General features: G+C 44.0%; 51 protein-coding genes (1 of these 51 running past the window's edge). 34 read left to right on the forward strand and 17 right to left on the reverse strand.

Annotated features, from left to right (window positions below; genetic code table 11):
• Positions 1–169: 169 nt before the first annotated feature.
• Entirely contained in the window at positions 170–1339 is a 1170-nt protein-coding gene (locus tag EGI32_RS20115) for a DUF1624 domain-containing protein (RefSeq protein WP_255157461.1), read from the reverse strand.
• A gap of 176 nt (positions 1340–1515) precedes the next feature.
• On the opposite strand from EGI32_RS20115, the gene EGI32_RS20120 reads away from it, so the two are divergent.
• The gene (locus EGI32_RS20120; protein ID WP_255157462.1) at positions 1516–2361 is read left to right on the forward strand and encodes a cyanophycinase; all 846 of its coding nucleotides are present in this window, start codon (positions 1516–1518) and stop codon (positions 2359–2361) included.
• 83 nt (positions 2362–2444) lie between these two features.
• Here EGI32_RS20120 and EGI32_RS20125 read toward each other — a convergent pair whose 3' ends face one another.
• From EGI32_RS20125 to lpdA, 5 genes are all read right to left on the reverse strand, one after another.
• Positions 2445–2681, reverse strand: coding sequence for a hypothetical protein (locus tag EGI32_RS20125; protein WP_255157463.1), 237 nt, complete (start codon positions 2679–2681; stop codon positions 2445–2447).
• A gap of 27 nt (positions 2682–2708) precedes the next feature.
• Positions 2709–3176: a VOC family protein gene (locus EGI32_RS20130; protein WP_255157464.1), complete on the reverse strand. Its 468-nt coding sequence runs from the start codon at positions 3174–3176 to the stop codon at positions 2709–2711.
• A gap of 130 nt (positions 3177–3306) precedes the next feature.
• Positions 3307–3879, reverse strand: a complete 573-nt coding sequence (locus tag EGI32_RS20135; protein ID WP_255157465.1) for a pentapeptide repeat-containing protein — start codon at positions 3877–3879, stop codon at positions 3307–3309.
• Between the two features lie 6 nt (positions 3880–3885).
• On the reverse strand, positions 3886–4278 hold the full coding sequence (locus EGI32_RS20140; protein ID WP_255157466.1) for an iron chaperone: 393 nt from the start codon (positions 4276–4278) through the stop codon (positions 3886–3888).
• 177 nt (positions 4279–4455) lie between these two features.
• A complete protein-coding gene (lpdA, locus tag EGI32_RS20145; protein ID WP_255157467.1) occupies positions 4456–5844 on the reverse strand; it encodes a dihydrolipoyl dehydrogenase in 1389 nt (462 codons plus the stop codon).
• 253 nt (positions 5845–6097) lie between these two features.
• Here lpdA and EGI32_RS20150 point away from each other — a divergent pair, with 253 nt between their 5' ends.
• Positions 6098–6583 carry a TlpA disulfide reductase family protein gene (locus EGI32_RS20150; RefSeq protein ID WP_255157468.1) on the forward strand — a complete coding sequence of 162 codons (486 nt, stop codon included), beginning with the start codon at positions 6098–6100 and terminating at the stop codon, positions 6581–6583.
• A 185-nt stretch (positions 6584–6768) separates the two neighbouring features.
• Here the strand turns inward: EGI32_RS20150 and purE are convergent, their stop codons facing one another.
• Positions 6769–7245 carry a 5-(carboxyamino)imidazole ribonucleotide mutase gene (gene purE / locus EGI32_RS20155; protein WP_255157469.1) on the reverse strand — a complete coding sequence of 159 codons (477 nt, stop codon included), beginning with the start codon at positions 7243–7245 and terminating at the stop codon, positions 6769–6771.
• Positions 7246–7470: 225 nt separating this feature from the next.
• Between purE and EGI32_RS20160 the strand changes: the two genes are divergently transcribed.
• From EGI32_RS20160 to EGI32_RS20170, 3 genes are all read left to right on the forward strand, one after another.
• Complete coding sequence (locus EGI32_RS20160) at positions 7471–8556, forward strand: efflux RND transporter periplasmic adaptor subunit (RefSeq protein ID WP_255157470.1); 1086 nt, start codon at positions 7471–7473, stop codon at positions 8554–8556.
• Between the two features lie 136 nt (positions 8557–8692).
• Positions 8693–11902 (forward strand): efflux RND transporter permease subunit, encoded by a 3210-nt coding sequence (locus EGI32_RS20165; RefSeq protein WP_255157471.1) that lies wholly within the window; start codon positions 8693–8695, stop codon positions 11900–11902.
• A 9-nt stretch (positions 11903–11911) separates the two neighbouring features.
• Positions 11912–13210 carry a TolC family protein gene (locus EGI32_RS20170; protein ID WP_255157472.1) on the forward strand — a complete coding sequence of 433 codons (1299 nt, stop codon included), beginning with the start codon at positions 11912–11914 and terminating at the stop codon, positions 13208–13210.
• A gap of 222 nt (positions 13211–13432) precedes the next feature.
• Here the strand turns inward: EGI32_RS20170 and EGI32_RS20175 are convergent, their stop codons facing one another.
• Both EGI32_RS20175 and EGI32_RS20180 read right to left on the reverse strand, forming a co-directional pair.
• Entirely contained in the window at positions 13433–14557 is a 1125-nt protein-coding gene (locus EGI32_RS20175) for a 5-(carboxyamino)imidazole ribonucleotide synthase (protein WP_255157473.1), read from the reverse strand.
• A gap of 103 nt (positions 14558–14660) precedes the next feature.
• Positions 14661–16232 carry a T9SS type A sorting domain-containing protein gene (locus EGI32_RS20180; protein WP_255157474.1) on the reverse strand — a complete coding sequence of 524 codons (1572 nt, stop codon included), beginning with the start codon at positions 16230–16232 and terminating at the stop codon, positions 14661–14663.
• A 283-nt stretch (positions 16233–16515) separates the two neighbouring features.
• On the opposite strand from EGI32_RS20180, the gene EGI32_RS20185 reads away from it, so the two are divergent.
• Complete coding sequence (locus EGI32_RS20185) at positions 16516–18876, forward strand: outer membrane beta-barrel family protein (RefSeq protein ID WP_255157475.1); 2361 nt, start codon at positions 16516–16518, stop codon at positions 18874–18876.
• A gap of 22 nt (positions 18877–18898) precedes the next feature.
• Here the strand turns inward: EGI32_RS20185 and EGI32_RS20190 are convergent, their stop codons facing one another.
• The 3 genes from EGI32_RS20190 to EGI32_RS20200 are packed head-to-tail and all read right to left on the reverse strand — an operon-like array spanning position 18899 to position 20612.
• Positions 18899–19750, reverse strand: coding sequence for a hypothetical protein (locus tag EGI32_RS20190; RefSeq protein ID WP_255157476.1), 852 nt, complete (start codon positions 19748–19750; stop codon positions 18899–18901).
• A 5-nt stretch (positions 19751–19755) separates the two neighbouring features.
• Positions 19756–20220, reverse strand: coding sequence for a hypothetical protein (locus EGI32_RS20195; RefSeq protein WP_255157477.1), 465 nt, complete (start codon positions 20218–20220; stop codon positions 19756–19758).
• Between the two features lie 5 nt (positions 20221–20225).
• Entirely contained in the window at positions 20226–20612 is a 387-nt protein-coding gene (locus EGI32_RS20200; RefSeq protein WP_255157478.1) for a VOC family protein, read from the reverse strand.
• 357 nt (positions 20613–20969) lie between these two features.
• Between EGI32_RS20200 and hppD the strand changes: the two genes are divergently transcribed.
• From hppD to EGI32_RS20225, 5 genes are all read left to right on the forward strand, one after another.
• On the forward strand, positions 20970–22097 hold the full coding sequence (gene hppD / locus EGI32_RS20205; protein WP_255157479.1) for a 4-hydroxyphenylpyruvate dioxygenase: 1128 nt from the start codon (positions 20970–20972) through the stop codon (positions 22095–22097).
• A 191-nt stretch (positions 22098–22288) separates the two neighbouring features.
• Positions 22289–25483: a SusC/RagA family TonB-linked outer membrane protein gene (locus EGI32_RS20210; protein WP_255157480.1), complete on the forward strand. Its 3195-nt coding sequence runs from the start codon at positions 22289–22291 to the stop codon at positions 25481–25483.
• A gap of 19 nt (positions 25484–25502) precedes the next feature.
• The gene (locus tag EGI32_RS20215) at positions 25503–26942 is read left to right on the forward strand and encodes a SusD/RagB family nutrient-binding outer membrane lipoprotein (RefSeq protein ID WP_255157481.1); all 1440 of its coding nucleotides are present in this window, start codon (positions 25503–25505) and stop codon (positions 26940–26942) included.
• 163 nt (positions 26943–27105) lie between these two features.
• Positions 27106–28572, forward strand: coding sequence for a calcineurin-like phosphoesterase family protein (locus tag EGI32_RS20220; protein WP_255157482.1), 1467 nt, complete (start codon positions 27106–27108; stop codon positions 28570–28572).
• A 465-nt stretch (positions 28573–29037) separates the two neighbouring features.
• Positions 29038–29808, forward strand: coding sequence for a murein L,D-transpeptidase family protein (locus tag EGI32_RS20225; RefSeq protein ID WP_255157483.1), 771 nt, complete (start codon positions 29038–29040; stop codon positions 29806–29808).
• 114 nt (positions 29809–29922) lie between these two features.
• Here the strand turns inward: EGI32_RS20225 and EGI32_RS20230 are convergent, their stop codons facing one another.
• Positions 29923–31188, reverse strand: a complete 1266-nt coding sequence (locus EGI32_RS20230; protein ID WP_255157484.1) for an aspartate kinase — start codon at positions 31186–31188, stop codon at positions 29923–29925.
• Positions 31189–31368: 180 nt separating this feature from the next.
• Here EGI32_RS20230 and fbp point away from each other — a divergent pair, with 180 nt between their 5' ends.
• From fbp to EGI32_RS20255, 5 genes are all read left to right on the forward strand, one after another.
• The gene (gene fbp, locus EGI32_RS20235) at positions 31369–32433 is read left to right on the forward strand and encodes a class 1 fructose-bisphosphatase (RefSeq protein WP_255157485.1); all 1065 of its coding nucleotides are present in this window, start codon (positions 31369–31371) and stop codon (positions 32431–32433) included.
• Between the two features lie 176 nt (positions 32434–32609).
• On the forward strand, positions 32610–33371 hold the full coding sequence (locus EGI32_RS20240; protein ID WP_255157486.1) for an ABC transporter ATP-binding protein: 762 nt from the start codon (positions 32610–32612) through the stop codon (positions 33369–33371).
• Positions 33372–33418: 47 nt separating this feature from the next.
• The gene (locus EGI32_RS20245) at positions 33419–34162 is read left to right on the forward strand and encodes an FKBP-type peptidyl-prolyl cis-trans isomerase (protein ID WP_255157487.1); all 744 of its coding nucleotides are present in this window, start codon (positions 33419–33421) and stop codon (positions 34160–34162) included.
• Positions 34162–34689, forward strand: coding sequence for a YfiT family bacillithiol transferase (locus EGI32_RS20250; RefSeq protein ID WP_255157488.1), 528 nt, complete (start codon positions 34162–34164; stop codon positions 34687–34689). The genes EGI32_RS20245 and EGI32_RS20250 overlap by 1 nt, the downstream gene beginning before the upstream one ends.
• Positions 34690–34842: 153 nt before the next feature.
• Positions 34843–35388, forward strand: coding sequence for an NUDIX hydrolase (locus EGI32_RS20255; protein WP_255157489.1), 546 nt, complete (start codon positions 34843–34845; stop codon positions 35386–35388).
• 50 nt (positions 35389–35438) lie between these two features.
• Here EGI32_RS20255 and EGI32_RS20260 read toward each other — a convergent pair whose 3' ends face one another.
• Both EGI32_RS20260 and EGI32_RS20265 read right to left on the reverse strand, forming a co-directional pair.
• Complete coding sequence (locus EGI32_RS20260) at positions 35439–36725, reverse strand: folylpolyglutamate synthase/dihydrofolate synthase family protein (protein ID WP_255157490.1); 1287 nt, start codon at positions 36723–36725, stop codon at positions 35439–35441.
• Between the two features lie 15 nt (positions 36726–36740).
• Positions 36741–37517, reverse strand: coding sequence for an META domain-containing protein (locus EGI32_RS20265; protein ID WP_255157491.1), 777 nt, complete (start codon positions 37515–37517; stop codon positions 36741–36743).
• A 101-nt stretch (positions 37518–37618) separates the two neighbouring features.
• Between EGI32_RS20265 and EGI32_RS20270 the strand changes: the two genes are divergently transcribed.
• The 15 genes from EGI32_RS20270 to EGI32_RS20340 all read left to right on the forward strand — a co-directional run bounded on the left by EGI32_RS20270 (position 37619) and on the right by EGI32_RS20340 (position 53459).
• Positions 37619–38419 carry a 5'-nucleotidase, lipoprotein e(P4) family gene (locus EGI32_RS20270; RefSeq protein ID WP_255157492.1) on the forward strand — a complete coding sequence of 267 codons (801 nt, stop codon included), beginning with the start codon at positions 37619–37621 and terminating at the stop codon, positions 38417–38419.
• 153 nt (positions 38420–38572) lie between these two features.
• Complete coding sequence (locus tag EGI32_RS20275; RefSeq protein ID WP_255157493.1) at positions 38573–39004, forward strand: DUF4258 domain-containing protein; 432 nt, start codon at positions 38573–38575, stop codon at positions 39002–39004.
• A gap of 39 nt (positions 39005–39043) precedes the next feature.
• The gene (locus tag EGI32_RS20280) at positions 39044–40540 is read left to right on the forward strand and encodes a GH3 auxin-responsive promoter family protein (protein WP_255157494.1); all 1497 of its coding nucleotides are present in this window, start codon (positions 39044–39046) and stop codon (positions 40538–40540) included.
• A gap of 385 nt (positions 40541–40925) precedes the next feature.
• Entirely contained in the window at positions 40926–41624 is a 699-nt protein-coding gene (locus tag EGI32_RS20285) for a GNAT family N-acetyltransferase (RefSeq protein WP_255157495.1), read from the forward strand.
• A gap of 16 nt (positions 41625–41640) precedes the next feature.
• Complete coding sequence (locus tag EGI32_RS20290; RefSeq protein WP_255157496.1) at positions 41641–42876, forward strand: argininosuccinate synthase; 1236 nt, start codon at positions 41641–41643, stop codon at positions 42874–42876.
• Positions 42863–43849, forward strand: coding sequence for an N-acetyl-gamma-glutamyl-phosphate reductase (gene argC, locus EGI32_RS20295; protein WP_255157497.1), 987 nt, complete (start codon positions 42863–42865; stop codon positions 43847–43849). The genes EGI32_RS20290 and argC overlap by 14 nt, the downstream gene beginning before the upstream one ends.
• A gap of 126 nt (positions 43850–43975) precedes the next feature.
• Complete coding sequence (locus EGI32_RS20300) at positions 43976–45103, forward strand: aspartate aminotransferase family protein (protein ID WP_255157498.1); 1128 nt, start codon at positions 43976–43978, stop codon at positions 45101–45103.
• Positions 45100–46068, forward strand: coding sequence for an N-acetylornithine carbamoyltransferase (locus EGI32_RS20305; protein WP_255157499.1), 969 nt, complete (start codon positions 45100–45102; stop codon positions 46066–46068). The genes EGI32_RS20300 and EGI32_RS20305 overlap by 4 nt, the downstream gene beginning before the upstream one ends.
• A gap of 70 nt (positions 46069–46138) precedes the next feature.
• Positions 46139–46948 carry an acetylglutamate kinase gene (argB, locus tag EGI32_RS20310; RefSeq protein WP_255157500.1) on the forward strand — a complete coding sequence of 270 codons (810 nt, stop codon included), beginning with the start codon at positions 46139–46141 and terminating at the stop codon, positions 46946–46948.
• A complete protein-coding gene (locus tag EGI32_RS20315; RefSeq protein WP_255157501.1) occupies positions 46887–48044 on the forward strand; it encodes a M20/M25/M40 family metallo-hydrolase in 1158 nt (385 codons plus the stop codon). The genes argB and EGI32_RS20315 overlap by 62 nt, the downstream gene beginning before the upstream one ends.
• A gap of 127 nt (positions 48045–48171) precedes the next feature.
• Complete coding sequence (argH, locus tag EGI32_RS20320; protein ID WP_255157502.1) at positions 48172–49503, forward strand: argininosuccinate lyase; 1332 nt, start codon at positions 48172–48174, stop codon at positions 49501–49503.
• Positions 49504–49547: 44 nt separating this feature from the next.
• Entirely contained in the window at positions 49548–50717 is a 1170-nt protein-coding gene (locus EGI32_RS20325) for a 1-deoxy-D-xylulose-5-phosphate reductoisomerase (RefSeq protein WP_255157503.1), read from the forward strand.
• A gap of 91 nt (positions 50718–50808) precedes the next feature.
• Complete coding sequence (gene rseP, locus EGI32_RS20330; RefSeq protein WP_255157504.1) at positions 50809–52203, forward strand: RIP metalloprotease RseP; 1395 nt, start codon at positions 50809–50811, stop codon at positions 52201–52203.
• A 157-nt stretch (positions 52204–52360) separates the two neighbouring features.
• A complete protein-coding gene (locus tag EGI32_RS20335) occupies positions 52361–52663 on the forward strand; it encodes a hypothetical protein (RefSeq protein ID WP_255157505.1) in 303 nt (100 codons plus the stop codon).
• Between the two features lie 7 nt (positions 52664–52670).
• Positions 52671–53459, forward strand: a complete 789-nt coding sequence (locus tag EGI32_RS20340; protein WP_255157506.1) for a queuosine precursor transporter — start codon at positions 52671–52673, stop codon at positions 53457–53459.
• A 271-nt stretch (positions 53460–53730) separates the two neighbouring features.
• On the opposite strand, the gene EGI32_RS20345 is transcribed toward EGI32_RS20340, so the two are convergent.
• Positions 53731–53922 (reverse strand): hypothetical protein, encoded by a 192-nt coding sequence (locus tag EGI32_RS20345; RefSeq protein ID WP_255157507.1) that lies wholly within the window; start codon positions 53920–53922, stop codon positions 53731–53733.
• Positions 53923–54200: 278 nt separating this feature from the next.
• On the opposite strand from EGI32_RS20345, the gene EGI32_RS20350 reads away from it, so the two are divergent.
• The 3 genes from EGI32_RS20350 to EGI32_RS20360 are packed head-to-tail and all read left to right on the forward strand — an operon-like array spanning position 54201 to position 57367.
• Positions 54201–56039, forward strand: coding sequence for a hypothetical protein (locus tag EGI32_RS20350; protein WP_255157508.1), 1839 nt, complete (start codon positions 54201–54203; stop codon positions 56037–56039).
• Positions 56040–56042: 3 nt separating this feature from the next.
• Positions 56043–56489 carry a DUF4268 domain-containing protein gene (locus tag EGI32_RS20355; protein WP_255157509.1) on the forward strand — a complete coding sequence of 149 codons (447 nt, stop codon included), beginning with the start codon at positions 56043–56045 and terminating at the stop codon, positions 56487–56489.
• A 26-nt stretch (positions 56490–56515) separates the two neighbouring features.
• The gene (locus EGI32_RS20360; RefSeq protein WP_255157510.1) at positions 56516–57367 is read left to right on the forward strand and encodes a dienelactone hydrolase family protein; all 852 of its coding nucleotides are present in this window, start codon (positions 56516–56518) and stop codon (positions 57365–57367) included.
• 269 nt (positions 57368–57636) lie between these two features.
• On the opposite strand, the gene EGI32_RS20365 is transcribed toward EGI32_RS20360, so the two are convergent.
• Positions 57637–57671, reverse strand: the end of a protein-coding gene (locus EGI32_RS20365) for a hypothetical protein (protein WP_255157511.1). The gene runs 565 nt beyond the window's last position; the window shows 35 of its 600 coding nt (coding positions 566–600); its start codon lies off the right edge, out of view; it ends in the stop codon at positions 57637–57639.

The raw sequence follows: 57671 nt of genomic DNA on the forward strand, positions 1-57671 counted from the left end.
TTTCATTTTTACGAAGTAAAATAATCTGTGTAATCCCCTAATCCATTTTAAATCTGTGATCCCTTCTATGCTTCAATCTTCGCTCAAATTCGTAATTCGTAATTCGTAATTCGTAATTCGTAATTCGTAATTCGTAATTCGTAATTCGTAATTCGTAATTCGTAATTGATCAAATGTATTTCAACCACCACTGCCCATGTTCCATCTTATATTTATTGAACCACTTGCACGGAAGATACAAAACCCCCACTACGGATATCCAGATGAGGTATACTACCGGTAACCCATAGCCGAAATTACGTGGCCTGAAAAGGAATGGCGGATCGCTGGCAATCTGCGACATACCATAACCGCTGGCGAAAAAGACAATGACCAGCAGGAAATGAAGCAGGTAAATATGCAGGATGTAGTAGAAGAACGGCACGCGGCCATAAATGCTGACAACATCCGTCCAGCGGGCTTTTATGTTTTCAAGAAGCGCCAGTAATATCATTCCCGGGCCAAGAGTCATGCAGGTGTATTGCAGCGAAGGTGGGTATTTGCTGGTATCGAGGAACGAAAGTAAACTATGTTCCCCATTGACCCATCTGCCCGGATCGCCATAACCTTGGAGCAAACGGCTTACAATAAATAGCACGATCATGGCGGAACCTGTAATCAGTAACAATTTTTTCCTGCGACTGGCATCCATCTCTTTCACAAACCAACGGCCCATTGCATAACCGGTGAACATGATTCCTGTCCAGGGCAGAATTGCATAAAATGCACCGATGAAATGTGCCGGACCCAGTGGTATGATCGTGCCTCTTGCGGTAAAAAAGACTTTCCATATATTGGCTGCAAAGCCTGTAGCAGGAAGGTTGGCATAATCCAGTGCATTGTGCCCTACCACCAGCAGTAGCCCGATCGGCAGTATGAGTTTACCGGAAATACGTGTCAGCAAACCAAGCAGGATCATACTGCAGCCGATAGCCCATATTACCTGCAGCATGATGAAATTGTAAAACGGGTTGAAAAATATGCCCAGTGTTACGATCACTATTTCCACTATCACCAGCCAGATGCCACGTTTTATGAGGAATGCGGAAGCCTCTTTCCGACTTTTGTTTTTGGAAGAAAGGAATGCGGAGATACCTGATAACAATACGAATATCGGGGCGCAATAATGCGTGATCCAGCGGGTGAAATACAATGGGATGGTGGTAGTTTCCGGATTCATCGGATCGGCAGTGATCGCGCTGCTGTGAAAATAATCCCGGGTATGATCCAGTGCCATGATGATCATTACCAGTCCGCGAAGTATATCGATGGAATTGATACGGTATTGATTTTTTTGCATGCAGAAAGATAATAATTAAATGGATAATAGTATAATGGATAATGGTATAATGGATAATGGTATAATGGATAATGGTATAATGGATAATGGTATAATGGATAATGGTATAATGAATAAATTTATAATGATCAATATTATCCATTGTAACATTATCCATTATAACATTATATTCATGTATGCTTAAAATCATTTCTCTGCTTCTCATAGCAGCATCTTCACCGGTGTTATTGCTGGCGCAAAAAAAATCCCCGCAGGGGAACCTGTTTATTATCGGTGGCGGCAATCGCGGGCCTGAACTGATGAAAACCATGCTGGACGTGGCGAAGCTGTCACCGGCAGATTATATCGTGGTATTGCCCATGGCAAGTGAAGAGCCGGACAGCGCATTTTTTTACATGAAAAAATCATTGGAGGGGATAACTGCCAACGTGATGGTGTGCCTGAGATTCGACAGCAACGATGCTCCGGGATCCCGGCTGGATTCTTTGGGGAAAGCGAAGCTGATCTTCATTTCCGGTGGTGATCAGTCGAGGTTCATGAAATCGATAAAATATACTCCGGTTGCATCTGTTATCCAACAGGCATATAATAGCGGGGCAACCATCGCGGGTACAAGTGCCGGTGCTGCGGTGATGAGTAAACAGATGATCACGGGAAAAGAGCTCATCAGTAATACGGGTTACAATGCTACTTTCAAAAAGATCGTAAAAGGGAATATCGAATTTGAACCCGGGCTTGGGTTATTGAAAAACGCCATTGTAGATCAGCATTTTATTGTGCGCAGCCGCTACAACCGTTTGATATCAGCACTTTCAGAGCATCCGGATCAACTTTGTATCGGCATCGATGAAGCCACCGCGATCATTGTAAAACCTGGCAACAAAATTTCCGTTACGGGAGAAGCCCAGGTGTTGGTACTTTCAAAACCACGTAATACAGGGATTACCGCCAAAGGATTGATTTATGCCGGGGAGATAGTGATGAGTATTTATGTAGCAGGACAGGAATTTGCGATCAGATAATCTATGATCTATGATGTCTTCTGGTCAGAAGAATGTTCATTTCATTAATGTCCTTTAATCAGAAGGAGATCATACATCATAGATCATACATCATAGATCAAAGTAGCTTCATATCCCATTTCTTCCATCATCTTAATCACAGGAGCAGCGGCTATCTCTCCCGATCGGCTTTCGATCCGCAGTATCCGGTCACAATCATGCAGGTCGAAATTGGCAAGATATGCTGTGAATGCCGCATGCAGCCGCTCCACGATCATATCGGCTTCGGCACGATCGTATACATCGGTTCGAAAGATCTCTATGTTGGGCAGGGAACGCATGAAGATTTAATCACTCTGTTTTGTTTGTCAGTAATCGTAATTTACCATCCATTGTATGCCGAATTTATCGGTGAGCATACCAAACAGGGCGCCCCAGAACATTTTTTCCAAAGGCATATCCACCTTGCCCCCTGCCGACAAGCCATCGAACAGTTTATGCGATTCTTCTTCGCTTTCGGTATTCAAAGAAATGGAAATATTGGTGCCCGTGGTAACCTGCGGCATAACGCTTGGCACATCCGTACCCATCAATATTGAATTAGAGGAGATCGGCAACGCTACATGCATGATGCCTTTTTGTTCATTCAGTGGAATATGCTCACAGCCCGGTGTGCCTTCGAAACGCTGGAGTGTAGTGAATTCGCCGCCAAAAACGGATCTGTAAAAGTTGAATGCTTCTTCGGTGTTGCCGTTGAAATTCAAATAAGGATTTGCTGTTGCCATGATGAATGCTTTAAAATAGATGATCGATACATCAAAGTTATTCCGTTGCATCCGGAACGTATGGGGCTAAAGAAGACTTTGAAAGGGGCAGGAGGGACAAAGAGGTGGATAATGGATAATTGATAATGAGTTCGAAAGAGTTGACGCGCTGAGTGCTTTTTTACTAATTATCCATTATCATCTAGTCTATTTCAATATCATATTTATCCAGTAGCCCTGCAATTCCATCCGAAGAAAATTTCGCCTTTTTTATCCTGTTAAGTTCCGGATCGATGGAGTAGTGGAGGGCTGTGCGGAAGTCAGCCTGCTCCAGGTTGGTTTCATCAAACACGGAGCCGGCGAGGTCGCAGTCTTTGAAAATGGCTTCTGTCAGATTAGCCTCGGTGAAATCCACTTCGTGTAAAACACAATCATCGAAGAAGGTGCCTTTCGCTTTAAGTTTATAAAACGAAGAAAAATTGAGGAGGCATTTTTCAAAGCGAACTTCAAATAATAATGGTTTGCATTGATCGAAGCGTACGCCTAATAATTTGCAATCATTGAAGGAAATATTCCGCCAGGCTGTATTCGCCGAATTCACGAGACTGAAATTGCAGCCGCGGAAACTGCATTCTATAAAATTCACCCCGCTGATGTCGGCATTGGAAAAATCACAATTGATGAACGTGCAGTTCTCGTAATCGCCTTCGGCAAGTTTTTGCTCCGCGAAAGATTGGGTGTCGTATTCTTTATCGACGATGTAAACTTTTTCCATCAGGCGCTATTTATTCTTTTTCTTCAATCTTTTTGCTTCAGTCTTCCCGAGGTTTTCCTGTATACGAAATGCTACGATCTGCTTCACGAGGTCCAGCGGCAGTGGCTTATCCAGCGGAAACTGCACGGAACCTTTCGCATGTTTATAACCAGCGATCTCTTTCTTGAAATTTTCTATTCCCGAAGCGCCGGGATAAAAACCGATGTGGCGCTCGTAGCCGGCAAAATACACCAGCGGGCCATGGAATTTATAGGCCGGCATCTGGTAACCGATGTATTCTTCCGCTCCCGGTGCAGCTTTGCGGATGGTGGTGCGCAATTGCTTCAGCAGTTTTTGCGTAGCTGCAGGAAAACCGGTGATATAGCTTTCCACGTCTTTGATGTCTGGCCTGGAGATCATGGGAGGAAGTTTCACGCAAAGTCGCAAAGATTTCGCAAAGAGGCAAAAATTATAATAAATTCCTTTGCGCCTTTTACTTTCCTCTTTGTGCCTTTACGGGAAATAAAAAAAGGACTACAGGTTTCCCTGCAATCCCTTTCTTCTTCATGCTTATAAAAAGTTGTCACATCTGCCAACTTAAATGTCGATTGCTTCGCCATAAGCTGCAGCAGTAGCTTCCTTCAGCGCTTCGCTCATGGTCGGGTGCGGGTGAACAGCGTTCATCAGTTCATACCCGGTAGTTTCAAGCTTACGGGCAACCACGGCTTCCGCGATGATCTCCGTTACGTTCATACCGATCATATGACATCCGAGGAATTCACCATATTTCGCATCGAAGATCACTTTTACAAAACCTTCGGTGGCGCCTGCCGCCACAGCTTTTCCGCTTGCTATGAATGGGAATTTGCCCACTTTTATTTCATATCCTGCTTCTTTGGCCGCTTTTTCGGTATATCCTACAGAAGCTATTTCCGGAGAAGTATAGGTACAACCAGGGATATTATTGTAATCCAGCAGGTCTACTTTATGACCGCTCAGGTGCTCAGCAGCATTGATACCTTCTTTGGTAGCCACATGCGCCAACGCCTGACCAGGGGTACAATCCCCGATAGCGTACAGGCCCGGTACATTTGTCTGCTGGTAAGCATCCACCACGATCTTTCCTTTTTCAGTTTTTACACCCAGTTCTTCCAGGCCAAGATTTTCAAGATTGGCAACGATACCTACAGCGCTCAACAGGATATCGGCTTCCAGCACCACTTCGCCGTCGGCAGTTTTTACGGTAGCTTTCACTCCTTCGCCGCTGGTATCCACTTTGGTCACTTCACTGTTGGTCATGATGGTGATACCTTGTTTCTTGAACTGCTTTTCCATTTCCTTGCTGATATCTTCATCTTCTACCGGCACGATACGCGGCATGAACTCAACGATGGTCACTTTGGTACCCATGGTATTGTAGAAATAGGCGAATTCGCTTCCGATAGCGCCGCTACCGCAAACGATCATGCTTTTTGGTTGCGTAGGCAAAGACATTGCCTTACGGTATTCGATGATCTTTTGACCATCGATCTTCATGCTCGGTAATTCCCTTGCACGGGCACCTGTTGCCAGGATGATATTTTTAGCTTCCACAGTTTGTTTGCTGCCGTCTGCTGCTGTTACTTCCAGTTTATTGGCTGCTACCAGTTTACCTGTACCCATGATCACATCGATCTTGTTCTTTTTCATCAGGAACTGGATGCCCTTGCTCATTTTATCGGCTACGCCTCGGCTGCGGGTGATCACTGCCGGGAAATCAGCCGTAGGATCGGCGATGTTCAGTCCGTAAGTGCTTGCATGTTTGGTGTAATCAAAAACCTGCGCGCTTTTCAGCAATGCTTTGGTAGGGATGCAACCCCAGTTGAGGCAGATACCGCCCAACGACTCCTTTTCAACGATAGCTACTTTTTTGCCCAGCTGGCTTGCCCTGATTGCAGCAGGGTATCCGCCCGGGCCGCTTCCTAAAACTATTACGTCGTATGCCATAAAAATGTATGATTTGATGATGTATGTTCAGTGAACTGAATTTCGTGTGCAAATTTAGTTTGAAATGGGGGATTAGCCAAATTTAGTGAATAGGGAATAGTCAATAGTGAAACCTTCGATAGGTTGTTCATGAAGGCGGGTTTTAGTCAGATTTTTATAGAACTGTTTTTGAAAAGCTTCGGTTGACTTTATAAACGTTAAAGTTTTGACTATTGCCTATTCACTATTGACTTTTCGAAGTTACCTTTGCCCCATGAAAAAAGCATTCCTCATCCTCTCCCTCATCACTTTATCCATAGCGGCCAACAGCCAATCCATCAAAAAGTATAAGATCACCGATATTGAAAAATACATCGCCACTTCAAAAGATTCGGTACTGGTGATCAATTTCTGGGCTACTTTCTGCAAACCATGCGTGGCAGAAATACCATCGTTCATCAAAGTAACGGACCAGTATAAACACCGTGGCGTGAAACTATTACTCGTAAGCCTCGACCTGCCGGCATTTTACCCCGCAAAGATCGCCAGCTTCGCAAAGGCGCACAATTTTACCTCCACCATCGTGTGGCTCGACGAAACCAATGCGAATTATTTCTGTCCGAAGATCGATCCTAAATGGAGTGGATCCATCCCGGCCACGTTGATCGTCAATAAGAAAACGGGGTACAGGAAATTTTTTGAGGAAGAAATGGAAGAGAAGAAGTTTGAAGAAGAATTGAAGGCTGCCATAGGAAACTAGAGAGCGATCACGGATTTTAAATTGATTAGGCGATTACACAGATTATATTTTGCTGGCGCAAAATAAAAATGCAGTTTATAAAGTAATTCAACTTTTATAAACTGCATTTTTATTTTTACGAAGTAAAAATCATCTGTGTAATCGCCTAATCAATTTAAAATCCGTGATGCTGATCTTTGATATCTTTATTTGATTCCCTTAAGCACATCCAGTTCGAGCTGCTTTTTATATCCATCCAGTTTCTCTGCTACCACATTATCATTCGCGCCAATGATCTGTGTAGCCAATATCCCCGCATTCCTGGCCCCATTCAATGCTACCGTTGCCACCGGTACTCCGCCCGGCATCTGGAGGATAGACAGTACCGAATCCCATCCATCAATGGAATTAGACGATTTTACCGGCACGCCTATCACCGGCAGGCTGGTATAAGCAGCCACCATGCCAGGAAGATGTGCCGCACCGCCTGCCCCGGCAATGATCACCTTCAGTCCGCGGCCACGGGCTTCCATAGCATAAGTACGCATACGGTCGGGTGTGCGATGCGCCGAAACGATGGTGATCTCGTACGGTATTTCAAACTGCTGAAGCATTTTTTCGGCTTCCTGCATCACAGGCATATCGCTCTGGCTGCCCATTATGATCCCTACTATTGGTTGCATCGGGTTATTTTTTACGCAAAGAACGACAAAAATTCTACATGTTTGTAATAGTTTAGGGATTAGGGAATAGAGTTTAGTGTCCTGACGCCGAAACTCTGATCCCTAAACACTAATCTTCCTGTTATATCAACTTTAAATCATATCTCGCTACCATTCATATTATTGCGCCCGGCTTATCTTGGCAAACTGTTTTATATTTGGCTTAATATTTATTAAATAGATGTAATGAATTATCCTTCTAAATTCCTGGCAGCCGTATGCTCGCTGGTGATCTTGTTTTCTGCCTGCAAGGGCAAATCGAAAAAATCGGATAAGCCGAAAGAAAATCCTCCTACTGTAGTCGACGTCATGATAGCCCAACCTCAGCCCATCAGTAATGTAGTGGAAGCCAATGGTACCGTGCTGGCTGGAGAATACGTAGAACTTCGGCCTGAAGTAAGCGGCCGCCTCACCTATCTCAACATTCCGGAAGGTAAGCCTGTGGCAAAAGGGCAGGTTCTGGCAAAGATCAACGATGCCGATCTGCGTGCACAGATCGGCAAAAGCAGGGTGCAACTCGACCTCGCCATTAAAACTGTAGAACGTTATAAAAAACTGGTGGACGTAGGCGGGATCAATCAGAGTGATTACGACCTGGCAGTGAATTCCGTGAACGGTTACCGGGCGGATATTGCCTACACTGAATCGCTGATCGCTAAAACGGTGATAAGGGCGCCTTTTTCAGGTATCGCCGGTTTAAGGCAGGTGAGCCCGGGCGCTTATGTATCGGCTGCCACCATCCTGGCTACCATCCAGCAACTCAGCCAGGTAAAGATCGATTTCACTTTGCCGGAAGCTTATGGCAATATCATCAGGATCGGTTCAGATATCGACGTTTACCTGAATACTGATACCGCTACGGATAAAGTAAAAGCAACCATCATAGCGATGGAGCCGGGTGCCAATACGGATACCCGCAACCTGAAAGTAAGGGCAATGCTGGACAAAGGTACAGTAAGCCCGGGGGCTTTCGTAAAAGTGAAGATCGATGCCGGAAAGAACAGGAATTCCATAGTTGTGCCTACCAATGCTATCATTCCGGATGACAAAAGCAACCAGGTGATCGTAGTGAAAAACGGGATCGCCAATTTCGTAAATGTACAGACCGGCAATCGCGAAGCGAATACGGTAGAGATCATTTCGGGACTGAACCAGGGAGATTCCATTGTGGTGACCGGTGTATTGTTTGCCCGTCCGAAAAGTAAATTAAAAGTACGTGGGGTGAAAAAGATCAATGAGCTGCAGCCGGCAGATTCCTCGAAAGCACAATAAGTAAATGGATAACGGAATAATGGATAATGGATAATTTTCCCGAGAGAAAAACCTTTCAATATTTGTACTGCGTTCCGGCTGAAAACATTATCCATTATCCATTATAAAATTATCAATTTAAAAACCTACGGTTTTTATGAATATATCAGAATTATCACTAAGAAGGCCTGTAGGTGCAGCAGTACTCAACCTGATGATCATCCTGTTCGGTATTGTCGGGTTTACTTTCCTGGCCATCCGCGATTACCCTGCTATCGATCCGGCGGTGATCAGCATCAGCACTTCTTATACAGGTGCCAATCCTGATATCATCGAGAGCCAGATCACGGAGCCGCTGGAAAAACAGATCAATGGTATCCCGGGGATTAAAACCATCACTTCCTCCAGTTCGCTGGGTAGCAGCAATATTTCCGTGGAGTTTGAGCTGGGCGTGGACCTGGAAGCCGCGGCAAGTGATGTGCGTGACAAAGTAGGCCAGGCCAGCCGCAGCCTTCCGCAGGATATCGATGCGCCACCGGTGGTGACAAAAGCTGATGCCAACAGTGATTTCATCCTGATACTGGCCGTGCAAAGCCGCACCAAAGGCTTGCTCGAACTGAGTGATTATGCAGAAAACGTGCTGCAGCAACAGTTTCAGACGATCAATGAAGTGAGTTCGGTAAATATATTCGGGCAAAAAAGATACGCGATGCGCCTCTGGCTCAACCCGGATAAGATGGATGGTTTCGGCGTTTCATTTACCGATATCCGTACAGCACTCAATACCGAAAATATCGATCTGCCGCCCGGCAAAATTTATGGTAACAACACCGAGCTCACCATCAAAACAGTCGGCAGGCTAACATCCGAAAAAGAATTCCAGGATCTCATCATCCGCGAAGACAGTGCAGGAATAGTGCGATTGAAGGATGTGGCAAGAGTGGAAATAGGCCCTGAAACGCTGGAACAAAGCTGGAAATACAATGGTGTTAACGCGGTAGGGTTGGTGATCATTCCGCAACCCGGCGCCAACAATATCCAGATAGCCGATGATTTCAACAAAAAACTGGAGCAGATAAAAAAGAACAATAAGTCGGATATCGAAATGAATATCCTGCTCGACAATACCAGGAATATACGGAAGTCCATCAGCGAAGTGGAGGAAACGCTGTTCATCTCTTTCGGGTTTGTAGTACTCGTGATCTTCTTCTTCTTCCGCGACTGGCTTATCGCCATTCGTCCGTTGATCGATATCCCGATCTCGCTGGTAGCCACTTTCTTCATCATGTACATTTCCGGGTTCTCGGTAAATATATTGACGCTGCTCGGTATCGTACTGGCCACGGGACTTGTGGTGGATGATGGTATTGTGGTCACGGAGAATATCTTCCGGAAAGTGGAAGAGGGGTTACCGATCAAACAGGCGGCGCTGGAAGGAAGCAAGGAAATTTTCTTCGCGGTTATTTCCACTTCCATCACACTGGCGATCGTGTTCCTGCCCGTGATCTTCCTCGAAGGTTTCATCGGGCGGCTTTTCCGCGAATTTGGTGTTACGCTGGCCGCAGCAGTATTGATCTCGGCATTGGTATCACTAACGATCACGCCTGTACTGAATGTGGTGCTCAGCCGCAAAAAACCAGGCCATGGAAAATTCTACATGAAGACGGAACCGTTTTTTCAGGGAATGGAAAACGGGTACAAACGCTGGCTCACGGGTTTTCTCAAAGTGCGTTGGATCGCATTGCTGGTCATAGTGGTTTGTGGTGGAATGATCTGGCTTATCGGGGGAAGCCTTCAGAGTGAGATCGCGCCGCTGGAAGACAGGAGCAGCATACGTTTTACCGTTACTGCACCTGAAGGAACGAGTTACAGTAAAATGCAAAGGACGGCGGATGATATCAGCAATTACCTGTATGATTCAGTTCCGGAGAGGGATTTCGTTTTTGCCCGTACGCCGGCAGGTGCCATCAATAGTACGCAACCCAGGTTGGCGCTCGTTGATCCGGGAGACCGCGATCGTTCGCAGAATGATATAGCAAATGACCTGAACAGGAAAATGGCGCGGTTCAATGATGCAAAAATATTTGCCATCCAGGAACAGACGATCGCCGTGGGCGCCGGTTCCAGGGGGAGTTTGCCGGTGCAGTTCGTTCTGCAAAACCAGGACCTGGAAAAAATGAAGGAAGATATTCCTAGGTTTTTGGATGAAGCCAGAAAGGATAAGACATTCTCTAACGTGGATGTGAACCTTAAATTCAACAAGCCTGAAATTGAACTGACTGTCGACCGGATGAAAGTGAAAGATCTCGGTCTTTCTTCGCAGGACGTGGTATCGGCCATTCAATCCGCTTTCAGCGGAGGAAGGCTGGCATACTTCTTAAAAGATGGCCGGCAATATTCGGTGATCGCTCAGGTAGAACGAAGCGACCGGGATAAACCCGATGATATTTCACGCCTGTATGTACGCAACAACAAAGGCCAGAGCATACCATTGAGTGCCGTAATAAAACTGGAAGAAAGCAGCAGCCCGCCTTCGTTGTATCACTTTAACCGGTATAAAGCGGCTACTATTTCCGCATCACTTTCCGAAGGACATACAGTGGGAGATGGTATCAAAGCGATGGAAGCCATCAGGTCAAAGATCCTCGATGAGTCTTACCTGACGGCCCTTTCGGGGCCTTCGAGGGATTATTCGGAGAGTTCCTCAAATATCCTGTTCGCTTTTTTACTGGCATTGGTATTGATCTATCTTGTATTGGCTGCGCAATTTGAAAGTTTCGTAGATCCACTCATCATCATGATCACGGTGCCGCTGGCATTGGCGGGTGCATTGTTAAGCCTTTCGATATTTGGCCAGACATTGAATATATTTTCCGAGATAGGCATGATCATGCTTATAGGACTTGTAACAAAGAACGGTATCCTTATCGTAGAATTCGCGAATCAGAAGAGAGAAGAGGGCCATACAAAATATGAAGCCATTCTGATCGCTTCGCAACAAAGGTTGCGCCCGATCCTGATGACCAGCCTTGCTACTTCGTTTGGTGCATTGCCTATTGCATTGAGCCTTGGCGCTGCCTCTACGAGCCGTGTACCATTAGGGATAGTGGTAGTAGGGGGTATCATTTTCTCTTTGATACTTACGTTGTTTGTGATACCTGCCATGTACACTTTCCTTTCCAGGAGCAAGCAGCATCAGCATAAGGAAGTGGATGAATTTACTGGTAAAAAGATCGTTTCTGAAAAACATGAGACAATACAGCCGGAAGTTGTGGATGAAAACACGACACTATCAGATACGGATGATCAGAAAAAAAATACAGACGATAACGGAGCATTTTCAAAAGAGGATGTGCCCGGAAAATAAAAACAAGGAATGAAAAAGAAATTTTTTCTAATAAATAGTTTTATTGTTTTCGCCTTTGGTGCAAACGCCCAATCCCTGCAATTGCAGGATGCGGTTAACATTGCGCTCAAAAACAGCCTGGATATTCAACTGGCAAAAAACAGGATAGAAGCGGACAGTATCCTTAACCACATCGGTGTTGCCGGTGGCTTGCCCCTGGTTACCGGTACATTGAGCGATAATGAATCGATCACCAGTGTAAACCAGAAACTCAATACTGGTGCGGAGATCAGGCGTAACAATGCAGCGACCAATAATTTTGGTGCAGGCGTTACCGGTAGTATTCTTTTGTATAATGGAGGAAGGGTAGTAGCTACCAAAAAACGCCTCGGTGAATTACAATTGCAAAGTAAGGAACTGCTCAATTCACAGGTGCAGAACATACTGGCAGATGTGATGCTTGGTTATTATGATGTAGTACGCCAGCAGAATTATATAAAAACGATCGAGCAGTCGATCGAAGCATCCAACAAACAGCTCGACATTGTGAAGATCCGTCGCGAAGTAGGCCTGGCTAACAATGCGGATCTTTTCCAGGCGCAGATCGACCTGAATGTATTACAGCAATCAAAGCTTGCACAGCAATTGGTGATCGATCAGGCGAAAGCCGAATTACTTCGGCAGCTTACATTGAAAGCGGATTCAGCCATCACCATAAATGATACAATTCTTGTAGATAAAGGCGTGCAGCTGGAAAATATCATGAACAGCCTTACCAAAAATGCGGATATCAAGGCGGCGGAAAACCAGATCAGGATCAATGAACTGATCGTAAAAGAAACTGCGGCACTGCGTTACCCTTCTGTGAGGGCTACTACGGGCTATAATTTCAGCCGGAACCAGGCAGCAGCCGGTAACCTTTTGCTCAATCAGAATTTTGGCCCTACCGTCGGTATAAGTGTGGCGATACCTATTTACAATGGCTCTGCATTCCGCCGTCAGCAAGAGGTTGCGAAGATCGATGTACGTAATGCAGGTATACAGAAAGATATATTGCTCAGGGATTACAATGCCGAAGTGGTGAAACAATTTCATGCTTACAGCAACACTTTGAGCCAACTGGATACTGCCGTGCAGAATTATCAGTTATCAGAAAAATTGCTCGACCTGGCGCTCCTGCGATTTGAATACAAACAAGCAACTATCGTAGAAGTAAAAAATGCCCAACAGAGTTTCGTAGAATCAGGCTACCGGTTGGTAAACCTGAATTTTGCGGCTAAGTCTTCCGAAATACAATTGAAGAGACTGGCAAATACACTTACTTTTTGATCTAAGCCAAAGGGGATCGCAGATTTCAAAGGGATGGAGGGGATTGCACAGATTATTTTTACTCCGTAAAAACAGAAATGCAGTTTGTAAGATTTTTACTAATCTTACAAACTGCATTTTCGTTTTGCGCCAGCAAAACAATCTGTGCAATCCCCTTCATCCCTTTGAAATCTGCGATCCTTGCTCGCTTCAATCTCCGCTCAAATTCTTAATTCTTAATTCTTAATTGGATATTACCTTAATTACGTGCTTAATCTGATTCGCTTTATGCAGCAATTCCTGCTTCTCGCTGCTCAGGATCGTAATATGCCCCATCTTTCTTCCGGGCTTTGTTTGCGTTTTGCCATAAATATGAACAAACACATTATCCATTGCCAGCACTTTATCAAGACCATCGTACACAGCCGGCCCCGAATGTCCGGGTTCGCCGATCAGGTTTACGATGGCTGCAGGAAGTATATGATCCGTATTTCCCAATGGATAGCCCAGCATGATGCGCCACAGCATATCGAACTGGCTGCTGTAGTTGGCTTCGATAGTATGGTGGCCGCTGTTGTGCACCCGTGGCGCAGTTTCGTTTACCCATACGTTATCATCGATATCGGCAAATAATTCTATCGCGAATATACCCGGACTTTTCAATTGTTTAACCACTTTCAACGCGATGGCTTCGGCTTTCCAGAAAACTTTCTCCGGCAATTCAGCCGGGCTGATCTGGTAGTTGAGGAGGTTGAGGCGCTGGTCAAACACCATGTCGACCGGCGGATAAATGGCGGTCTCACCGTCTTGCGATATCGCAATGATCACCGCAATTTCCTTTTTGATATGCACCAGTTTTTCAAGCACCGAGGGGGCATCAAAACCTGAAGGGATATCTTCCGTTTTTTTCAACAACTGAACACCTTTGCCATCATATCCGCCAAGGGCGAGTTTATGTGCCGCCGGTAAAAAATCTCCATGACCCTGTAATTCCGAAAGGTTATTCGTGATCACAAAATCGCTGGTGGGGATCTCGTTTTCTTTGTAAAACTGTTTCTGTAAAATTTTATTCCTGATGATCCTTAACGCCGAAGGCTTCGGTAAAACTTTCACGCCTTCTGACTCCAGTTTTTCCAACGCTTCAAGGTTCACGCTTTCAATCTCTATAGTAAGTACATCCAGGCCTTTGCCAAAATTATAAACATCATCAAAATTGGTGATATCACCTTTGGTAAAATGCCCGCAAAGATGCGCCGCCGGGCACTCTGCATCGTTTTCCAATACATAAGTTTCAACAGGATAATTGGCAGCTGCCTGCAACAACATCCTTCCCAATTGCCCCCCCCCTAATATGCCCGCTTTTTTCATTTGGCAAATATAAGAGAGGAAGAATAATTAAAATTAAGAATTAGAATTTATCATAAAAAAGCCGGTCATCCTGCGATAACCGGCTGAAGTAAGCGGGAATATTTTATTTCTTCACAAACGGAATTGTAAACTTTTCTCCGGTTTCGTTTTGCGCTACAAAAAAATATGTTCCCGGGATCAAGCTTTTTATATCAAGAGTGCTAAGGCTCGTACCCCTGTTTATCTGTGCTGTGTTTATCAGCATTTCTTTACCGGTGGCATTGAATATCCTGATGGTATAACGACCATTGTTAGCAATGTTGCTCCAGCGTGCTGTCAGCGTTTGGGTGACCTGCATGCTATTGAGCAGCACAACACGTGATAATTCGCTGCAGGTAGTGTTTTTTTGCAGAATTTGTGAATAGGTGATTCTTCCATCATTATCTACTGCTTTTACTCTTGCGGTCACTAAGTTCCCGTCTACAGGAATAGACAAAGAATAAGTGTATCCATTTACGGCATTGATCGCTGGCAGGTTGCCGGCATTTACAAATACACCTTCTGCATTTCTTACTTCAAGCTCATAACGGTTTACATTGATTTCCTGGGCAATCACCCATTCGTAAGTGATCTCGCAGCGGTTTTCATTTGCCCTGAAAGACTGGAAAGTTACTGGAGTCGGACCCGCCGATATACCACCACATGTTGCCAGGTCGCCTCTCAAAGGTGACGGCACAGAAGCTGGATTCAATAATGTAATACCACCCGTATAAACACCGGTTGCTGGTGAAACTGCTTTATAAGTGGCACCACCGGTAAACAATACCAGGAGATCACCTGTGAATGCTATGGCTACGCCTGCAACTTCATTACTGGCATTTGCAAAACCCAACACTTGTGAAGGATAACAGGTAACCGTACCTGTAACCGGATCGGCGCTTAACAATTGTCCTTTGAAAATGCCCGAATTAGCGGGGTACTCAAAAGTCACATATGTATATAATTTATTGTCGGTCACGTTAAAAGCCAGATCCCTGAGACCGGTATTTTGCGCACTTTCCGGCGATACTGCCTGCTGAAGTGTATTCAGGTATTCACCGCAGGCGGCATTGCCAAAATTCAGTTTGGTATAAGTCGGCGAAATGGTACCTGTTCCGGCGGGTAGCGCTGTTGGGTTGATCTTTCCGATGTAAAATTCAAATGGGTTCAACGAAGGTGGATTTATATTAATAAATGCTGATAAGCCGGAGAAATAATAATTCCCGCTGTTGTCAAAAGTGCCAGCCGCCGGATTCACAAAAGAAAGTAAAGGAAAATTTACGCCGGGTGATGCCAGAACGCCTACCTGCTGTATTGCATAATTACTTCCCATCCTGTAGAAACGTGGTAACAATCCCGGGTTGATACCGTAGAGAAAACCGTCGGCAGCATTAAGGCCTACAGCATTCATGTCAAAATTAAGCGCCTGAAACTGGGGATTTTTCAAAGGGCCGCCTGGTATCAAAGTGCCGGCGCCGGTTACCGGACTTATGTTGTAAAAACTAACGGGTTCGTTTTGATAATTATTATTACCTGTCCTGGTTACAGCAATTGCACGCGCAGGGCAGCCGGTGAAGGGGGTTAAAGACTGTGAGTATGCGTTGGTGGCAGATAATGTTACCATAAAAGCAACGGCCAAATGTCTAGATAATCTCATGTGTAGTAATTTTAAATAAAAAAATAACCATGCCGTTAGGGGGCATGGTCTTAAATAGTTTGGAAGTACAATCATAGGTTGCACATGTCATGCCAAACACAGGGTAAAAGTCTTGTCAGGGCTTAATTAAGTGGATAATGTGCAAAACATTTCGAAAGTGAAGTTCAACCGTTTTTCCTCACCCTGATTTTAACGGAAATTGTGTGTGTTAGAAATTAAACTAATTATTTAGTTATAAAACGAATAGTTTAGTTTAGGTTTGTGTTTTATTAAATGATCAAGCATGTTTCGGACTTCAGCTTTGTACTTCCTGTTGATGATAAATGTTGGGATAGTGTCCGGGCAAAAAATGTATACAGGTTCGGTCGTTGATGATCATCAGAAGCCGGTAGCTTTTGTCTCGGTGGCCTTGTTGTATGACGACCGGTTCCTATCGGGCACAACCTGCGATGAAACCGGCGTCTTCCGTATTTCATATGATTTTGAGGATAAACAACGATATACCATCCGGCTATCGCAGACAGGTATGACTGATGTGTCACATGAATTCGTTTATCCCGATACGATGCCGAATGTTTTTATCATGCATCCGGATAGGAATTTACTGAACGATGTAACGGTAACGGCTAAACGCCCGTTGATCACCCGCAGATCTGACCGCTACATCATCAACATCGAAAACAGCCTGCTGGCAACTGGTAACTCGGGGCTGGAAGTTTTGCAGAAGTCGCCGGGGATCTGGGTAAACAGTGATGGCGCCATCCGCATGAAAGGCAACCAGGCTGTAACCGTCATGATCAACGATGTGGTGCAGCGGATGACATCGGATGAACTGGTAGAATATTTGAAAACACTGCGTTCAGAAGATATCAGCAAAATAGAAGTGATACAGAATCCGCCTTCGGAATTTGAAGCTTCCGGTTCGGGCGGCATCGTTCACATCATTTTAAAGAAGGCAAGAAAAAACGGGCTTAACGGATCGGTAAATAGTTTCAACCGCCTGCAAGGGAAGACCGCGTTTATCAATGGCGGCTTATCGCTGGATTACAAGATCAATCGTTTTTATATTTCCGGGGGGAGTTCTATTTCCCGCGACAGGAATGTTTCGACAGGGTTCACCAATGTCAGTTACCCCGACGAGGGGATCTACAATACTAATGGCAAACGCTATAACGACAACAGGCGGCAGCATTTCAGGGTGGGCATGGGCTATGATTTCAATCAGCAACAGTCGATCAGTATTCAATCTGCCGGCTTTGCCAACCAGTTTTTAAATAAATTTTACACAGCCAGTTATTATAAAGACCTGAATGAAGAAACTAACGGTAACGCCTACACGGACTGGATAAGAAAACCACTTTTTATCAGCACCACCTTAAATTATACCTGGAAAACGGATACTGCAGGATCTCTCTTCAAATTCATTGCCGATCATACTTACGGGAAGAAAACCGAAACCAATCTGTTCATCGCGGATTATAGCGATCCCTCACAAAACGCCACTTACCTTGTGAGTACCCCAACCGGTACAGGAATATTTTCCCTGCAGGGGGATTATACAAAAGTGCTGAGCAGTAAGATCCAGGTGAAGATGGGGATGAAATTTGCTTCGTCGGAAAAAGACAATGAGTTGATCAGGGAAGATAAGATTGATGATACCTGGGAAAAAGACACTGCGTTAAGCAATCATTTTATCTATCGCGAAAATATATGGATGTACTATGCTTCGATGGAAAGGATATGGGGCAATACCAGCCTGAAAGCCGGTATCCGTGCGGAACACACGATCTCAAAAGGGAATTCTATCACTTCGGAAGAAAAATTCAAACGCAGTTACCTGGGATTATTTCCTTCAGTTTTTATCACCCGGTCATTGAATGAAGCAAAAGGGAATTCTTTGTACCTGAATTATTCCCGGAGGTTGCAACGGCCCGGCTTCAGGGAGCTCAATCCATACCGCCTGCAATTCGATAATCATACTATCATGCTTGGAAACCCTTACCTGACGCCGCAATACACACATTCCATCGAAACGGGCGTCAACTTTCTCCGTGATTATTCTGCCTCTGTTTATCTCGCTGTTACCGAAAAAGTGATTGGTCAACTCGCTACAACTTTGCCTGGGAATAATATCGAATATAAATTTCAGAACCTTGATAAAAATACTGAATACGGGCTGATGCTTTCGTCGTCATTCAATATCCTGAAAGGATGGAATTCCACTAACGATGCATCGGTTTTTCATTCGGCTTATACCATTGGACAAAATTTAGTGAGACAAAACAATTTTTCGGCAAGGTCTATTCACAGTATCTCATTGCGCAAGATCATGGACGTCGAAATAGCAGCCGAATACAGGTCGGGGGCTGTGGTAGCCAATACAAAGTACGCAGGCCAGTTTTATTGCGACATCGGCCTTAGCAGAAAAGTATGGAAAGGAAAGGGCAGGGTAAGGCTTTATTGTTCAGACATTACCAACTCTTCGAGAGATAATGACGTGACGGATTATACCGGTACACATATTTATTTTTATCAAAAAAGACAAACGCGTAACCCGAGTATTTCATTCAGTTACAACTTCAGTTCGGGCAAAAAATTCAATGCTAAAAAAATCGAATCCGGCAATACTGATAACAGGAATTGATTTTGCTTTTGTAACAAAGAGTTTACCCTCCCGGTACCATCGGTGATGAACTTTCAAAGTCTTCCGACACATCATAATCATCCAGGATGAACATATTATTTAGCCATTTAGATTCTATCAGCCTGAACCGTGTTTTTCCTGTAAACTTCTTATAAGAGATCGTTTTTGTTCTTTCATCAAAATATATCTTATTGGCATCAGCCGGAGCGCTCATAAGGACTTCCATTTCACAGTCCAGCTGAAAATAATTCCGTTGTTTTACAAATACTTTTTTATTGTAATTTCCCGGAACCTGGCCGAAAGCTTCGCCCCTGAACGCGGGCATCATCTTCCAGGTTTTTCCTGTGGTAAGAAAAACCACAGCCTGTTTGCTGGTATTACGGTCGCCCGTTTTTTCTATCAATAAAACATGAGTGCTATCCAGGCCATAAATGTTTTCAACATAAGGAGTGATGGCATTTCCTTCATACACGATGCTGTTGGCCGCTACATCTTTGATCACATAATTTCGTTTGGCGTACGATACATAACTGTATACCACATACGCCTTTTTGTTTGCCGTAAAATCGGAAACATATAGTTCAATGCGGTTGTCCAGGTTACTGAACCTGCGGTTGGGCAATCCACGATCCTGCACCAGTTTTTCATACTGCTGGCTATTTGGGGCTAATGCAAAAGTCTTGAAAGACTGATCAGCTTTCCGCATGAATTTTTCCTGATTGGCTTTATTGAGTGGTAAAGAATCAAATTTTTTCAATAAAAAGTCGATGTAGAAATTGAGGTCTTTTTTGAAAGCTGTTATTTCTTTTTCCTGCGCCTGTAAAGCGTTTGAACAAAAAAAAGCAACTAGTAGTATAAGTAAAAACTTCGTCATAGAAATTATTGATTGTTTTGTTTTTGAAATTTCTGACCCATCGAAATTATCACCTGGGTTTTGAGTGTTGTAAAATAACCCGTATTGAATTTTTCGGTCGCTTGCATAAGCATTATCGTATCAGCAGTGATGCTGGTGTGCTGATCTGTCAGAATATCATTGAATCCGTGAATCCTGTTTTTTAGATCAATTTCCTGTTCTTTTGTTACCGGGTATTTTTGGTTCATCAGGGTATCAACAAACATCATCAGATCCCTGCCCATAAAACTGATCTTTGAGGCGTTCCTGATCTTTTCTGTATTCATCAATACGGTTAAACTGTCGTTTGATCTTTTCAACGAATTATCGACGGTCTTGAATTCTTCAAGAATGGCATCAGATCTTTTTCTCGCTTTGTTTGCAATTAAGAGAAAAGTGATGCAGAGCAATGCAAAAACAACCAGGCTAAAAAATACAAGCTTGTTTTTCATGTCAATTAAATTACGGAAGTGATCCACCAGGTATTTCCAAAAGGGTCTTCAATGCCACCACTGAGCCCGTACGGCTGTTCAGATAGAGGAGTTACCGCTTTTCCGCCGTTATCGAGTGCTTTTTTGTAAGTGTCTGTCGCGTCACTTACAAAAATGAATAACCCGGCATTTTGTGGGGGATAATCGTTCGTCGCTTCCGCCAGCATGATGGTATTGGTTCCGCAAAGCATGATCTCAGCATGCATGATAGTAGTTTCGTCCCGCATTATTTTCTGAAGCTCGGTAGCATCAAAAACAGTTTTCACAAAAACGATAAATCCCGCCGCATCTTTCAGGATCAGGTAGGGCATCACGGGTTGATAATTTGCAGGGATCTTTAGATTGTTAATCATAGTTCTAAAGTTATGTATTTTCTTAGTTCGATGAGGGATTAGCGATTAGTGTTTAGGTTTAGAGGCTTTGAAAGTTTAGAAGTCATCTGAATTCGGCAATTTCCTTACCTTTACGCCTCATGCAACCCGATTACGCACATAAGATATTTGGCGACAAACGATTCAGCTACTCCCTGCTGATGATGGCGCTTGCGATGGATAAGGGTAATTCATAGTTGATAATGGATAATTGATAATGTTTTCGGATTGAAGTCTGTTCAAATATCAAATGATTTACGGTGGAAGCATTATCCATTGTTCCGTTATCCATTCCCCGGATAATATAATTTCAAGAATAAAAAATTAAAATATATTAGAATGAATTCAACTGCCCCAGCATCAACCATTGCTGCCACCACCGATTTTCTTCCGCTTCATGGCACAGACTATGTAGAATTTTACGTGGGTAACGCCAAGCAAGCTGCACATTTTTATAAAACTGCTTTTGGCTTTCAAAGCCTTGCCTATGCCGGGCCGGAGACCGGGCAAATGGATAGGGTGAGTTATGTGATACGTCAGAATAAACTCACTTTCATGCTCACAACACCATTGCGCCCGGGTAATGAAATCGCCGATCATATCAGCAAACATGGTGATGGTGTAAAAATGCTGGCATTGATAGTAGACGATGCTACGGATGCCTGGCATCAAACAACCAGTCGCGGTGGAAAGAGTTATGTAGAGCCTTACAAATTAAACGATGAAAATGGCGAGATCGTGATCAGTGGTATCCATACTTACGGTGAAACGGTACATCTTTTTATCGAACGTAAAAATTATAATGGTTTATTCATGCCGGGCTTCCGCAAATGGGAGAGCAACTACAATCCACCATCGGCGGGGCTTTTGTACGTGGATCATTGTGTAGGCAATGTTGGCTGGAACCAGATGAATCCATGGGTGAAGTTTTATGAAGAAGTGATGGGCTTTAAAAATATATTGAGTTTTGATGACAACGATATCAGTACCGAATACAGTGCTCTGATGAGTAAAGTGATGAGTAACGGTAACGGCTACGTGAAATTTCCGATCAACGAACCTGCTGAAGGAAAGAAGAAAAGCCAGGTAGAAGAATACCTGGATTTTTACAATGGTGAAGGGGTGCAGCATGTGGCTATCGCAACAAATAACATCATTGAAACTGTTACGGATCTGCAAAACCGTGGCGTTGAATTTTTGAAAGTGCCGGCCAGTTATTATGCAGATGTATTGGATCGGGTAGGCAAGATCGATGAAGACCTGCAGCCACTCAGCGAATTGGGTATCCTGATCGATAAAGATGAGGAAGGTTATCTTTTGCAGATATTCAGTAAACCACTACAAGACAGGCCTACATTGTTTTTCGAGATCATACAACGTAAAGGGGCCAAAAGTTTTGGTAAAGGAAACTTCAAAGCATTGTTTGAAGCATTGGAAAGGGAACAGGATGCACGGGGAAACCTATAGTCAATTACGAATTAAGAATTAAGAATGCAGATCCCGCGGTGGCGGGATTTTTTTATTCATATGTTTTCTTCACTTATAAATTTATTTTATAATTATTGATTCGTTAACCTTCCCGAAACATTCTCGTAAGATTGTGTTAACCATTTAGAAACATGATGCAGTGACTTTTGTACCCGAATAAAAACTACATCATGAAACTGCTTTTTACCTACCTATTTTTATGTTTAATGTGCATTGCACAAACAGCCTATCCCCAGGCTCCCGAGCGGGTGAATACCACCGCTCCTATTACCATCAACGGTGTTGTGACAGACGCTGCAGGCAAGCCTGTAGCAGATCTCAGCGTTACCAACGATACTGATAAAACCTTGGGCCTTACCAATAAGGAAGGGCGTTTTACCGTAACAACGACCAATGGGAGCCGCCTGCATGTTTCCGGTATCGGCTTTGCTACCCATACTTTTACAGCCAATCCGAATAATGCTGCGATCAATATCAACATTAAGCCAGATAGTAAAAATATGGATGAAGTGGTAGTGACGGCATTGGGCATTACCCGCAGGGAAAAATCATTGGGATATGCTACACAGACACTCGACTCCAAAGCCATGAACGACGCACGTTCCAACAACTGGTCGGATGCCCTGAATGGAAAAATTGCCGGTGTAAATCTCACCTCCTCCGGTTCCGGGCCGGTAAATTCCACCAGGATAAATCTTCGTGGTGACGTGTCGTTGAATCCTAATAACAACAGCGCATTGATCGTTGTAGATGGTGTGCCGGTGAACAGTGACCTTACCACTTCAGGTGTTGAGAATGCCTACGGTGCGGGATCGGGTAATGACGTGCCGATCGATTTCGGTAACGGTATTTCCAACATCAATCCCGATGATATCGAAAGTGTGACTACGCTTAAAGGGCCTGGTGCTACGGCATTGTACGGTAGCCGTGCCGCCAACGGTGCTGTGTTGATCACCACCAAATCCGGTGCTGCAAAAAAGAATGGCATCGGCGTTACTTTTAATTCCAACACAAGTGTGAATACTGTTTTGAAGTGGCCGGACTATCAATACCAATACGGACAAGGTACCGGCAAGGCTTTGAATACTGCGGGACAATTTTATTATTCTTACGGTGCTTCTGCAGATGGTGCAAGTACCAGCGGAACGAGCAGCGCGTTCGGGCCAAAATTCAACGGGCAAATGTATTACCAGTTTGATCCGGTACGCCAGGGGCAAGGGCTGGAGCGTACTTTGTGGAGGCCGTACACAGATAATATCAAAGGATTCTGGAGAACCGGTTCCACTTTTACCAACAATATTTCTTTAGAAGGGGGCAATGATAAAAACTCGGGACGTGTGTCTGTTACCCATTCGAAAAATGAATGGATCATGCCAAATACAGGATACGAGCGTATTTCAGTACAGACAAGCTTTAGTCTTAAAGTATCAGAAAGATTAAAGATCAGTTCTAAGATCAATTACACCAACATGAAGAGTGACAATCTTCCTGCCACAGGTTATAATAACCAGTCGATCGCATATTTCATGATCTTCCAGAATCCGAACGTCAATCTGAAATGGTATGAAGCCCGTTGGAAAAATGGACAGGAAGGGGTGGATCAACTGCATCCATACAGCAGTTTCATTGACAATCCATATCTCATCGCATATGAAATGACGAATGCAGTCAGGAAGAACAATGTGATAGGAACAGTGTCTGCAAATTATAACATCAATAAAAATTTCGATCTGATGTTACGCACTGCGCTTGACCTTACTACAGATAAACGCCAGCAGAAAAGGCCGTTCAGTACCGCGAATTTCCTGAAAGGTTATTACAGGACGCAGAACATCATGCAGACTGAAATAAATAGTGATTTCCTTTTGAGTTATCATATGGCCCGCAAAAGCAAGCTGACTTTCAATGCATCCATCGGTGCAAATAACAGGACAGATCATTACGACCGTGTAGACGGATATGTGGACGGGCTGGTTATCCCGGGAGTTTATAAATTAAGCAATGGTTTGGCGAGCCCGACGATGCTAACATTTGATCGTAACAAAACCGTAAACAGCGTCTACGGGTTGGCGTCAGTAGGATATAAAAACATTTACTTCCTGGATGTTACCGGTCGAAACGATTGGTCAAGTACGTTACCACAGAAGAACTGGTCGTTCTTTTATCCCTCCGTGAATGCGGCAGTGGTATTGTCGGATGCATTCAGATTGCCTGCCGTAGTTTCATTTGCAAAACTGAGATTGTCGGCGGCGCAGGCCGGTAACGATACTGATCCGTATCAGACCACCAAATATTATGGCACCAGCGAATTTCCAAGTTCAGGTTCTGTAAATACCACCTTGTTCAATGCCAACCTGAAGCCGGAAATTGCTACCAGTTATGAAGCAGGCCTGGATGTCCGTTTCTTCAAAGGTAGGCTGGGACTGGATCTTACGTATTATTCCAACAGAACAAAAAATCAGCTGGCGACGGTGCCCCTGGATCCTACAACAGGTTATCAATATGCTTTTGTAAATGTAGGTGAAGTGGGAAACAAGGGCGTGGAAGTTATATTGAAAGGCCAGCCGGTAAAATCTAAAAATTTCAACTGGTCAACCACCATCACCTGGTCGAAAAATAAAAATAAAGTTCTGTCACTGGCAGATGGTGTAACCAGCAAAGACATCGCTTATGGCGGAAACGCTACTATCAGGGCTACTGTAGGAGGTTCTACCGGTGATATCTGGGGCTTCGGTTTTGTACGCGATCCACAGGGTAATATCGTATACACAGCTGCCGGCCTGCCGGCTCGGCCCGCGGAAATAAAATATATCGGTAATGCCTATGCTGACTGGAAAGGCGGCATACAAAATGAATTCTCTTACAAAAATTACCGCATCAGTTTCCTGATCGATGGACAGTACGGCGGGCTGATCTATTCGCAGACGCATCATAAATCTACAGAGCAAGGTAAACTGCAGCATACACTTGCCGGGCGTGAAGAAAATTATATTATCGGTGTAGGCGTGGTGGATGATGGTACAGGCCATTATGTTCCGAATACGAAAAAAGTCCTGCCGGTTGATTATTATGCTGATTATTATCGCAGGGCGAATGTAGAGGCTAATTCATTTGATGCTTCTTATGTAAAACTGCGTGAGCTAAGGCTGGACTACACGTTGACTTCAGCTGTATTGGGCAAATCATTCATAAAGTCGGCCAGTGTCGGATTGTATGGCAGGGATCTTTTTATGATCACGAGCTTCCCGATATTCGATCCGCAGACAGCTTCTTCCCTGAATGGTGGAACATTAGTGCCGGGTGTGGAAATGGGGCAGTTGCCATCTACTACCACAATGGGTATCAACCTGACTCTTAAATTCTAATCATACCAAAATTTTCATTATGAAAAATTATATAAAAATATTTTCAGCTTTGCTGATAACGGGTACCGCATTGGTTTCCTGTACGAAAGATTTTGAATCTATCAATAAGGATCCCAACAGGATCGATCAGATCAGCCCGGGAACATTGCTGAACCCGATCATCTACGAAACAAGCAATTTTAATATGTTGCGCAGCGATGATATCACGTTTAACCTGATGCAGGTGGCGCTTCCTTATCCAAGCGCTTCGGGTGGCCTTCACCGTTATGATGTGTCTGAAAATATTGGTGGCTCAACGTGGAACACTTACTACCGCTGGCTTACCAACGTAAAGGAAATGTACCAGGCATCGGTAAAAGCAGGCGACCCGAACTACCAGGCCATTGCCTTGACATTGAATGCGTGGATATATGGAAATCTTACCGATTGTTTTGGTGATGTGCCAATGACTGAAGCCAGCAGGGGAGACGAAGGTTTGCTGAAACCGAAATTCAATACGCAGAAAGAAGTCTATACGAAGGTTCTTGCTGATCTTGATTCTGCAAATAAATTATTCAATACCTCCAAGACGATGATCTATGGTACTGATATCCTTTATGGGAACAATGTAACTAAATGGAAGAAATTCTGTAATTCGTTGCATATGCGTCTACTCCTCAGGGTTAGTAAAAAAACGGAGATGAATGCAATGGCGCAACTGAGGACAATCATTGATAACCCGACTATTTACCCGGTGTTTAGCGCTAATTCTGAAGCCGCTGTTCTTACCCTGACAGGGATCACGCCTTTGGCCGGTACATGGGGCAGGCCGGTTGATTTTACATCTTACCGTGCTGTAGGAAAATTCTTCCTCGATAGCCTGAATGCATTCAATGATCCCCGCAGGGCAAGGTTCGCCACACAGGCGAGAAATGCAGCAGGTTCTGCAAACATAGGCTACCAGGGTATTCCAAGTGGTTATACAGGAAGTGAAAACCAGTTCAATTACATTCCTTCCAATGTGAATGTTGCCATGGTGACTGCTCCCCACATCAATCCTATACTGCCTTACAGCGAAGTGGAACTGATCAGGGCGGAGGTAGAACTTTTTTACAACAATACCACAGCTGCGCAAACAGCTTATGAAAAAGGGGTGAAAGCTTCTGTTGAACAATGGGGCGCTGTTATGCCAGCGGACTATTTTACCAATCCGAATACTGCATTCAATAATACTTTGTCACGCATCCATATCCAGAAATATTATGCATTGATGTTTGTCGATTTTCAATCATGGTTCGAATATCGTCGCACGGGTTATCCTGTAATGCCGGTGGCTGCAGGGATGATGAACAATCAGAAAATACCTTCCCGGTTTTATTACCCGATCTCGATCCGCAACAGTAATACAGAAAACTATCATGCGGCGCTTGAATCAAACGGGCCTGATAATATCAATACAAAAGTGTGGTGGGCGCAGTAAAACCGACCACAGACCACTGACAACAGACAACCGTCCGTTCTTTAAATTTGAGTATTGTAATATCTCGGAAAGTCTATGTAGTTTTCAGCTTTAATGAACGAACGGTGGTCAGTAGTCCGTCGTCTGTCGTCGTTCTTAAAACTTCCAATCAAAAAAACTAACCATGTTAAGAAGAAACTTTTTAAAAAATATCGGGTTATTATCTGCAGCTTCTACAGTGCCTGTAAGCCTTAGTGCCAGCGGCCTGCAGGATTCCGAAGAGAACATCATCAGTGGTAAAGTGAGTTCCAAAGGGAAAGGTATAGCGAATGTAGTGGTGAGCGATGGTTATAATGTGGTGAAGACCGGGAGCGATGGAAGCTATCGATTTACGGCTAACCGCGGTGCAAGATTTGTACACGTATCATTGCCATCAGGTTACCAGGTGCCGCATGAAAAAGGCATCGCCCGTTTTTATAAAAAAATTGAAGCGGGAAATATCAGGCAGGTAGCCAATTTTGACCTGGAGAAGGGTAGTGAGGATGATAAACACGCGTTCATCGTTTGGGGTGATACGCAGATCCAGAGCGAGAAAGATGCAGAACTTCTAAAAACTATTTCGGCGCCCGATACCAAAGCCTGCATCACTACTTTGGGCAATCTCCCGGTCCATGGCATCGGTTGCGGTGATCTTGTATTTGATAAATTTGAATTGTTTGAAGATTATAAAGAAGCCGTGGCCATTACCGGCATTCCGTACTTCCAGCTCATCGGCAATCACGATATGGATTACACTGCCCGCACGGATGAAGGATCTCAGGCTACCTATGAATCACATTTCGGGCCTACCTGGTATTCATTCAACCGTGGTAAAATCCATTACGTAGTATTGGATGATGTATTTTTCATCGGCCTGGCGCACCGTTATATCGGTTACCTCACCGAAACTCAACTGAGCTGGCTGGAGAAAGATCTTCGCCATGTTGCTGCCGGAACTACAGTGGTGGTTTGTCTGCACATACCTACCTGGAACGGGGTGAAAGTTTCCAAAGGCGCCAAGGAGGCCGATCTTGGCGGAATGGTGAGCAATCGCGAAGCTTTGTATGCATTGCTGAAAGATTACAAAGTGCATATCATGTCGGGGCATACGCACTATAACGAAAACTGGGAGAAGGGAAATATCATGGAACACAATCACGGTACAGTTTGCGGTGCATGGTGGACAGGCCCTGTATGCGGCGATGGTACGCCGAATGGATATGGCGTGTATACGGTTGATGGGGATAATATTTCGTGGTATTATAAATCTGTTGGTTTTGATAAAACCCATCAGTTATCTGTGTACGGAAAAAATTCTGTGAAAGAAAAACCTGCAGCGGTCATGGCAAATGTATGGAATTATGATCCTGCATGGAAAGTAGAATGGCTGGAGGATGGTGTCAATAAAGGTTCTATGGAACAATACAGCGGCCAGGATCCGCAGGCAGTGGCATTGTACCTCGGGCCTCAACTGCCGGCAAAACATACCTGGGTAGAGCCTGTGATCACGAATCATTTATTCATCGCCACACCTTCTGAAACCGCAAAAGAGATTGTGGTGAAAGCGACGGATAGGTTTGGAAATGTTTACACGGAGTCAATTAAGAATTAAGAATTGATCGAAGCCGAGAAAGGGAATCGCAGATTATTAAGGGATGAAGGGGATTGCACAGATTATTTCCTGCAGGCAGGAAATGAAAATGCAGTCGGTACAAGTTTGTTCCATTTTAAGGGGTATCAATTTTCACCAACTGCATTTAAATTTTTACGAAGTAAAAATAATCTGTGCAATCCCCTTCATCCCTTAATAATCTGCGATCCTGTTTTCGCTTAGCTCTTCGCATCCATTCGTAATTCGTAATTCGTAATTCGTAATTCGTAATTCGTAATTCGTAATTCGTAATTCGTAATTCGTAATTCGTAATTCGTAATTCGTAATTCGTAATTCGTAATTCGTAATTCGTAATTCGTAATTCATAATTCGTAATTGATCTTTTTTCTTTTTTAACAACCGATTTTCAATTTTTTGGCTATTTTAGCGTTCACAGGTATTGTAACCCCCAATCCTTTTTCTGTGATGAATCTAAAAAAGCTGCATTTTTTTGGCATTGTATCAGTAGCTACCTGCTTCAGTATCAATGTATCCGCTCAAGGCGCCAGTGCGCCCGATTTTAAATCGATGAATTCGCGTGCATCGGTTGTTTTCAGCAAAAAAGAAGATTCTGTAAGGGCTCAGTTTGAAAAACAAAAGCTGACCTGGCCACCAGAAGCTATGTATGTACGTTCCTTTAAATATGATCGCCAGCTGGAAGTGTGGGTAAAAGGAAATGCCGGGGAGCCGTACAAACTTTTTAAAACGTATAAGGTTTGTATGCAAAGCGGCACAATGGGGCCCAAAAGGGTAGAAGGCGATTACCAGGTGCCGGAAGGTTTTTATTACATCAACGAATTCAATCCGAACAGTAATTTTCATCTTTCGCTCGGGCTTAATTATCCGAATGCTTCTGACCGCATCCTCAGCGATTCACTCAGGCCGGGCAGTGCAATATATATCCATGGAAATTGTGTGAGCACCGGCTGCATCCCTATCAGCGACGAACCGATTGAAGAGTTGTACATTATCGCTTCTTATGTAAAAGCAAATGGACAGGAGTTCATTCCTGTGCACGTTTTCCCGGTCCGGTACAACGTAAAAAAATCTACTGAATATCTCGCAACCACCATCAAGGATAATGCTTATCTGCAGCAGTTCAACAAGAATATCAAAGAAGTTTTTGATTATTTTGAAACAAAGAAACAGCTGCCGGTTATTATGGTCAATAAAAGAGGCGAATACGTATACAATTAAGAATTGATAATTACGAATTACGAATTGTCTTTTAATAGAAAGGCCTTCATCGTTTGAAATGCTTCAAAAGATGAAGGCCTTTAATTTTATAGAACCATTCGTAATTCGTAATTGTTAATTCCTGATCAGCATTTGTACCGTTGTCATCGTCTTCTGCTGCAGCACCACCACCTTATCATTCGTCAGCAGATCGATCGTAGCTTCATCATAATGCCTGATCGTTATCAGCGAAAGATTTTTCTCCAGTTCAACATCAAATATTTCAGACGCGTCGGATGCCAGCTGAGCGATCTTTTCTTCCTTATCATCAAAACAACAGAGCAAAGAGATCGCGGTATTTTGTGAAAGGTTCGGACTGATCTTAATGTTGTCATAGATGCCGTGAAGCTGCTCTACTGGCTTGTCTTCCACGAAAGAGAAATCTTTTGATTTGAATTGTATCAGCACCTGGTTATCCTTTACCACAATCACTGGTGGAAGGTTTTTAGCAGCCTTGCCATCAATCACGGTTCCTTCAAGCGTCGGATCCAGGAAACTTTTTACCAGTAACGGAATGTTCTTATTCTGCAATGGCTTGATCGTTTTGGGATGGATCACCTGCGCACCATAATAAGCCATCTCGATCACTTCGGTGTAACTCAGGTGATGGATGTTGGTGGCGCTAGGAAATACTTTGGGATCGGCACTCATCACCGCTTCCACATCTTTCCAGATAGTTACGGAATCAGCTTTCAGCAGGTTGGCAAAAATCGCCGCCGTATAATCGCTCCCTTCGCGGCCAAGCGTGGTGCTTTCATTTTCATCGGTGCTGCCGATAAACCCCTGCGTGATAATGACATCGTATTTATCAAAAAGCGGTGAAATATTTTCAGCGATATTCTTTTCCGTAAAATCCCAGTCGATGCCCGCGTCGCGGAAATTGTTATCTGTGCGGATCACATCCCTCACATCTATCCACGTGGCGTTGGCCTTTTCTTCCACGAGATAATTACACAACAGGCTGCTGCTGAAAAGTTCGCCGCAGCAAACGATCTGGTCGTAATAATAATCGTAACCACGAACGGGTTTGTCGTGAAGCAGCCATTCTATTTCTGTAAAAAAATCCTTGAGCTGATTCTCCGCATGTAGCCATTGAACGGTGGTAAGAAATTTGACCAGTTGCAGATGGTTTTCTTTGATACCTTCAAATAATTTCAATGCATCTTCCTGCCTGCCTTCAAAAAAAGCATTCACCACAGATTCCAGTGCATTGGTGGTTTTGCCCATGGCAGAAACTACTACGAGCAGTTTTTCGCCGGCATGCTGCTGAATGATTTTGCCCGTATTTTTTATCCTCTCGAGATTGTTGATACTTGCCCCGCCAAATTTATATACTTTCATAAATGTATGATGTGTGATGTAGGATGTATGATCTATGGCTTCTCCGGTAGGAGCTGACTATAATTTTTTGAAGTCTTTACAAAATGAAAGACATCATACATCATACGTCATACATCACACATCTTTTGTACTTTTGATGTGCAAATCTAACTTCGTAAACTGTAAACAGAAAATTGTTTTATGGTAATCAATAGAAAAGTCCAGACCCTCGATGAATTCACCCTGCAGCAATTACGGGATTTCCCAAAAGCTACGGGAGAATTATCCAATCTTCTGAGAGATATCGGGCTTGCCGCCAAACGGATCAATGTAGAAGTAAATAAAGCAGGATTGGTCGATATCCTGGGCGATCACGGTTCCATGAATGTGCAGGGTGAAGAAGTGAAAAAGCTGGATATTTTTGCCAATAACCAACTGGTAGGGGTGTTGAGGCACGGGGTAAGTTGCGCAGGTATCGGCAGTGAAGAGCTGGACGATATCCTGGTATTTGACGATGAGATCAGCAATAAATCAAAATATGTGTGCCTTTTCGATCCGCTGGATGGAAGCAGCAATATTGATGTAAATGTGTCGATCGGTACCATCTTCAGCGTATTCCGCAGGGTGAGCGAACTAGGAAAACCCGCAACGGCAGAGGATTTTCTTCAGCCCGGCAATAAGCAGGTAGCGGCCGGATACGTGATCTATGGTTCGTCTACGATGCTGGTGTATGCAACCCGCAGGGGCGTGAATGGTTTTACCCTCGATCAATCTATCGGGGAGTTTACCCTCAGTCATCCCGATATAAAATGCCCGGAAAGCGGTAAATTCTACTCGGTCAACCATGGTAATTTTTTCCAGATGGATCAGAAAGTGAAGGAATATATCACCAATTGCCAGAAAAAAAATAAGACCAACGGCGGCCCCTACACGCAGCGTTATATCGGCAGTATGGTGGCCGATGTACACCGCAACCTGATAAAAGGCGGTATCTTCATGTATCCCGGCACGGTGGATAAACCAAAAGGCAAGCTACGATTGCTTTACGAGTGTAATCCATTCGCTTTTATCGTGGAAAAAGCGGGTGGCAAATCCAGCAATGGAATAGTGAACATCCTTGATATCCAGCCGAAAGAACTGCACGAAAGAGCGCCATTTTTTATCGGCAGCATGAAAATGATGGAGGAACTGGAAGATTTTTTGAGCGGTAAAAGGAGCGTGGAAATGAAGAATATTGTGTACTCTGAGGCGCCGGAAAGTGAATAGTGAATAGTGAATAGTGAATGGTGAATGGTGAATGGTGAAAGCTTCGGAGTGTTCACTATTGTTCGGACTAATTAATTTCTGCTTTTTGCCGTTCCGTAGGAACGTATTGTGGGTAGAAAAAAAATATCAGATTCTTCACCGTTCCGTAGGAACGTTTTGTAGGTAAATAATAACAAATGGAAAAGGTCATCATTTCAGTAAAAGATCTTGTCAAGAATTATGGCAATTTCGAAGCCGTGCGTTCTATCTCTTTTGATGTATTTGAAGGAGAAATATTCGGTTTGCTGGGGCCAAATGGCGCCGGCAAATCTACCACGCTGGAGATCATCGAAACCTTGCGCAGCAAGACAAGCGGATCCGTAAGTGTTGACGGCTTCGACCTCGACAAACAACCCGACGAGATCAAAAAGATCATTGGCGTTCAGCTCCAGACATCCGGTTTTTATCCCGGTTTGAATTTGCTGGAGTTGATCAGTATGTTCAGCGGATTATATAATAAAAAAGTGGATGCCATAGAGTTGCTCAAAAAAGTAAATCTCGAAGACAAGGCAAAAAATAAAAGTAAGGAATTGAGCGGCGGCCAGAAACAACGTTTTTCCATCGCCACCACATTGATCAATAACCCCAAGATCATCTTCCTCGATGAACCTACCACCGGGCTTGATCCGCAGGCCAGGCGCAATCTCTGGAATCTTATCAGGGAGATACGCAACAACGGTACTACGGTCATCATCACCACCCATTACATGGATGAGGCTGAGCAGTTGTGCGACCGCATCGCCATCATGGATAAAGGGCAGATCATTCAGCTCGCCTCACCTGATAAAATGATCGACGATCTTGTGGCTACCGGTTTTGAACGCCCCAAGCAGGTAAAAGCCGCCAATCTGGAAGACGTTTTTATACATTTAACAGGCAGGGAGATGCGGGATGAATAAAGTTCCTTTTATTTGCATTTTATATTTTATCAATAAATAAACGATTAATGAAGAAAGTTCTTATCTGTGCGTTGGCAGCTACGGCATTGGTATCTACCGCTGATGCGCAAACAAAAAAGCCAGCAAAACCGGCGGTTAAAACCGGCATCGCACCGGCTCCTGTGAAATCGATCATGAAGAACCTGAACGATAGTTTCAGCTACGCGGCTGGTATCAACATCGCTAATAGCATGAAGGAACAGGGGATCACAAAGCTCAATTCGTCGCTGATACAAAAAGCGATAGATGATGTGTTCACAGACAAAAAATTATTAATGACTCAAGAACAATGTGGTATGACTTTACAACAACAATTACAGGAATTTGCCCAGAAAAAAAGTGCAGCGCAAAGGGCAGCGGGAGAAGAATTCCTTGAACTCAATAAGAAAAAAGCAGGCGTAACTGTTTTGCCAAACGGTCTTCAATATGAAGTGCTGAAAGGTGGCGAAGTCAATGGTCCGAAGCCCAAAGCTGAAGATACCGTAGTAGTGCATTATGTAGGTACATTGACCGATGGCAAAGAATTTGATAACTCAGTGAAAAGGGGCGAACCTGCTACCTTCCCGCTGAACGGAGTGATCAGGGGCTGGACAGAGATCCTGCAGCTGATGCCACGCCAGGCAAAATGGAAAGTATATATCCCAAGCGAATTAGGTTATGGCGACAGGGGCGCAGGTGGCGCTATTCCTCCGGGTGCAGTGCTGATTTTCGAGATTGAATTACTGGACATCAAACCAGCAGTTAAAATGTAATGGAAGAATTAAAATATCCCATAGGGAAATATGTTGAGCAGCCATATTCTGACAAGCAATTGCAGGAATGGCTGCTTGACATTATGACCCTTCCCAACAGGCTCGAATATGCCGTGCTCAATCTTGATGAAGCACAATTGCAGACGCCTTACAGGCCCGGTGGCTGGACGGTGCACCAGGTAGTGCATCATGTGGCCGATAGTCACGTAAACGCATACACGCGTTTCAAGCTCGGGCTCACGGAAGATAACCCTGCCATCAAACCTTATGATGAAGAAGCATGGGCCGAACTTAGTGATACCACAAACCTGCCTGTCAATATTTCGCTCACCTTATTGCATGCGTTGCATAAGCGTCTGCACGAAGTCGTTAGCAACATAAAAAGCGGGCAATGGCAACGAACCATCTACCACCCGGGTTCTCAGCAGCAGATGACACTCTGGTACCTGCTGGGCTTGTATGCATGGCATGGAAAACATCATACAGCGCATATACTGACGCTGAGGGATAGGGAGAAATGGTGGTAATCAATTACGAATTACGAATTACGAATTACGAATTACGAATTACGATAGAATTTTTGCGTCGCAAATTATAAAATAAATAAAACAAAAATTGATTAGAATTACCAACCGAATGTCTCCCATTCGTAATTCGTAATTGATAATTGATAATTAATTATGTCCTTCAAAAAACTAACCTCCCGATACATCAGCAATCATCAATACTTCACTGCACGCGAAGACAGTTACGAAACAGCCGGCGGGAAAAAAGTGGATGCCTATTTTGTAGTGGAATTGCCTGCAAGCGCTTGTGCCATGGCTATTACAGAGAATAATGAAGTAGTGCTGGTGAACCAGTTCCGTTATCCCGTTGAAGATAATTTCATTGAGCTGCCGGGTGGTTTCATCGATGAAGGCGAACATGCACAACAGGGTATAGCAAGGGAATTATTGGAAGAAACCGGTTATTCATTCAGCAGTATACAATACCTGGGTATGACAGCCGCTAATCCCGGTGTGCTCAACAACTACACGCATATGTTCCTGGCATTGGGAGGGAAAAAAACTGCTGAGCAAACATTGGACAACAATGAAGAAATAGAGATCATGCTCAAGCCTTTGGATGAAGTGAGGAGGATGCTGGATCAGCATGAGATCAAACAGGCGATGCATGCACTGTGCCTTTTCTACGGGTTTCAGTTTTTGGAAAAGAATATAAAATAAGAAAGATAAAATAAGGAATAAGAAAGTCTGGTTTGCAACTTTTTTATTCCTTATTTTATTTCTGCGATGATGAAAAAGCTTCCGCAAACCATGATCACATCTTTATCTCCTGCATTTTTCTTCGCGGCATCAATGGCTTCATTCACATCATCAAAAGCTTCTCCCGTTAAGTTTTTTGATCTGGCTGATTCCTGTAGTTCCTTTGCCGATAAGGCTCTTGGTATGTGTGCATTGGTGAAATAATACTTCGCATCTTTCGGGAAAAGTTCCAGTACATGTATTACATCTTTATCTTTTACAAAACCCAATACAAAATGGAATCCTGCATCGGGGTAATCATGTACCAGTTGTTGCAGCACCTGCCCGATACCATCCTCGTTGTGCGCCACATCATGGATGATCACAGGAGATCCCTGAATGATATCCCATCGCCCCGCAAGCCCGGTGAGTTTTTTGACATTGGCTAATGCGTATTTATTATCCGCTTTGGAAATCGGGAACCCCGATTCATGTAGTATCTTTTCTGCGGCTAATACCGTTCGGAGATTTTTTGCCTGGTAAAGGCCTTTCAGATCCAGCTGGAAATCTTCAGCATGACCATTGCTTTTGTCAGAAACCGTGAGATGAAGTTTTCCGGATTGTTTCGGCCCTCCAATTTCAAATAATTCTTCTGCAAAATAAACAGGTGCCTGCATAGAAATTGCCTTTGCTTCAAACACCGGCCTGGTTTCCGGCAAATATTCTCCAATCACAACCGGTACCTGTTGTTTAATGATCCCGGCTTTTTCGCCGGCGATTTTCTCCAGAGTATTTCCCAGCAATTGCACATGGTCGAAACCGATATTTGTTATAACAGAAAGCAATGGTGTGATCACGTTTGTGCTGTCAAGACGGCCTCCCAGCCCGGTTTCTACCACAGCAATATCTACTTTTTCCGTCGCGAAATACTCAAATGCCATCGCAACAGTCAGTTCAAAAAATGAAGGCTGTATATCATGCGCCAGTTGTTTTGTCCTTTCTGCAAAATCCACCACAAACGCTTCATCGATCATCTGCCCATTGATGCGGATACGTTCGCCGAAATCTTTGATGTGGGGCGACGTGTACAAACCGGTTTTATAACCAGCCTGTTGCAGCATGGCCGCCAGCATATGACTGGTGCTGCCTTTGCCGTTGGTGCCGGCAATATGGATGCTTTTGAATTTGTGTTGCGGGTTGCCAAGCGCTTCGCAAAGTGCAATCGTATTATCGAGATCCTCTTTGTAGGCTGCAGCGCCGATGCGGGTAAACATGGGCAACTGATCATACAGGTATTCGAGTGTTTGCTGGTAAGTCATTTCTAAGAATATTTATCACGCTTTCCTGAATTCAAGTGTGCTGTCGTCAATGAGATAAAGATATAATCTGCCATTCCTGAAATAATAATCTGCTGTCTTGTTGCTTAGTTTTTCCATAAAGATCCTGCGTATACTGTTGTTTTTACAACTACCATTGCCGCCGGTGATAGTTGAGAAACTGATGCGGCTTCCCTGTATCCGTATGGACGAACTGATGTCGCTGCATCCATCGGAGCCCGTCATTTTATTTTCAGCAATAGTAAAAACGATTTTAGGCAAACCGTGTGGAAAGTCTTTTGCATGAAGGATCTGATTATCATTTTTCTCCAATATCCATGTATCGTTGATGGCATTGTTGTACAGATCTTTGCCGCATCCCGAATAGCGTGTACCGTTCACCGTTACCTCTACTTTTTTTCCACTTGTTCCTGCGCATGACTGATCGAAAACCAGGACCGACATATCGCCCTGGCGGCTGCTGTAGGAATAACTGTTGGCAGCGATATCGCTGTTCCTTGAAGGCTTTACCGCGGGTATTTCAAAAGAAATACCGTTCGAGGCTTTGAAATAATAACCTTTATCGATATCCATGTCAATCTTCCAGGAAATTGGCTGGTTGCCTTCAGCAAAAAAATCTATTCCATCCGCCTGCTTTTGCAAAAGGCTGTCCGGCAGTTTGATCTCAAGTTGTTCAGCTTCGGTTTTCTTGATAGCGGTTTCCCTGCTGCTGTTGCAGGCTGTAAACAAACCCATCAAAAAAAGTGAATACAATATGTAGCGGAGTGGGTGCATGTTTTTTTATGGTAACTTTGCCGACAGCCAAATTAGTATCTTTTACACGAATTATGTGTTGTGGTTCCTATAAAGTTTTGTAACATCAGAAAATAGTCAACATGAAAAATATTTTACTTATCGCAATGGCATTTATCGCTGCCTGCAGCCCTTCAAAAAAGGCGACCGTCAATTCACAACCATCCCAGGGGAATTATGTGATCGGCGGCAAAGTTTTTACCAGCCTTTACCAGCAAAAAGCCGCCGAATACAGGGCGCTTTGCCTGCAGGCCTATAATATTGCCGCATTAAGGATCAGCCACTATTCCGGCATCAGTGCGAAGCCGAAAGCCATCGTGACGGACATCGACGAAACTATCCTCGACAACAGCCCTTATGCCGTACACCGCGGCCTTGAGGGAAAAGATTATGATGTTAACACCTGGTACGAATGGACGGCCAGGGCAGAGGCCGATACAATGCCGGGCGCTGCCATGTTGCTGAATTATGCCCGCTCAAAAGGGATCGATATATTTTACATCACCAACCGCGACCTTCGCGAGCGTGATGCCACCATCCGCAATCTGCAGCGCTTCAACCTCCCCAATGCCGACACCAATCACGTGATCATGCGCCAGGGTACTTCCAGCAAGGAAGCCAGGCGGCAGAAAGTATTACAGACACATGAGATCGTGCTGCTCATGGGGGATAACCTCGCCGATTTCAGCAGTTTATTCGACAAAAAGACCGTGGAAGAAAGGAAAACCAATACAGATATGTCAGCAGCGGATTTCGGCAACCGGTTCATCGTATTTCCCAACCCGGATTACGGCGATTGGGAAAGCAGTATTTTCAAATACAATTACAACCTCACGCCAGCACAAAAAGACAGCGTGATCAGGAGTGTATTAAAGAATTATTAGAAAATGAATATTTAAATTAAAACGAGTGTCATCCTGAGCTTGTCGAAGGATATCCTTCGACAAGCTCAGGATGACACAGAAATCAGAAAAATATTTTAACATTCCGGCGCCTTTTGGTGTATCGTTTCTACCCATCAATTGTTAACTTGCACCGTGAACAAAAAATATTTCCCGTTTATCGCTTTGCTGGCAGCAGTGTTGTTGTTTTTCTGGGTAAAAAAGAATCAGCGTGGATACAGGCCGGAAGTAAGACCTGAGAAGATTGAAACCGTAGTGCCCGCTATCGTTCCGGTGGGTGATCCTCCGGGCTTCGACAGGGCAGCCAGCCGGATCGTTTACAGCAAACATGCCCGTTGCAGGATGGATTGCAGGCATATTGACGAATCGGAAGTAAAAGAAATATTACAGAGAGGTAATATCAATACGGAGAAGATCGAGCAGGGCAATAAAGGTACTTCGTACCCTTTGGAAGGCATTACCCACGACAAACAACGTGTACGCATCGTTTTCGCCCCGCATGAAAGTGAAATGGTAGTGGTAACGGTGATTGACCTGGATAAAGAATGGCAATGTGATTGCAATTAAATTACCCGGCACCTGGTGTCGCAATAATTTACGAGGACGATGAAAATAAAATCTTTTTTAGCAAAACCCCTGGCATCTTATATCCATAAACAGATCAGGAAAGGGATGGTCACCGCGGTGGCTGATCAGCAACAGATCTTACAGCAATTGGTCAAGACAGGGCTGAAGACCCAGTTTGGCGCCGATCATCAATTTTCCGAAATAAAAACATACGAGGATTTTGTGCAGCATGTGCCCATCCGCGATTATGAGGCATTTAAGCCTTATATCGAAAAAGTGAAAGAAGGAAAACATAATATCCTCTGGAAAGGATTGCCCATTTATTTTGCCAAAACAAGCGGCACTACCAGCGGCGCCAAATATATTCCCATCACCAAAGAAAGTATTCCCAACCATATCAATACTGCCCGCAACGCTTTGTTGTGTTACATGGCGGAAACAGGCAACAGTAATTTCGCCGATGGAAAACTGATCTTTCTCAGTGGTTCGCCCGTACTGGAACGAGTGGGAGGTGTGCCGACAGGCCGCCTGAGTGGCATCGTTAATCACCATGTTCCGAAATATCTGCGGGCCAACCAGATGCCTTCTTACGAAACGAATTGTATTGAAGACTGGGAAGAAAAGCTGGATAAGATTGTAGACGAAACTATCAACCAGAACATGACGCTCATCAGTGGCATACCCCCATGGATGCAGATGTATTTCGACCGGCTGGAAGAACGTTCCGGCAAGAAGATCGGCGAATTGTTTCCCAATTTCAGCGTGATGGTGCAGGGTGGGGTAAATTTTGAACCCTACAAAGCGAAGCTTACAGAAAGTATCGGCCGCAATATAGATACTATAGAATTATTTCCGGCCAGCGAAGGCTTTTTCGCCTTCCAGGATACGCAAAAAGCACCGGGCATGTTGTTGAATACCAACAGCGGGATATTTTTTGAGTTTATCCCTATGACGGAATACGATAAGGAAAACCCGAAAAGGATCATGCTGAAAGATGTGGAAGTGGGGGTGAACTATGCCCTGATCGTGAGCAGCAATGCAGGTTTGTGGGCATACAACATCGGCGATACGGTGAAGTTCGTTTCCACAGAGCCATACCGGCTTGTAGTGACCGGGCGTACCAAACATTTCATTTCGGCCTTTGGCGAACATGTGATCGTGGAAGAAGTGGAAGATGCCATGATGAAAGCTGCTGAGCAGGAAAAAGTGGCGGTAAGGGAGTTTACAGTAGCACCATACATTGCACAGGAAGAAGGAAAAAGTTATCATGAATGGTTCGTGGAGTTTGAAGAAGCGCCCAAAGACCTGGCGACCTTCTCCAAAGCCATCGACGATAACCTGCGCAAGAAAAATACTTATTATGAAGACCTGATAGCCGGAAATATCCTCGAAAGGCTGAAGATCACACCTATCAAAAAGAACGGGTTCCTGGATTATATGAAAAGCATCGGCAAGCTTGGCGGGCAAAATAAAGTGGCCCGGCTGGGAAATGACAGAAAGATAGCGGATGCGCTTTCTGAATGGATAATGAAGTAATGGATAATGGATAATCAGTTCACAAAATTGGTGATCCAATATTTTTACAACGTTTAAAATGAAAACATTATCCATTGTCCATTATTAAATTATCCATTATTCGCTTTTTAGCTTTTACAAAAAATTAATAAATTAACCTTCTATATAAATTTTTTTACGCTATTTTTGTGTCCTCAAATTTAAAATGACGATAAGTTGAAAAAAAGCGGCTTACATAATACCTTTTTTGCTACTTCCACTATGGCTACTCAAAGCCGACGTGGTTGCTGATAGGCCGAGCATTTCCAACATGCCCCTGTCAGTGAAAAAATCCCCCGGACATTTTCTGCACAATTTGTGCTTATAGTTTCTTCTAATTTATTTATTCATTTCAATTTTCAGCAAATTGGAACAATCAAGCATCATTATTCGTACTGCTGTTGAAGCAGACGTGCAATACGCAGCTATCATCACTGATGAAATGGAGGCTTCTGCAAAGGCAAGGGGTACCGGCATCGCCAAACGTTCTACCGAGTATGTGGCAGAGAAGATGAGGGAAGGTAAAGCTGTGATCGCCCTTACCGGAAATGGCGATTGGGTAGGTTTTTGTTATATAGAAGCCTGGGGGCACGATTCGTTTGTGGCCAACAGCGGATTGATAGTTTCGCCGGCGTTCAGGAAAAGCGGTGTGGCAAAACAGATCAAAGAAAAGATCTTCCAGTTGTCGCGGCAGAAATATCCTGAGGCGAAAATTTTCGGCCTCACCACTGGCCTCGCCGTCATGAAGATCAATTCAGACCTCGGCTACGAACCGGTTACCTACAGCGAGTTAACGGATGACGACCAGTTTTGGGCTGGCTGCAAAAGCTGTGTTAACTATGATATCCTGATGAGCAAGGATCGCAAGAACTGCATGTGCACCGCGATGCTCTATGATCCCAAAGATCACTACGAACCCGAAGAAACAGCAGAAGAATTTAAAAAGCAGTCCAAGATATATGAGCGCTTCATGCGCCTCAAACAAAGCAGGCTTATCAGGCTCCTGAAAGGCAATCAGAAAAGCGCAGGCCGAAAAAAATTACTCCATTATTTTTTCAATCTATAAAATTTTCAGAAGAGCAATGAGCAATTCAACAGGTGAAAATTCAACAGGAAAAAAACTCGTATTAGGCTTCAGTGGCGGACTTGATACCACTTTCTGCGCCATTTATCTCACACGTGAAAAAGGATATGACGTCCATTCGGTGATCGTAAATACGGGAGGTTTTTCGGAGGAAGAACTGGCGCAGATCGAAGCACATGCGTACAAACTGGGTGTAACCACCCATACCACTATTGATGCGGTAAAAGATTATTATAACTCTATCGTGAAATACCTGGTGTTTGGAAATGTATTAAAAAACAATACGTATCCTTTGAGCGTAAGCGCCGAAAGGCTTAGCCAGGCATTGAACATTGCGGCCCACGCCAAAAAACTGGATGCCGTTGCCGTTGCCCATGGAAGTACCGGTGCGGGCAACGACCAGGTTCGTTTCGACATGATCTTCAACACCATGATCCCGGGAGTGGAGATCATCACACCTATCCGCGACCTCAGGCTCAGCCGCGAAGCGGAAATAGAATATTTGAAAAAGCATGGAGTTGAAATGAATTTCGAAAAAGCTGCATACTCGATCAATAAAGGATTGTGGGGCACAAGTGTTGGTGGAAAAGAAACGTTGAAAAGTAACGGGATGCTGCCTGAATCTGCATGGCCGACACAACTCGATCGTTCGGCAGAGCCGAAAAATATAAAATTATCTTTCACAAAAGGTGAACTGACTGCGATCGACGGACAAACGTTCGCTCATCCTTCCGAAGCCATTCAGCAACTGCAGAAGATCGCTGGTGGATACGCTATCGGCCGTGGTGTGCATGTGGGAGATACCATCATCGGTATTAAAGGCCGCGTAGGCTTTGAAGCGGCTGCGCCGATGGTGATATTGAAAGCGCATCATGCACTGGAAAAGCATGTGCTGACCAAATGGCAACTGAACCTCAAAGATCAGCTTTCGCAGTTTTATGGTAACTGGTTACATGAAGGGCAGATCATGGATCCCGTGATGCGGGATGTGGAAGCTTTTTTTGAAAGCACTCAGCAACAGGTGACGGGTGATGTGTTTGTGGAGTTGTTACCTTATCGTTTTGTTGTTACCGGCATCGAATCTCAATTCGATCTGATGAGCAGCAAATTCGGCAGTTACGGTGAAATGAACAATGGCTGGACAGGGGAAGATGTACGCGGCTTCTCGAAAATATTTGGTAACCAGACAGGGATTTATCATCTTATTAAAGACAGCGCAAATGCAGAAAATTAAGATCGGTATCATTGGTGGCGCGGGTTACACGGGTGGTGAACTCGTACGCATCCTGGTTAACCATCCCAATGCCAGCATTGATTTCATACAAAGCAACAGCAATGCCGGCAACAATGTGGGCAAAGTGCACGAAGATCTTTATGGGGAAACAAACCTTGAATTTTCCGCCGGCCATCATTTCGATGTGGATGTGATCTTCTTTTGCGCAGGGCATGGTGAAGCGAAAAAATTTGTAGCGCAGAATAATATCCCTTCTTCGGTAAAACTGATCGATATCGGAAATGATTTTCGTCTGCAGAAAGATTCGGTACTCAACGGCCGTCAGTTTGTATATGGCCTGCCGGAGCTTAACAAAGCGGCTATTAAAAAAGCGAACAGCATCGCCAATCCCGGTTGTTTTGCTACCGCGATACAACTGGGATTGTTGCCGTTGGCCGAACTGGGATTGCTTTCAAAAGTATATACCACAGGTATTACCGGTTCTACCGGTGCCGGACAAGCGCTTTCCGCAACAGGGCATTTCAGCTGGAGAGCTAATAACATACAAGCCTACAAAACCCTTACCCATCAGCATCTTGGAGAGATCGGTCAATCGCTTCGTCAGCTGCAACCTTCGTTGAATGCGGAAAGTGTTGTGAATTTTATTCCCTGGAGAGGCGATTTTGCAAGAGGCATTTTTGTGAGTTCACAACTGGGATCTGATATCCTGATAGAAGAGTTGTACGATATTTTTGAAACATTTTACAACGATCATCCTTCGGTGACCGTAAGCAAAGATCCGATCAGCCTGAAACAGGTGGTGAATACAAACAACGCGATCATTCAACTGGAAAAAAATGGCAACGATCTCGTCATACATTCAGCGATTGATAATTTACTGAAAGGCGCCAGCGGACAGGCGGTGCAGAATATGAATTTGATGTTTGGGCTGGAAGAGAGGACTGGATTGAAGTTGAAGGGATCGGCATTTTAAGTTCACTGCAGAGAAAAGAGAGAGCAGAGTTTTCGCAGAGATTAGTTCTCTTCTCTGCGCAAACTCTTTTAACTCACGTTCTCTGCGGTTAAAGAAAAATTTAAGAATTATAAACTCAATAAATAAATGAAATTATTCGACGTATATCCTTTAAATGATGTTACAATCGTAAAAGCAAAAGGCAGTAATGTCTGGGATGATAAAGGTGAAAAATATTTGGACCTTTATGGTGGCCACGCTGTAATAAGTATCGGCCATACCAACGATCATTGGGTAAAACGTATCGAAGATCAACTGCACGAAATTTCTTTTTATTCCAACTCTATAAAAATTCCTTTACAGCAGGCACTTGCAGATAAATTGGGTAAGATTTCCGGTAAAGAAGATTACCAGTTATTCCTTTGTAATTCGGGCGCAGAGGCGAATGAGAATGCGTTGAAAGTGGCTTCTTTTTATAATGGAAGAAAAAAGGTCATCACATTTAAAAAAGCATTTCACGGACGAACTTCATTGGCTGTAGCGGTTACAGATAACCCGTCAATTGTTGCGCCGGTGAATGAAACAGACAACGTGATATTTCTTCCATTCAACGACGAAGCTGGCCTGGAACAGGCTTTCAAAGAAAATGAGATCGCTGCGGTCATCATTGAAGGGATCCAGGGAGTAGGAGGGATAAGGGAGGCCAATGCCGATTTTCTGAAAGCGATCCGTCGTTTGTGCGATCAGTATGATGCTGTATACATAGCGGATTCGGTGCAATGCGGTTATGGACGTACGGGCCAATTTTATTCGCATGATATCGCCGGGGTAAATGCCGACATATATACTATGGCTAAAGGCATGGGCAATGGTTTTCCTGTAGCAGGGATTTCTATCGCACCAAAATTTGCGGCCAAACATTTTATGCTCGGCACAACGTTCGGCGGTAATCATCTGGCGTGTGCCGCGTCACTGGCGGTGTTGGAAGAGATCGAAAAAAATGGGCTGATGAAAAATGCCGCGGAGATCGGCACCTACCTTATCACGGAATTGAAGAAGCTGCCGAAAATAAAAGAAGTCCGTGGCCGTGGATTGATGATAGGAATAGAACTTCCCGAAGAGTTAAACGATGTGAAAAAGAATCTTTTATTAAAGCACAAAATATTTACGGGGGAAGCAAAACCCAATGTGATAAGGCTTTTGCCGGCACTCACATTGACCAGGGAAGAGGCGGACACATTTTTGCAGGCAATCAAAACAGAACTAGGCGCATGAACAATTTTATTTCAGTAAAGGATGTAACGGATATCGATGCCCTGGTGGCAAAAGCTTTACTATTCAAGCAGCAGCCATTTGCAGAGAGTTTGTTGGGCAACAACAAAAAGATCGGCCTGTTGTTTTTGAATCCAAGCCTTAGAACCCGTATAAGCACACAGGTTGCGGCGAAGAACCTCGGCATGGAAGCAATCGTTTTTAATGTAGATAAAGAAGGGTGGGCGCTGGAATTCACCGAAGGTGCCGTCATGAACGGCACTACGGTTGAGCATGTAAAAGATGCCGCCCCGGTGCTGGGAAGTTATTTCGATATCTTATGTATCCGTACTTTTCCTTCTTTAAAAAACAGGGAAGAGGATTACGCGGAAACTATCATCAACCAGTTTATTCTGCATGCAGGCGTTCCCGTTATAAGCCTGGAGAGCGCTACGCTTCATCCGCTGCAATCCCTTACCGACGTGATCACCATCACCGAATCATTGAAAGAAAAAAATATTACAAAACCGAAGATAGTACTTAGCTGGGCTCCGCATATCAAACCGCTGCCGCAATGTGTAGCCAATTCATTCTCGCAATGGATCAATGCCTGGGGCAAAGCGGATTTTGTGATCACGCATCCTGAAGGGTATGAACTCGATGAGCAATTTACCAAAGGTGCGACCATAACACATGATCAGCAGGAAGCATTGAAGAATGCAGATTTTGTGTACGTCAAAAACTGGAGTTCATACCATGATTATGGGGCTATGCCAGCCGTAGAGGGAGACTGGATGTTGACCAATGAAAAACTGGCTTCGGGTAACCAGGCAAAGATCATGCATTGCCTGCCGGTACGAAGAAACGTGGAACTAAGTGATGAATTGCTGGATGGGCCCAACAGCCTGGTAACGGAACAAGGCGCCAACAGGGTTTGGGCGGCACAGGCAGTTATTGCAGAAATGCTAACCCGCAAAACCAACAAATAATAATGCATGAACTGCAAAGTTATCTTTGCTCCTTTGTGTTTCTTGCCGGCCTTACGTGAAACTTTTTATTATGACCAATTCACTAAATATCATTCCTGAAAAATTAGCTGTCGTGAAGATCGGCGGAAATATTATCGATGATGAGGCGCAATTGTCTTCGTTCCTGAACGCATTTGCGGCAATTGACGGAAAGAAAATTCTGGTACACGGTGGTGGCAAGCTCGCTACCCGTGTGGCTGAAGCTATGGGCATCTCGCAGGAAATGGTAAATGGAAGAAGGATCACGGATGCTGAAACCCTGAAAGTGGTGACGATGGTGTATGCGGGTTTTATCAATAAGAATATCGTAGCACAATTACAGGCTGCCGGATGTAACGCGATCGGTTTATCCGGGGCGGATGGTAATATTATACAAGGGCACAAACGTATTGCAACTACTATCGATTATGGCTTTGTGGGGGATATCGATGCTGTCAATGCCGGCTTTGTGAAACAATTGCTCTCGCACAATGCAGCGCTTGTGCTTTCTCCCATTACTCATAACGGTAACGGCCAGTTGCTGAATACCAACGCAGACACCATTGCCCAGGAGATCGCAAAAGCGATGAGCGCTTACTATGAAGTTTCGTTACTGTATTGTTTTGAAAAGAAAGGCGTGTTGCTCGATCCGGCCGATGATAGCAGTATCATTCCGGTGATCGACCGCTTGTATTTTGAGAAACTCAAGGAAGACCTTGTTATTTCTGCAGGGATGATCCCTAAACTGGATAACGCTTTCGAAGCCTTATCTGCAGGTGTGCAACATATATTTATCGGGCATGCGGCCGAATTACCGCAGCTTATTCTTCATCAATCCGGAACTTCCATCGTACATGAATGATCCGAAAATAAATAGCTTATATGAAGATGCTGTGAAATTATTGCAGCAACTGATCAGCATTCCGTCATTGAGCCGGGAAGAAGATAAGACTGCGCTGGCGATTGAGAACTTTCTTCATCAAAAAAATATTGTTGCCGATCGTGCAATGAACAATGTTTGGGCCACCAACAGATTTTTTGATGCATCCAGGCCATCCATCCTGCTAAACTCACATCACGACACGGTTCCGGCGAATTCCAAATACAGTAATGATCCGTTTGATCCAAAAATAGAAGAGGGTAAATTATTCGGATTGGGAAGTACGGATGCCGGTGCATCGTTGGTTAGCCTCCTGGCTTGTTTCATTTATTTTTACGAAAAAAAAGACCTGCCTTTCAATATTGTTTTTGCTGCAAGCGCTGAAGAGGAAATCAGTGGTGCTAACGGGATTGAAAAATTATTCAGCGAAAAGAGTTTCAACGATCTTTTTAAAAATGAAAACAGCTTCGCGATTGTTGGCGAACCTACACAGCTGGAACTGGCTGTTGCTGAAAAAGGCTTGCTGGTACTGGATTGTACTGCAAATGGAAAAGCCGGGCATGCTGCAAGAGAGGAAGGTGATAATGCTATCTATAAAGCCATCGCGGCCATTGAATGGTTCAAAGCATATCGTTTTGATAAAGTTTCCCCATTGCTGGGCGAAGTAAAAATGACGGTAACGTCCATTCATACAGAAAACAAAGCGCACAATGTAGTGCCCGCCACCTGTAGCTTTGTGGTAGATGTCCGTGTGACGGAAATGTATACTCACCAGGAGATCATACAAACCATCAATCAATATGTGGAAGTGGATGTAAAAGCAAGAAGTACAAGATTGCGTTCATCTTACATCACTGAAGATCATCCAGTAATAAGGGCCGGGAAGAAACTGGGTAAAAAAATATACGGTTCACCTACCTTATCCGACAAAGCGCTGATACCATTACCTGCTCTTAAATGCGGCCCTGGATTCAGCGCTCAAAGCCATAGTGCGGATGAGTTTGTATTGTTGAATGATATAAAGCAGGGAGTTGGATTTTATATAGAACTTCTGGAGGAATTAATAATTAATAATTGATAATTAATAATTCTTTCGAAGGAAAATCTTTTAAAATAGGGTTCTGTCTTAAGTTTTAAAAGTCCAATAAAACAATAATGTATCAACCTGAAACATTATTAATTATTAATTATTAACTATTAATTGAATGAAGCTTTGGCAAAAAAATACAAACGTCCATTCCGCTGTAGAAAATTTTACCGTAGGTAATGATAAGGATTTTGACCTGATGCTGGCGCCGTTTGATGTGCTGGGCAACATCGCTCATGCGAAAATGCTTGCCAGTATAGGTTTGCTCACACATGAGGATGCGGATGTATTGGTGATAGAGTTGAAAAAGATCTATAAAAATATTGAGGAAGGAAAATTTATTATACAGGATGGGATGGAAGATGTGCATTCGCAGGTGGAGTTTTTACTCACAGAGAAACTCGGCGATGCCGGAAAAAAAATACACTCGGCCCGCAGCCGCAATGACCAGGTATTGGTAGATGTAAAACTTTATCTAAGGCATGAGATCGAACAACTGGTTCATGCTATCGGATCTTTCTTTGAATTGCTTCAGCAAAAAAGTGAGCAATACAAAAAACATCTGCTGCCGGGTTACACACACCTCCAAATAGCGATGCCTTCTTCCTTCGGGCTTTGGTTTGGCGCATACGCCGAAAGCCTAGTGGATGATGTAGAGACATTGCGTGCGGCTTATACAGTTGTCAATAAAAATCCTCTGGGAAGTGCCGCCGGATATGGTTCTTCGTTTCCCATCAATCGCACGCTGACAACGGAACTGCTCGGTTTTTCAGCACTCAATTACAATGTAGTGTATGCACAAATGGGGCGTGGAAAAGCAGAACGGATTACTGCGCAGGCTATGGCGAATGTGGCAGATACGTTGGCTAAAATGAGCATGGATATGTGCCTTTACCTCAATCAGAATTTTGATTTTGTTTCTTTCCCGGCAGAACTTACCACCGGAAGCAGCATCATGCCGCATAAAAAAAATCCGGATGTTTTTGAACTGATCCGTTCGCATTGCAACCGCATTAAAGCATTGCCGAACGAGATCACCATGATGACCACCAATCTGCCGAGCGGTTACCATCGCGATCTTCAGCTGCTGAAAGAACATCTTTTCCCGGCATTCGGAACATTGCAGGATTGCATCAATATGGCATCGCTCATGTTTTCTTCCATCACGGTGAAGGAAAATATCCTGGCAGATGAAAAGTATAAATACCTCTTCAGCGTGGAAGAAGTGAATAAACTGGTGTTGCAGGGGGTGCCATTCCGCGACGCGTATAAAAAAGTAGGGGGCGATATCGAGCAAGACAACTTTAGTTACGATGCCAACATCGCCCATACACATGAAGGTTCGATCAACAACCTGCAGACTGCTCAGATCTCGGAGTTGATGCAGTCAGCCATTCGCCAATTCAATTTTAGCAAGGTCAATGCTGCTTTAAAAGAATTAATACAGTAAATTGCCAACCGGATCAGCAATTTATTATACACTAAAATTCTAATATGGGATCAGCAGAACCAAAAAAACGTATAGCCATCATGGGCTCTACGGGTTCAATAGGCACGCAGACGCTGGATGTCATACGTTCGCACTCCGAACTATTTGAAGTAGAAATACTTACGGCACATTCCAACGATGAGTTGCTGATCAAACAGGCACTGGAATTCAGGCCGAATGCCGTGGTAATATGCGATGAAAAGAAGTATGAAGCTGTAAAATCTGCGCTTTCTTCCACAGATATTAAAGTTTTCGCCGGTGAAAATGCGCTCGAACAGGTAGCCGATTTTGACACTTATGATATCATGCTGGCCGCCATTGTAGGCTTTGCCGGGCTGAAACCAACGTTAAAAGCTGTCAATAAGGGTAAAATGATCGCCCTGGCAAATAAGGAAACATTGGTGGTTGCCGGTGATATTGTGATGCAGACAGCCCTTGAAAAAAGGGCGCCGATCATCCCGGTCGATAGCGAACATTCCGCCATCTTTCAATGCCTGGTGGGTGAGGCCAGGAACCCGATTGAAAAAGTGATCCTCACAGCAAGTGGTGGCCCTTTTTTGGGTAAAAAACCTAATTTTTTGGTGAATGTAAAACGCGATCATGCATTACAGCACCCTAATTGGAGCATGGGTGCTAAAATTTCCATCGACTCTGCCACACTGATGAATAAAGGGCTGGAGATGATAGAAGCCAAATGGCTTTTCAATCTCGAACCAAAGCAGGTAGAAGTGGTGATCCATCCGCAAAGCATCGTGCACAGCCTCGTGCAATTTGAAGACGGCAGCCTGAAAGCACAGATGGGATTGCCGGATATGAAATTGCCCATCCAGTACGCGTTGGGTTTTCCGGGGCGTATAAAAAACGATTTTCCCCGGTTCAATTTCAGGAAATACCCGACGCTGAGCTTCGAGGAGCCGGATTACAAGACATTCCGCAACCTTGGACTGGCGATAGAAGCATTGAAAACAGGCGGAAATATGCCCTGCATCCTCAATGCTGCCAACGAGATAGCAGTGTGGGCATTTTTGAAGAACAGGATCGGTTTCCTGGATATCACAGCCGTAGTGGAAAAAACGATGGAAAGCATCTCTTTGATCGCCAAACCAACACTGGAGGAATATTTTGACAGCGACGGTGAGGCCCGTAACTTTGCAGCTTCATTGATGAAATTGTAATATTATACGTTTGTAAGCGTATGTATACGCTTGTAAACGTATGTTAATCTCATATTTTGATTCACCGATTTAAATAATACAAATAACCATAATGGTTTTAGAAACAATATTAGCGATCAACTGGTCCAGCGTGGGGTTAAAAGCAGCCCAATTATTACTTTCCTTATCCATACTCGTTGTCTTACACGAATTCGGGCATTATATCACCGCCAAATGGTTCAAGTGCCGCGTAGAAAAATTCTATCTTTTCTTCGATCCATGGTTTTCCATTTTCAAGAAAAAAGTAGGGGAAACAGAATACGGTATCGGATGGCTGCCGCTCGGCGGATATGTGAAGATATCCGGCATGATCGATGAGAGCATGGACAAGGAGCAGATGAAACAACCACCTCAACCATGGGAGTTCCGCAGCAAGCCGGCCTGGCAAAGGCTGATCATCATGCTCGGAGGTGTTACGGTGAACGTGTTGCTGGCTTTCGTTATTTATGCTATGATACTTTTTGTGTGGGGAGAAGATAAGATCCCGAACAAATCTGTAAAAGATGGCGTCTGGATCACCGATTCGCTCATGTACCAGATCGGCCTGCGGGATGGAGATAAGATCATGGGGGTCAACAATGATACGATCCACTACTTTGATGATGTACCTAAAAAGATCTTGTTCAGCAAAGGCGGAACCATCAATATTGAAAGGGACGGGAAGCCACAAGACATCAAGATCCCGGTGCAACTGGTAGGTGACCTGATCACCAAGAAGAAATCCAAAGGCAAATTGTTCCTTTTCCGCATGCCGCCGATCATTGGCAAATTTGACAAAAAGGATACTTCCAACGCCGCGAAAGCGAAACTGCAATACCGGGATAAGATCGAAAAAGTTGATTCCACACCAGTGCAGTTTTTCGATCAGGTGGTGGCTTACAACGACAGGCACCGCAATGCTGTTGTGAACTTCACGGTGAACCGTAATGGCAATTTGCTGAACGTTCCGGTGCAGATAGATTCTAACGGGCTTACAGGAGCTCCATTCCTTACACCAATGGAATATGACAGCCTTGGAGTGATAAAAGTAGAGCATACTTCTTATAGCTTCCTAGCATCTTTCCCTGCCGGCGTAAAAGCGACTTTCACCTCTTTAAAAGATTATATCGATCAGTTCAAACTTATCCTCTCTCCTGAAACCGGTGCCTATAAAGGCGTTGGCGGTTTCAAAGGAATGGCTTCCGTTTTCTCCGGCACAGGCTGGGACTGGCAGCGTTTCTGGGAAATGACGGCGATGTTCTCGATCATACTGGCGTTCATGAACCTGCTGCCGATACCAGCGCTCGATGGTGGTCACGTGGTGTTCACCCTCGGTGAGATGATCACAGGCCGCAAACCAAGCGAAAAATTCCTGGAATATGCACAGATCGTAGGTTTTGTGATATTGATGGCATTGATGCTCTATGCGAATGGAAATGATTGGTTCGGGTGGGGGAAAGGGAAGTAAATTACGAATTACGAATTACGAATTACGAATTACGAATTACGAATTACGAATTACGAATCAATTTTTTGCTCCGCAAGTTAAATCATATAATCATTCATGAGAATAGCTTTGCGAATGAACACATTCGTAATTCGTAATTCTTAATTCATAATTATTTATGCGTTTTCTGGCAAAACTCACCCTCATCTTCAACGTCTGCTTTCTCCTGTGGGTGCTCGGCTATGTGATCGAGATATTTCATAAAGTGAAAGGCAGCAGCAACGGGCAACTGGATACGCACCCGCTGTTGAGTAGTATTGTGGTATTAGGAGTGGTATCTATTTTTATCAATGTATTTTTTGTGATTCTTTTCCTGGCAAGATTTTCTTCAAAAAAAATGAACAATATCCCGCGGTGGATCGTTTATTTCAATCTTATAATACTGCCCATGCAGATATATTTTTATTTTATCAGCAAATAAAAAAAGAATGATCAAAAACATACTGAACGATAAACCTACCAAACTGTTTGTGATCTTTGCAGCTTTTTTTGTGGCCAATGCGTTGATCGCGGAATGCATCGGAGGTAAAATATTTTCCCTCGAAAAATTATTCGGTGCACAGCCACTCAGCTTCTCTCTCCTTGGCGAAAGCGGGTTAGCCATCAGCCTTACCTGCGGGGTTTTGTTGTGGCCGCTGGAATTCGTGATGACCGACATCATCAATGAATATTACGGCCCAAAAGCAGTTCGCAGGATATCCTACATCGCAGTAGCGCTCATCTCTTATGCCTTCCTGATGTTTTACATGGCCATGCATGTACCTGCCGCAGATTTCTGGTATGGTACCGGTGTGCAGGATGGTGTTCCCGATATGTCCAAAGCATTCAATGCTGTTTTTGGCCAGGGAATGTGGATCATATTAGGAAGCCTCACCGCTTTCCTGGTGAGCCAGATCGTGGATGTGACCGTTTTTCATAAGATCAAAAAAGTGACCGGCGAAAAAAAAATGTGGCTGCGTGCTACAGGGTCTACTGTGATCTCGCAGCTGGTAGATAGTTTCATCGTATTATTCATAGCATTTTACCTGGGCAAAGGATGGAGCATACAAAAGGTACTGGCCATCTGTATGGTGAATTATGCGTACAAGTTTACAGTAGCGGTATTACTCACGCCAGTGATATACCTCATTCACAACAGGATCAATAAATACCTGGGAAAAGAAACTGCGGAAAAGATGCAGTTAGCCGCAATGGGGAAGGAGATAAACGCTGATTAAAAATGATTACGCTGATTCCACAGATTATAAGTTAAATTCATTTCGTAATGATATTACCTTTTAATCAGCGTTCCTTTTCTCCTTATGAAAAATGTATTTTATGGAAATGATCTCCTTTGATAAAGACTGGTTGCTCACCCTGGCATTTTTCGTTGCTTTATTATTTGGGATCCTTTAAGAGTTCAAAAGTTGAAAAAGTTCAAGAGTTCAAAAGTTGTTCCTGCCGGAAGCAACTTTTGAACCCTTGAACTTTTTTTGAACCTTGAACCTTTTAAATATGCCTTCTCAATGAAGAGGTAGTCTTATTAGTTTTTCTAAGTTTCCACAGATCAACTGCACCAAATGTCGGGTTGCCTGCATTGGCGAGAATGCCGGTTGCAAGTGTTTCTTTCGTTTCTGTCAATAGTTCTTTCAGTTCGTCTTTGTTAATCGGGGTTACGATACCCACTGTACTCGTTTTCATAACTTGTTTTGTTTGTTTTTCGTTTATTTTTTATATGGCTGGCAACGAAATGTATGATCACTAACGGATCGGAGGCACTCAGGAAGAAATTTTCTTATTATCTATCGCGGTAGTACTGAATTGCGGGCGCAAAGGTAAGTGCAATTTCTGCCGCTGCAAAAAAACTGGTACTTAATTTGAGTGATTTGTGTGTTCTTTAACAGTTCCTTAAAGTATCGTTATCGTATGACTTTGTTAGATAACTTTACACGCACACATTAAAATTTTTTCATAGCCTGATGTATATATCTTATCTGCTGCGTTCGCTGCTGCTTGCCGGTTTATTGTGTAGTTGTATAGGCGTTTCAGCGCAGGTAAACCCCGCAAATGATACTAGCTCAAAGAAAAAAAGACGGCTTATCAGCAGGCTGATGAAAAGCATTTCCCGCAATGGCGAACCTACTGAGCCTGTAAAAACTGTAAATCCATTTCTTAAGCAGGCTGGGAAGACCATCCGTTCCATCACCATCGTTCCGTTAGGTTTCGACCGCAATCTGTATGATACCAGCGTTATCAGGAAAAATTTTGCCACCGATGTCGCCAATGCATTTCATCTCAACAGTTCAACAGACCTCATCCGGAAAAATCTTTTTTTCAGGGAGGGGGATAAAGTATTGCCACTTCTGCTGGCGGATAATGAACGTTTTTTGCGTGAGCAGGAATTCCTGCAGGATGCGCTTATCCGCGTGGGAAGAACCGATAGCACCAGGAATAGTAAAGATTCGATCGATGTAGTGGTATTCACCAAGGATGTATTTTCGCTGGGTGGGGGTGGAAGCCTGAGCAGGGTTGATAAGGCCCGCCTGGAAATACGGGAGGAAAATTTCGCAGGATGGGGCGATAAATTTTCCCTTGGCCTATTATACGATGGCGAGCGGCAACCCAGTATAGGTTATGGCGGAGAAATATTGAAACGGAATATCCGCGGCAGTTTTGTTAACTGGGCAACAGGCTTTACTACTTTCAGCAATGAAATAACGAGCCAGTTGCAGGAAGAGAACCGATTTTACACGATCATCGAACGGCCACTCGTAAGCCGTTATAAGGAATGGACCGGCCGGCTTGAGCTTTCGCTGAATCAGACAGCAAATAATTACTGGGCAGATTCCCCTGCAATTTATAAGTCACGTTATAGTTACAGCTACGTTCAGATGGATCTATGGGGTGGTTACAACTTCGGTGCAAAAGACCGGAAGTCAAAAGATTCCAATAAACGCCTGAGGCATTTCGTGGGGATACGTGGATTTTACAACGATTTCAACCGTGTACCAACCATCTACAAAGATTCTTTTGATTTCAAATACGCCAATATCAACGGCTCGTTGTTGTCTTACACGCTTTACAAACAAAACTTCTACCGCACCAATTTCATTTATGGCTTCGGTAGGAATGAAGACGTACCCGAAGGTATCAGCGCTTCCATCATAGGTGGGTATACCAATAAACAGGGGGTAAGGCGATCTTATTACGGGCTGGATTTTTCAGCGACCCATTTTTCGCCCCGCGGGCATTTTACCAATTATACCTTTCGCTATGGCGGATTTGTAAATAAAAAAACGTTTGAAGATGTCGATCTTTTATTAGGCATCGATCACTTCACCCGGCTACGCCAGATAAGCCCGACCTGGCGCAACAGGAATTTTGTTTCTGTATCCTACACCAAACAGCTGAAGTTGAAACTGAACGAACCTTTGTTCATCTCCAGCGTATTTGGGTTACCTTACTACAGGAATGCGGAAATATTTGCAGATACGAGGGCAACGGTAAAACTGGAATCGGTGTTTTATAACCTATCCAAGATTGCGGGGTTCAGGGTAGCACCTTTTATTTTTTCGGATATTAGTTTTTTAAAACCTATCAAGGCATCTTTTGATAAAACGAAAGGCTATTCCGCATTTGGCGGCGGTTTCAGGACGAGGAATGAAAACCTTATTTTCGGAACGATCGAATTGCGGGGATATATTTTCCCGACCCCGGTTGCCGGTATGCGCAACTGGAAAGTTGACCTGAGCACTAACCTTAGATTTAAATATAACAGCAGCTTTATAAAACGCCCCGATTTTGTGGTGGCTAATTAAAACATGTATACAGCACACGAAGCATCAGAGATACGCCAGCAGTTCTGGACAAGCCTTGGGCAATACCTGGCACCCGTTCCTTCGGCATCCGGTGAAAAAGTAAACTGGATCAATTATAAGACCGGAGTAAAAGGCATCCGTTTCCGGATGGATGCTCAGAATAGGTATTCATTTGTAGCGATAGAGATAAGGGCGGAGGAAGAAAAACGGGCACAGTTTTACGAAGTGTTTCAATCCCTGCGTGACCAGCTACCTGAAAATTACGAATGGATAGAAGAATGTGAAGATGAACATGGAAAATCCCTGAGCCGCATCTATTGCGAGCTCGAAGGCCCTACGTTGTTCAATAAGGCGCACTGGCCCGACCTGATCGCGTTTTTCAAGACGAATATTGTACTTCTTGATGCCTTCTGGGCAGAGAACAAAGACATATTCGATATGATGAGTTAATTTTGACTTTTAAATAAACAATTTTTATGAAACACTTATTCAATACGGCGCTTGCTACAGCATTTGCATTCAGTTTTGCAGCCTGCAATAACAATTCCGCCAAAACATCCGAAGCAGGTAAATCTGCTGACACGGCTAAAACGGTAACAGTCGCGGTCAAAGAAGAACCAGTGGATTATAGCGACGGATCAGTTACGATGAAAGGCTTTGTAGCTTACGATTCAAATTCCACGGCTAAGCGGCCTGTGGTACTCATCATTCCTGAGTGGTGGGGGATAGGCGATTATGTAAAGAACAGGGCAAAACAACTGGCTGAATTGGGGTATATAGCCATGGCCCTGGATTTTTACGGCAATGCGGCGCAAGGAGAAACACCTGAAACAGCCGGTAAATTGGCGGAGCCATTTTACAAAGATCCCCAGCTGGCAAAAAAACGTTTTGATGCCGCATTGGCGAAGATCAAAACATTTGCGCAGGCAGATACTTCAAAGATCGCCGCTATCGGTTATTGCTTCGGTGGTGCACAGGTGCTCAACCTGGCAAGGCTCGGAGAAAACCTTGCGGGTGTTGTCAGCTTTCATGGAAACCTGGTGGGTGTAACGCCTGATAAAAATAAAGTGAAAGCCAAAATATTGGTCTGCCATGGCGAAAACGATCAGTTTGTTCCAAAAGAAGAAGTGGAGAAATTCAAAAAGCAAACAGACAGCGCAGGAGTAGCATATACATTCAAGTCGTACTCCAATGCTACACACGCTTTCACCAATCCTGAAGCCACCGAAAAAGGAAAGAAATTCAAGCTGCCCATCGAATACAACGAAGCTGCTGATAAGGCATCGTGGACGGATATGAAGGTTTTCTTCAGTGAAATCTTTAAATAATTAAGAATGGTGATCGAAGCGGATGGGGATCGCAGATTTTAAAAAGATAAAAGGACTACACAGATTATTTTTCACTGCGTGAAAACCAAAATGCAGTTGATAAGACTTCGGCTTTAATTAATAAGTCACAGTCTTATCAACTGCATTTTGGTTTCCTGCAAAGCAGGAAACAATCTGTGCAATCCCCTTCATCCCTTTGAAATCTGTGATCCCCTTTCGCTCTATTCTCCGCCAGCATTCTTAATTCTTAATTTTTAATTCTTCATTGATCACCTGTATTTTTCCGCGATCGTATAACACACCC

The organism is Ferruginibacter sp. HRS2-29, assembly GCF_024343615.1.
Lineage (GTDB): Bacteria > Bacteroidota > Bacteroidia > Chitinophagales > Chitinophagaceae > Ferruginibacter.

Excerpts from the sequence above, each read along its gene's own strand:
- EGI32_RS20115 (WP_255157461.1), bottom strand. The coding sequence starts at position 1,339 with ATGCAAAAAAATCAATACCGTATCAATTCCATCGATATACTTCGCGGA.
- EGI32_RS20120 (WP_255157462.1), top strand. The coding sequence starts at position 1,516 with ATGCTTAAAATCATTTCTCTGCTTCTCATAGCAGCATCTTCACCGGTG.
- EGI32_RS20125 (WP_255157463.1), bottom strand. The coding sequence starts at position 2,681 with ATGCGTTCCCTGCCCAACATAGAGATCTTTCGAACCGATGTATACGAT.
- EGI32_RS20130 (WP_255157464.1), bottom strand. The coding sequence starts at position 3,176 with ATGCAACGGAATAACTTTGATGTATCGATCATCTATTTTAAAGCATTC.
- EGI32_RS20135 (WP_255157465.1), bottom strand. The coding sequence starts at position 3,879 with ATGGAAAAAGTTTACATCGTCGATAAAGAATACGACACCCAATCTTTC.
- EGI32_RS20140 (WP_255157466.1), bottom strand. The coding sequence starts at position 4,278 with ATGATCTCCAGGCCAGACATCAAAGACGTGGAAAGCTATATCACCGGT.
- lpdA (WP_255157467.1), bottom strand. The coding sequence starts at position 5,844 with ATGGCATACGACGTAATAGTTTTAGGAAGCGGCCCGGGCGGATACCCT.
- EGI32_RS20150 (WP_255157468.1), top strand. The coding sequence starts at position 6,098 with ATGAAAAAAGCATTCCTCATCCTCTCCCTCATCACTTTATCCATAGCG.
- purE (WP_255157469.1), bottom strand. The coding sequence starts at position 7,245 with ATGCAACCAATAGTAGGGATCATAATGGGCAGCCAGAGCGATATGCCT.
- EGI32_RS20160 (WP_255157470.1), top strand. The coding sequence starts at position 7,471 with ATGAATTATCCTTCTAAATTCCTGGCAGCCGTATGCTCGCTGGTGATC.
- EGI32_RS20165 (WP_255157471.1), top strand. The coding sequence starts at position 8,693 with ATGAATATATCAGAATTATCACTAAGAAGGCCTGTAGGTGCAGCAGTA.
- EGI32_RS20170 (WP_255157472.1), top strand. The coding sequence starts at position 11,912 with ATGAAAAAGAAATTTTTTCTAATAAATAGTTTTATTGTTTTCGCCTTT.
- EGI32_RS20175 (WP_255157473.1), bottom strand. The coding sequence starts at position 14,557 with ATGAAAAAAGCGGGCATATTAGGGGGGGGGCAATTGGGAAGGATGTTG.
- EGI32_RS20180 (WP_255157474.1), bottom strand. The coding sequence starts at position 16,232 with ATGAGATTATCTAGACATTTGGCCGTTGCTTTTATGGTAACATTATCT.
- EGI32_RS20185 (WP_255157475.1), top strand. The coding sequence starts at position 16,516 with ATGTTTCGGACTTCAGCTTTGTACTTCCTGTTGATGATAAATGTTGGG.
- EGI32_RS20190 (WP_255157476.1), bottom strand. The coding sequence starts at position 19,750 with ATGACGAAGTTTTTACTTATACTACTAGTTGCTTTTTTTTGTTCAAAC.
- EGI32_RS20195 (WP_255157477.1), bottom strand. The coding sequence starts at position 20,220 with ATGAAAAACAAGCTTGTATTTTTTAGCCTGGTTGTTTTTGCATTGCTC.
- EGI32_RS20200 (WP_255157478.1), bottom strand. The coding sequence starts at position 20,612 with ATGATTAACAATCTAAAGATCCCTGCAAATTATCAACCCGTGATGCCC.
- hppD (WP_255157479.1), top strand. The coding sequence starts at position 20,970 with ATGAATTCAACTGCCCCAGCATCAACCATTGCTGCCACCACCGATTTT.
- EGI32_RS20210 (WP_255157480.1), top strand. The coding sequence starts at position 22,289 with ATGAAACTGCTTTTTACCTACCTATTTTTATGTTTAATGTGCATTGCA.
- EGI32_RS20215 (WP_255157481.1), top strand. The coding sequence starts at position 25,503 with ATGAAAAATTATATAAAAATATTTTCAGCTTTGCTGATAACGGGTACC.
- EGI32_RS20220 (WP_255157482.1), top strand. The coding sequence starts at position 27,106 with ATGTTAAGAAGAAACTTTTTAAAAAATATCGGGTTATTATCTGCAGCT.
- EGI32_RS20225 (WP_255157483.1), top strand. The coding sequence starts at position 29,038 with ATGAATCTAAAAAAGCTGCATTTTTTTGGCATTGTATCAGTAGCTACC.
- EGI32_RS20230 (WP_255157484.1), bottom strand. The coding sequence starts at position 31,188 with ATGAAAGTATATAAATTTGGCGGGGCAAGTATCAACAATCTCGAGAGG.
- fbp (WP_255157485.1), top strand. The coding sequence starts at position 31,369 with ATGGTAATCAATAGAAAAGTCCAGACCCTCGATGAATTCACCCTGCAG.
- EGI32_RS20240 (WP_255157486.1), top strand. The coding sequence starts at position 32,610 with ATGGAAAAGGTCATCATTTCAGTAAAAGATCTTGTCAAGAATTATGGC.
- EGI32_RS20245 (WP_255157487.1), top strand. The coding sequence starts at position 33,419 with ATGAAGAAAGTTCTTATCTGTGCGTTGGCAGCTACGGCATTGGTATCT.
- EGI32_RS20250 (WP_255157488.1), top strand. The coding sequence starts at position 34,162 with ATGGAAGAATTAAAATATCCCATAGGGAAATATGTTGAGCAGCCATAT.
- EGI32_RS20255 (WP_255157489.1), top strand. The coding sequence starts at position 34,843 with ATGTCCTTCAAAAAACTAACCTCCCGATACATCAGCAATCATCAATAC.
- EGI32_RS20260 (WP_255157490.1), bottom strand. The coding sequence starts at position 36,725 with ATGACTTACCAGCAAACACTCGAATACCTGTATGATCAGTTGCCCATG.
- EGI32_RS20265 (WP_255157491.1), bottom strand. The coding sequence starts at position 37,517 with ATGCACCCACTCCGCTACATATTGTATTCACTTTTTTTGATGGGTTTG.
- EGI32_RS20270 (WP_255157492.1), top strand. The coding sequence starts at position 37,619 with ATGAAAAATATTTTACTTATCGCAATGGCATTTATCGCTGCCTGCAGC.
- EGI32_RS20280 (WP_255157494.1), top strand. The coding sequence starts at position 39,044 with ATGAAAATAAAATCTTTTTTAGCAAAACCCCTGGCATCTTATATCCAT.
- EGI32_RS20290 (WP_255157496.1), top strand. The coding sequence starts at position 41,641 with ATGAGCAATTCAACAGGTGAAAATTCAACAGGAAAAAAACTCGTATTA.
- argC (WP_255157497.1), top strand. The coding sequence starts at position 42,863 with ATGCAGAAAATTAAGATCGGTATCATTGGTGGCGCGGGTTACACGGGT.
- EGI32_RS20300 (WP_255157498.1), top strand. The coding sequence starts at position 43,976 with ATGAAATTATTCGACGTATATCCTTTAAATGATGTTACAATCGTAAAA.
- EGI32_RS20305 (WP_255157499.1), top strand. The coding sequence starts at position 45,100 with ATGAACAATTTTATTTCAGTAAAGGATGTAACGGATATCGATGCCCTG.
- argB (WP_255157500.1), top strand. The coding sequence starts at position 46,139 with ATGACCAATTCACTAAATATCATTCCTGAAAAATTAGCTGTCGTGAAG.
- EGI32_RS20315 (WP_255157501.1), top strand. The coding sequence starts at position 46,887 with ATGCGGCCGAATTACCGCAGCTTATTCTTCATCAATCCGGAACTTCCA.
- argH (WP_255157502.1), top strand. The coding sequence starts at position 48,172 with ATGAAGCTTTGGCAAAAAAATACAAACGTCCATTCCGCTGTAGAAAAT.
- EGI32_RS20325 (WP_255157503.1), top strand. The coding sequence starts at position 49,548 with ATGGGATCAGCAGAACCAAAAAAACGTATAGCCATCATGGGCTCTACG.
- rseP (WP_255157504.1), top strand. The coding sequence starts at position 50,809 with ATGGTTTTAGAAACAATATTAGCGATCAACTGGTCCAGCGTGGGGTTA.
- EGI32_RS20335 (WP_255157505.1), top strand. The coding sequence starts at position 52,361 with ATGCGTTTTCTGGCAAAACTCACCCTCATCTTCAACGTCTGCTTTCTC.
- EGI32_RS20340 (WP_255157506.1), top strand. The coding sequence starts at position 52,671 with ATGATCAAAAACATACTGAACGATAAACCTACCAAACTGTTTGTGATC.
- EGI32_RS20345 (WP_255157507.1), bottom strand. The coding sequence starts at position 53,922 with ATGAAAACGAGTACAGTGGGTATCGTAACCCCGATTAACAAAGACGAA.
- EGI32_RS20350 (WP_255157508.1), top strand. The coding sequence starts at position 54,201 with ATGTATATATCTTATCTGCTGCGTTCGCTGCTGCTTGCCGGTTTATTG.
- EGI32_RS20355 (WP_255157509.1), top strand. The coding sequence starts at position 56,043 with ATGTATACAGCACACGAAGCATCAGAGATACGCCAGCAGTTCTGGACA.
- EGI32_RS20360 (WP_255157510.1), top strand. The coding sequence starts at position 56,516 with ATGAAACACTTATTCAATACGGCGCTTGCTACAGCATTTGCATTCAGT.